Origin of the sequence: Pseudomonas sp. PSPC3-2 (assembly GCF_049897085.1) — a bacterium.
Lineage (GTDB): Bacteria > Pseudomonadota > Gammaproteobacteria > Pseudomonadales > Pseudomonadaceae > Aquipseudomonas > Aquipseudomonas paraveronii.
Window position 1 is genome coordinate 512059 of record NZ_JAFCVO010000001.1, and the last position, 54705, is coordinate 566763.

Genomic DNA, 54705 nt, shown 5'->3' on the forward strand with positions numbered 1-54705 from the left:
CGGACTGGCGACAAAGCACCGCGCCAAGTCGCGATTTTAGTACGTTCGGCGCCCATGACGGTGTCGTCCCACAATTATTCAGATGGTCGTTACCGCCTATTAAAGCAGCGTTACCGATAGTCCCACATGTTTTGATTGAGGTTTTATTGCCATGGTCCGTCGCACCAAAGAGGAAGCTCAGGAAACGCGCAGCCAAATTCTCGACGCCGCTGAGCAGGCCTTTTATGAGCGCGGTGTCGCGCGGACCACGCTGGCGGACATTGCCGGGCGGGCGGGCGTAACGCGTGGCGCCATCTACTGGCACTTCAGCAATAAGTCCGACCTGTTGCAGGCATTGCTCGACACCCTGCACGAACCCCTGGACGAGCTGGCCAGGGCCAGTGAAAGCGAGGATGAAGTCGACCCGCTGGGGTGCATGCGCAAGCTGTTGATTCATCTTTTTCATCAAGTGGTCCTGGACCCGAAAACCCGGCGCATCAACGAGATCCTGTTTCATAAGTGCGAGTTCACCGATGAAATGTGTGACATGCGTCGCCAGCGCCAGACCCACAGCCTGGAGTGCAACCTGCGTATCAGCCTGACCTTGCGTAATGCGGTTAATCGCGGGCAACTTCCGGAAAACCTCGACACCACGCGCGCAGCGGCGTGCATTCATGCCTACATCAATGGCTTGCTGAGCCAGTGGCTGCTGGTACCGGACAGTTTTGAGCTGCACCAGGATGCCGAGCGTTGGGTCGATGCAGGGCTGGATATGCTGCGCTTGAGCCCTAGCCTGCGCAATTAAGTCAAAATGTGTAATTGCATCAAATTGTGTCAACAGTAAAGCCTAAAGGCGGGCAATCGTCCTGCTGATTTATTTGTGGGAGGACTTTATATACGCGCTGGCGGGTGGTTGAAAGATAGCCGCCTAAGTATTTTGTAGCGATTTTGTTGCAAGGCTGTGAAGAAGTGTTTACTGGCCTCTATGAAAAAGCCCCGGTTCTTGCGAGTCGGGGCTTTTTCGTTTCAGCACGTTACATCACAGCGCCAGGCTCGGGTAGTCGATGTAACCGACCGGGCCTTTGGCGTAGAAGGTTTCCGGGTGCGCGTGGTTCAGCGGCGCATCGGCTTTCAAACGCGCCGGCAGGTCCGGGTTGGCAATGAACGGTACGCCAAAGGCCACCGCATCCGCCTTGCCCGAGGCCAGCCAGGCGTTGGCGCTGTCCTTGGTAAAGCGTTCGTTGGCGATGTACACGCCGCCGAAGGCTTCTTTCAATTGCGGGCCGAGGCTGTCAGCGCCTTCCTTTTCACGCGAGCAGATAAAGGCGATGCCACGTTTGCCCAGTTCGCGGGCGACGTAGGTGAAGGTGTGCGCCAGGTTGTCGTCACCCATGTCGTGGGAGTCGGCACGCGGTGCCAGGTGTACGCCCACGCGGCCGGCGCCCCAGACGTCGATGGCGGCGTCGGTCACTTCCATCAGCAGGCGCGCGCGGTTTTCCAGGGAGCCACCGTAGTTGTCGGTGCGATGGTTGGTGCTGCTTTGCAGGAACTGGTCGAGCAGGTAGCCATTGGCACCGTGGATTTCCACGCCGTCGAAGCCGGCGGCCTTGGCGTTCTCGGCGCCGGTGCGGTAGGCGTCGACGATGTCGGCGATTTCAGCGGTTTCCAGGGCGCGTGGCGTCGGGTAGTCGGCCAGCGGGCGCACCAGGCTGACGTGGCCTTTAGGTTGGATCGCGCTCGGCGCCACCGGGGTTTCGCCGTTCAGGTACGACGGATGGGAAATCCGGCCGACGTGCCACAGTTGCAGGAAGATCTTGCCGCCCGCCCCGTGAACCGCCTTGGTCACATTGGCCCAGCCGCGTACCTGATCGTTGGACCAGATGCCCGGGGTGTCCGGGTAGCCCACGCCCAGCGGTGTCACGGACGTGGCTTCGCTGAGGATCAGCCCGGCGGAGGCGCGTTGTACGTAGTACTCGGCCATCATCGCATTGGGCACGCGACCGGCGTCGGCACGGCAGCGGGTCAGCGGCGCCATGATGATGCGGTTCGACAGTTGCAGGTCGCCCAGTTTGATCGGATCGAAAATAGTCGTCATGGGATAACACCCTTCTCTTTAAGTTGATCAGTGGGTCACAGGGGCCAGGTCGGCATCGCCGCCCTGACGGAAAGTAATCAGGGTCACCAGCAGCGCGAGGATCGCCAGGGCCGCTGCGGCCAGGGGCACGCTGGTCAGGCCGAAACCGTGGGCGATCACGCTGCCGCCGACCCAGGCACCGAGGGCGTTGCCGATGTTGAAGGCGCCGATGTTCAAGGTGGACACCAGGTTCGGTGCTGCCTTGCCGAAGGTCACCACGTTGATCTGCAGCGCGGGCACGGCGGCAAACGAGGCGGTGGCCCACAGGAACAGGGTGATCTCGGTTGGGATCAGCGCGATGCTGGTCCAGGTCAGCGCGGTGGAGACCACCGCCATGCTGATGAACACGCCGATCAGGGTGGCGGCCAGGCGTTTATCCGCCAACTTGCCGCCGATGATATTGCCCACGGTGAGGCCCAGGCCGATCAGCAGCAGGGTCCAGGTCACGCCTTTGGGCGACACGCCAGTGACGTCACCCAGCAGCGGCGCCACATACGTGAAGAGGGTGAACATGGACGCGGCGAACAGCGCGGTCATGCTCAGCGACAACCAGATGCCGGCGCCCTTGAGGGCGGCCAGTTCGGCGCGCATGTCGAGTTTTTCTTCATCGCGCTTGGCCGGCAGGAAGCGGATCAGGCCGATCAAAGCGATCACGCCGATCACGGTCACCGCCCAGAAGGTCGAGCGCCAGCCGGCTTCCTGGCCCAGCGCGGTACCCAAGGGCACGCCCAGTACGTTGGCCAGGGTCAGACCGGTGAACATCAAGGCCACGGCGGACGCACGCTTGTTGGCGGGCACCAGGTTGGCGGCGACCACCGAACCGATGCCGAAGAACGCCCCGTGGCACAGCGCCGTGACCACGCGGGCAACCATCAGCACGTTGTAGTCGCTGGCCAGGGCGCAGAGCAGGTTGCCGATAATGAAGATGCCCATCAACGCGACCAGCGCGGCCTTGCGTGGCAGCCTGGCGGTGGCCAGTGCCATGAACGGCGCGCCGATGGCCACGCCGAGGGCGTAGCCGGTCACCAGCCAGCCGGCGCCGGGAATCGACACGCCCAAGTCCGCCGCCACATCGGGCAGCAAGCCCATGATGACGAACTCGGTGGTGCCGATGGCGAAGGCGCTCAGGGCCAGGATGAGGAGCGAGAGGGGCATGTGCGTGTCCTTGTTACAGTGGGGCGCGGATTTCAGGACTGAGCTCAGTGATGAGCGCAGTGAGGAAGGCTTGGATCGTTTCCTCGTTGCGTTTGAAAAAGTGCCACTGCCCGGCCTTCTGGCTGCTGATCAATCCCGCCCGTTGCAAGGTGGCCAGGTGGGCCGACACGGTCGACTGGGACAAGCCGCAGCGCTGGTCGATCTGCCCGGCGCAGATGCCGTATTCGTGGTTGTGCAGTTGCTCGGGGAACTGCACTTTCGGGTCTTTCAGCCAAGTGAGAATGTCTCGCCGTACTGGGTGCGCCAGGGCTTTTATTATTTCGTCGAGGTCGATGGACATGGCAGTTGCTCGGTGTCGTAAAGCGTTATATCGCGATGAGGCGAACTTTAAATCGGCGTATCCCGATATACCAATATGATTTTGATCTGATGTCAGGCCAAATCGGTATATCGGGTTATAACGATATGTTGGCGGCAGTGATAGACTGCACACCATGAATTATCTCGCACATCTGCACCTGGGCGGCCAACTTCCTGCGCAACTGCTGGGTAGCCTGTATGGCGACTTCGTCAAAGGCCGCCTGCAGGGCCAGTTCAGCCCGCCCATCGAAGCGGCCATCCAGGTGCACCGCTCAATCGACCGCTTCACCGACAGCCATCCGCTGGTCGGTGAAGCGCTGTCGCGCTTCAGCCTGACCCGCCGGCGCTATGCCGGGATCGTCCTCGATGTGTTTTTCGATCACTGCCTGGCGCGGGATTGGCAGCGCTATGCCGACCAGCCTCTGGAGCATTTCACTTCACAGGTGTACCGCGTGCTCGCGGCTGAGCCGCAACTGCCGGGGCGCCTGGCGCAGATTGCACCGTATATGGCGGCAGATGATTGGCTGGGCTCATACCGCGAGTTTGGGGTGATGGAGCCGGTGTTGCGGGGGATCTCGCGGCGGTTGACGCAGCCTGACGCGCTGGGCCATGCGATGCAGGAATTGCGCACGTTATACGAGCCGCTGAGTGAAGACTTCCGGCTGTTCTATCCAGAGTTGCAAAAATTTGCACACGCTCAACTGACCACTGAGATCTAACGGAGATCTAAATGTGGGAGGGGGCTTGCTCCCGATGGCGGTGGTTCAGTCAGCACATGCATTGACTGACCGCTATCGGGGGCAAGTCCCCTCCCACATTTGTACTGTTTCCAGCGCCTGTCAGGCGGCGAATGCAGGACGCGCAGCCACTTGCTCAGTCTCCGGCAGCGGCCCGAATAACGCCTTCTGCACCGCCTGCTGCGCCTGGAACGCCAGCGCCGCGCGTTCCTGCCCGGCACAGGCAATCGGCTGGAGCACATGGATTTCCACATCGCCCTGGTCGTTGGCAAACAGGCGCATCAGGTGCGAGAGCAAATCATCATCGCCAATAAACGGCGCCAGCGGGTCTACTTGCCCGTCGCGCAGATAACGAATCGCCACCGGTTGCAGCGACACCTGCGCGTCGATCGCACTGGCCAGCAAGCGCCCGTGGAAGGTACGCAGGCTGCGCCCGTCGGTGGTGGTGCCTTCGGGGAACATCAGCAGCGGGTGCTGTTGCTCCAGGTGACGGGTCATCTGTTTGCGGATCAGTTGGCTGTCGCCTGCACCCCGGCGAATAAACAGGCTGCCGGCCTTGGCCGCCAACCAGCCGGCCACCGGCCAGGTGCGTACTTCAGCCTTGGACAAAAACGACATTGGCGCGACCATGCCCAGCAGCGGAATGTCGGTCCAGGACACGTGATTGCTCACCCACAGCATCGGCGTTTGTGGCAATTCACCCAGCACCGTCACGCGAAAGGGCAGGGCGTTGGTCAGTCGCGTCATAAAGAACCGCGACCAACGCTGACGGCGCACCATCGAGTTGGCCACCCCCAAGCGCTCGAACAGACCGAACACACTGGCCATGCTCAAGCCCAGCGCCACCACCAGCAGCACGCGGGCGATTCGCGCGTACACGCGCAGGCGGCCCATCACATGGCCGCCTTGAAGTGGCGGGCGTAACGCGGGCACAACTCATCGCGTTTGAGCAGGATGAACACGTCGGCCACCTGGAAATCTTCATCCCAGCACGGCTCGCCGCAGATCTTCGCGCCCAGGCGCATATAGGCCTTGAGCAGCGGCGGCATTTCCGCGATGACGTTGGACGGCAGGTCCAGCGCCGGCAGCGGTTTTTTCGGCTCCGCGCGAAGGTGTTCGTTGCACAGGTAGCGTTCGCGCAGGCGCTGCATGATCGCGTGGGCCTGGATGCCGCCATCGTGCATCGGGATACTCGCGCAACCCATCAGGTAGCTGTAGCAGCCCTCGTTGAGCACTTCGGCCAACTCGCCCCAGAGCACCGCGATGGTGCCGCCGTTGCGGTAGGCCGGGTCGACACAGGTGCGGCCGATTTCCAGGATCGGGCCCTGCAAGTGCAGCAGGCCATGCAGGCTGAATTCTTCTTCGCTGTAGAACCGGCCCAAGGTACTGGCGGCCTGGTGATCGAGCAAACGGGTGGTGGCTACCAGTCGACCGCTGTTTAAATCCCGCACGCCGATGTGGCTGCAGTGAACATCATAGTCATCCATGTCCAGGCCCAGTTCCGCGCCTTTCAGCTTGGCGTTGAACTCGCCGCTGAACACGTTGAACCGCAGGGCCTGTGCTTCTTGCAAAGCCTGGGCGCCGATCAGGCGTTCGGCTTGCAGACGGCGTTCATTGCCGGTGTCGCTGATGCGGGCGATCTGAGTCATGGCGAATCTCCGAGTGCCAGCCACGTTCCGGCCGGTCGACTTGTTTGTCCAAACTCAGGCTATGTAGGCTCGGTGTCATCTCCATGAAGTTACGGTGACGCTTAGATGACACGCCCCTGTGTCGCCAATCTGTCATCGGCCTCGGCTAGGCTCGCGGGCTTGAATGCCCCCTTGAGTTCGTGTCCATGGTCAGAGGCTTGCTGTGCGTTGCCCTGTTGTTCGCCACCGTCACCACCCGCGCCGAAACCTGGCCTGACAAAGACTGGGCCAAAGGCACGCCGATCGAAGGCCCCGCTGTCGATGCCCTGAACGCCTACGCTTTCCCTGCGCGTGACGACGCCACCCGCCAAGGCATCCGCACTGACGCGTTGCTGGTGATCCGCGATGGCGAACTCATCTACGAGCGCTACGCCGCGCCCACCACCGCCCGCACGCCACACCTGACGTGGTCCGTGAGCAAAAGCCTGATGGCGACGTTGCTGGGCGTGGCCTACGGCGAAAACCGCTTCAAGTTGAGCGACCCCGCCGCACGTTTCTACCCGCCGATGAAACAGCATCCAACCGTGACGATGGCCGACTTGCTGCACTGGGCGTCGGGCCTCGATTGGCAGGAGGATTACGAATATGCCCCGCTGAAATCCTCGGTCGTCGCGATGCTCTACACCCGTGGCCGTGACGACATGGCGCAATTCACCGCAGGCATGGACACCTTCAGCGCGCCGGGCGAGGCCTTCCGTTATTCCAGCGGCGACAGCAATCTACTCTCCGCTGCGCTCAAGGGCATGCTCGGCCACAAGGCCTACATGAGTTACCCGTGGGACGCGCTGTTCAAGCCGCTGGGCATTCGCAACGCCACTTGGGAAACCGATGCCGATGAAACCTTCGTCGCCTCGTCCTACGCCTACCTCACCGCCCGCGATCTGGCACGCGTCGGCCTGCTGATGGCGCGCGACGGTCGCTGGGGGGAGCAACAGCTGGTGCCCAAAGCCTGGGTCGACTTCAATCGCCAACCCTTCGATAAATACAAACCCGGCCAGGACGAAGCCGTGCCCGGCGGCCAGTGGTGGCTCAACCGCGCAGTGCAGGGCGCCCCCAAGCCCTGGCCCGACGCCCCCGCCGACACCTTCGCCGCCCTCGGCCACTGGGGCCAGGCGCTGTACGTGATGCCCGATGAACACCTGGTAATCGTGCGTTACGGCGATGATCGCGACGGCAGCTACCGTCATAACGAACTGCTCAAACGCGTGCTCGCGGCGGTGCAACCATGATCCGTCGTCGGCCGTTTACCAGCCTTTGCCTGCTGCTATTGCTCGCCCTGCTGGGATGGGTGTGGCACGAACGCGTCAACCTGCAAGCCTTCCCCGACATCATCGCGGCCTATACGGCCAAGGAGTACTGCTCGTGTCGGTATGTGGAGAATAATCCGGCCGAGTATTGCCGGGGCTATGTGAAGCAGTACGTGTCGATCAACGCGTTCACCGATGACCCGGAGCGCAGTGAAGTGACGGCCAGTGGATTGGGACGTACCCATACCGCCAGATGGCTGGGCGAGCGGCAGGGCTGCCGTCTCAACCCCTGAAACGCCATTTTCAATGCAGGGGCGGCGTTGTCAGTTAGATTGCACAGGGCAAGCGGCACAGTTAAGGTTCGTTCAGGTTTTCCGCCCCACGAGTTTTTAATGTTCAACGCGTCTGTCATCAAACCCCTGGCCTTCGCCCTGCTGGCCGCCGCCGCCGTGCCCGCGCACGCCGACTGGTACCTGGACAACGAGTCCTCGCGGCTGTCGTTCGTTACCACCAAAAACACCGAGATTGCCGAGGTCCACCGTTTCCTGGTGTTGCACGGCAAGGTCGACAGCAAAGGCGCTGCGCAGTTGGAAGTGGAGTTGGAGTCGGTCAACAGCGGCATCCCGCTGCGCGACGAGCGCATGCGCAATCAGCTGTTCGACATCAAGACCTTCCCCGAGGCGCTGATCAATACGCAAATCAACCTGCAACCGATCAACGACCTGGCCCCCGGCGCGCAGTTGGAGTTGCGCCTGCCGCTGTCGGTGACGCTGCACGGCAAGACCCAGACCTACAGCGCCGAGCTGTTGGCTACGCGTCTGGATGATCGGCGTTTCCAGGTGGTGACCCTGGAGCCGGTGGTGTTGCATGCCGAGGATTTCGAGTTGGTGCCGGGTGTGACCGCGTTGCGCAAGGCGGCTGGGCTTGCGTCGATCAGTTTGTCGGTGCCGGTGGGTGCGGTACTGATTTTTACGGCGCGCTGACGTGAGTGGCGCAGTGTTCCCTTGGCGCAGCGCCAACCGGTTCGAGTTGTTGATCGACGGGCCGGACTTTTTCCCGCAGATGCTGGCGTGCATTGCCCGGGCGCAGCGGCAGGTGGATCTGGAGTTGTACCTGGTGGAGGCCGGGGCCTGCGCCGACGCCATGGTGCAGGCGCTGGTGCTGGCGGCTGAGCGGGGCGTGCAGGTGCGCTGCCTGTTCGATGATTACGGCAGCCTGGCGTTTACCCTCGGGCTGCGTAAGCGCCTGACCGACGCCGGTGTGCAATTGTGCTTTTACAATCGCCTGAACTGGCGGCGCTGGATGCGCAACCTGTACCGCGACCACCGCAAGCTGCTGCTGGTCGATCAAGACATCGCCGTGGTCGGCGGCACCGGCGTTACCGATGAGTTCTGGACACCGGGGCAGGACAGCGCCGACTGGCACGAAGTGATGGTACAGATCAGCGGCCCGCTGGTGCTGGATTGGCAGGCGCTGTTCGACCGACAATGGTTGGCCAACGACGACCGCCGCGCCTGGAAACCGGCCACCCATTTCGGCTTGCCGCGCTTGCCCAAAGTGCCGGCGACCGGGCCCGGTCTTGGCCGCGTCGCTTATGCCGACGCGCGCCAACATCGCGATATCTTGCACTCGCTGATCCGCGCGCTGAGCAGCGGCCAGCGGCGCATCTGGTTGGCGACTCCGTATTTTCTGCCCACCTGGGGCGTGCGTCGGGCCTTGCGCCGAGCGGCGGGGCGCGGGGTGGATGTGCGCTTGCTGCTGACCGGCCCGCGCACCGATCACCCGTCGGTGCGCTATGCCGGGCACCGTTATTACCCGCGCCTGTTGCGCTCGGGCGTGCAAATTTTTGAGTACCAGCCGTGCTTTTTGCACCTGAAAATGGTGCTGGTGGACGATTGGGTCAGTATCGGTTCATGCAATTTCGACCACTGGAACCTGCGCTTCAACCTCGAAGCCAACCTCGAAGCGCTGGACCCGGCGTTGACGCAAGCTGTGGCGGGCAGTTTCGAGCGGGATTTTGCCCAGAGCCAGGCGGTGAGCCTGGAGGCATGGAAGTCGCGGCCGTTGTGGCGGCGGGTGAAGCAGCGGGTGTGGGGGTGGATTGATCGGTTGGTGGTCAATCTTCTGGATCGACGCGGTTAGACATGGGGGAGGGGGCTTGCCCCCGATTGCGGAGTGTCAGTCAATTGATTCATTGGCTGACCCACTGCTATCGGGAGCAAGCCCCCTCCCACATTTTTAGACCTTGTCTCAGGCGTTAGAGCAGTTCGAAAGTCTGCTGCTGCACATCCTGGGAGTCCAAGCCGATCTGCACATTGAACTCACCCGGTTCCGCCGCGAACTTGAGCTGGGTGTTGTAGAACTTCAAGTCCTCTTCGGTAATGGTGAAGTGCAACGTGCGCTCTTCGCCGGCCTTGAGCATGACTTTCTGGAAGTTTTTCAGCTCCTTGATCGGGCGGATCATCGAGCCGGCCACGTCCTGGATATACAGTTGCACCACGGTTTCGCCGTCGACCTTGCCGGTGTTTTTCACGGTGACGCTGGCGTCGAGCTTGCCGGTCTTGTTCAGGGTGGTGGACGACAGCGCCATGTCCGACAGGCTGAAGCTGGTGTAGCTCAGGCCATAGCCGAACGGGAACAGCGGCCCGGTGATGTCATCGAAGTACTGCGAGGTGTAGTTGCCCGGCTTGCCTGGGGTAAACGGTCGGCCGATGGTCAGGTGGTTGTAGTAGGTCGGAATCTGCCCCACCGAGCGTGGGAAAGTAATCGGCAGCTTGCCCGACGGGTTGTAGTCACCAAACAGCACGTCGGCGATGGCGTTGCCGCCTTCGGTACCGGCGAACCAGGTTTCCAGGATCGCGTCGGCTTGCTGGTTTTCCTCGAGAATCGACAGCGGACGGCCGTTCATCAGCACCAGCACCAGCGGCTTGCCGGTGGCTTTCAGCGCCTTGATCAGGTCGCGCTGGCTTTGCGGCAGGTTCAGGTCGGTGCGGCTGGAGGACTCGTGGGACATGCCACGGGACTCGCCCACCGCAGCGACCACCACGTCGGCATCCTTGGCGGCCTTGACCGCTTCGTCGATCATCACCTGGGCTGGGCGGGTGTCATCCACCACTTCCGGGGCATCGAAGTTGAGGAAGTTAAGGTAGTCGACCACGGCCTTGTCATTGGTGATGTTGGCGCCACGTGCATAGATCACTTTGCCTTTTTCGCCGATCACCGCGTTGAGGCCGTCGAGCAGGGTCACCGATTGTGCCGGCTTACCGGCGGCGGCCCAGCTACCCATCATGTCGATGGGGGCCTTGGCCAGTGGGCCCACGAGCGCGATGGTTGCGGATTTTTTCAGCGGCAGGGTGTCGTTCTGGTTCTTCAGCAAGACCATGCTGCGGCGCGCCACGTCACGCGCGTCGGCGCGATGCAGGCGGCTTTCGGCGTAGGTGTCGGCCGGGTCATCCTCGGCCTTGCCGATGCGCAGGTACGGGTCTTTGAACAGGCCCATGTCGTACTTGGCGCCGAGCACTTCGCGCACGGCGTTGTCGATGTCGCTCTGCTCGATCTCGCCGGACTTGAGCAGCCCCGGCAACTCCTTGCCATACAGTGAGTCGTTCATGCTCATGTCGATGCCGGCCTTGATCGCCAGCTTGGCGGCTTCACGCCCGTCCTTGGCCACGCCGTGCTTGATCAGCTCGAAGATCGCACCGTGGTCGCTGACGGCCAGGCCCTTGAAGCCCCAGTCCTTGCGCAGCAGGTCGTTCATCAGCCAGGTGTTGGCGGTGGCGGGCACGCCGTTGATCGAGTTGAGCGCGACCATCACGCCGCCGGAACCGGCCTTGATCGCCGCGTGGTACGGCGGCAGGTAGTCCTGGTACATCTTGACCGGGCTCATGTCGACCACGTTGTAGTCGCGACCGCCTTCCACCGCGCCGTACAGGGCGAAGTGCTTGACGCTGGCCATGATGCTGTCGGCATTCGCTGCGCTGGTGCCCTGGAAGGCCTTGACCATCACTTCGGCGATGCGCGACACCAGGTACGTGTCTTCGCCGAAGCCTTCGGAGGTCCGGCCCCAACGCGGGTCGCGGGAGATGTCGACCATCGGCGCAAAGGTGATGTCGAGGCTGTCGGCAGCGGCTTCCTGCGCGGCAATGCGCCCGGAGCGGCCGATGGCGTCCATGTCCCAACTGGAAGCCAGGGCCAGGCTGATCGGGAAAATCGTGCGGTGGCCGTGGATCACGTCATAGGCGAAGAACATCGGGATCTTCAACCGGCTGCGCATGGCCGCGTCCTGCATCGGACGGTTTTCCGGGCGGGTGATGGAGTTGAAGGTGCCACCGATACGGCCGGCGGCGATTTCCTTGCGGATCAGCTCACGGGGCATTTCCGGGCCGATGCTGATCAGGCGCAATTGGCCGATCTTTTCATCGAGGGTCATCTGCTTGAGCAGGTCGCTGACGAAGGCGTCCTTGCCTTTAAGCGCAGCAGGCTTTGTTTCTGCCCAGGCGGGGTGGGTGGCCAGCGTGGCAACAAGGCCGAGCAAACACAGCTTTTTCATGAATATCCTTTTTCGGCGCACTGCACAGCGGTTAGGCTGATCGGCCAAAATGTGGGGAGCGTCTATTGTTGTTCGGGTGTCGTTCAGATAAATGCAGCACACTCTGAACTCTTTATCGCGCTGGGCATCTTTTAGCTGATTGGCTCGATGCATTCCAGTGGTGGCGGCGGATTATGCCCCATGCGCGCGGTTTATAGGGCGAGTCGTCACATTCCATCAAAGTTGGGCAGGAGAAACACCATGCAAGCAGCACACGGTTACCGCTGGGGCTTGAAGGCCGCGGCTTTGCTATTGATCAGCACAGTGCTGAGCGGTTGCGGCATCAACACCATTCCGACCCTCGATGAACAGGCCAAGGCGGCCTGGGGCCAGGTGCAGAACCAGTATCAACGGCGTGCCGACCTGATCCCCAACCTGGTGGAAGTGGTCAAGGGCTACGCCGCCCATGAACAAGACACCCTCACCGCTGTGATTGAAGCGCGGGCCAAGGCGACATCGATCCAGGTCGACGCCAGCACCCTCGACAACCCGGAAAAACTCAAGCAGTTCCAGCAAGCCCAGGACGGTTTGAGTGGTGCCCTCAGCCGCTTGATGGTGGTGTCCGAGCGCTACCCGGACCTGAAGGCCAACCAGAACTTCCTGGCCCTGCAATCTCAGCTGGAAGGCACGGAAAACCGGATTGCCGTGGCCCGTCGCGACTTTATCCAGGCCGTGCAGGCCTACAACACCGAGATCCGCACGTTCCCGGGGCGCCTGTGGCACAGCGTGATGTACAGCGATTTGCCGATCCGCGCTACGTTTGAAGCCACCAGTGCCGATGCCGATAAAGCGCCGCAAGTGAAGTTCAAATAAGGCTGCACTGAGGTGTCGATGCGTTTATTACGGATAGGCTTGGCGCTGTGGCTGTTGGCCTGCGCTGGCGTGGCCCAGGCGGCGTTGACCTTCCCGGCGTTGACCGGGCGGGTGGTGGACACCGCGCAGATGATCGACCCGGCGGTGCGCGCGCAGTTGACCCAGCAATTGCAGGCGCTGGAGCAAAGCCGTGGCGCCCAGATCGTGGTGGTCACCGTGCCTGACCTGCAGGGCGTGCCGATTGAAGACTACGGTTATCAATTGGGGCGCCAGTGGGGCATCGGCCAGAAAGGCAAGGACAACGGCGCGCTGCTGATCGTTGCCCGCGATGAGCGCAAATTGCGCATCGAAGTCGGCTATGGCCTGGAAGGCACGCTGACCGATGCGCAGTCGTGGGTGATCATCAATCAGGTGATTGCGCCCAAGTTCAAGGCCGGCAACTTCAGCCAGGGCATCAGCGACGGCGTCGCCGCGATGATCCAGGTGGTGGGCGGCGAGCCGCTGGTGGTGCCGGCCCACGTGGCGGATGCCAACTTCGCCAAGGATAATCCGGGGTTTTCCATCGGCTTGTTCATCCTGCTGATCGGCGTGTTGTGGCTGTGCAATCGCCTGGGCCTGCCGGTGTGGGCGATCCTGCTGGCGATTCTCAGCAGCAGCGGCCGTGGCGGTGGGGGCGGCGGCGGTGGTTTTCGCGGCGGCGGCGGCGGTTTCGGCGGTGGCGGGGCTTCGGGTGGCTGGTGATGACAACAACTAAAAACGAGCGTTTACAACCATGGCACTACTGACTGAACACGAACAACGCCAGGTCGCCGAAGCGATTGCCCGGGTCGAGCAACAGACCGACGCCGAACTGGTGACCGTGCTGGCCGCGCGTGCCGATGATTACGCCTATATCCCGTTGCTCTGGGCCAGTCTGATTGCGTTGGTGGTGCCGGGAGTGGTGCATTACTTGTCGGGTTACCTGAGCATGTACACCTTGCTGTTGGCGCAGTGGGCGACGTTCATCGTGCTGTGCCTGGTGTTTCGCCTGCCTAAAGTCACCACCCGATTGATCCCTCGCTCAGTGCGCCACTGGCGTGCCTCGAACCTGGCGCGCCGGCAGTTCCTCGAGCAGAACCTGCACCACACGCTGGGCGGTACCGGGGTGTTGATTTTTGTCAGCGAGGCCGAGCGCTATGTGGAGATCCTGGTGGATGACGGGATTTCCAAGCGCCTGGATGACAACAGTTGGGATGGCATCGTCAAGGCGTTTACCCAACAGGTGAAACAGGGGCAAACGTTGGCCGGGTTCATTGCCTGCATCGAAGCCTGCGGTGAGTTGCTCAAGGTGCATGTGCCGGTGACGCAGGCGCGTAATGAATTGCCCAATCGCCTGATCGTGCTCGAATAACCCATGTGGGAGGAGCGGTGCGACGATTCGACTTGCCCCCTCCCACATTTGGATCTGCGGTGGGGCCTCCCAATCTTACCGTTGATCAAATAACCCCGTGCCCTCAGTCCCTATCCCCCCTAAAATGCCCGGCATTCCCAGCCCGAGGCGTTTTGTTCATGTCTGTCACCGCTCAACCTGCCCGCCCTGCGCCGGATCATCACGCCCAGTTCATCGAACTGCTGAGCGCAAGCCTTACGCACAACGCCTTTATCAAACTGGTGCTGGCCAAGTACGTCGGTGAGGACGCCGAGCTGCAACGGCTGATCATCAAGGCGGTGACGGTCAAGGAGCAGCCCTGCCTGTCCTTTGTCTATCGCTACAAAACCCGCGACATCACCAAGAACTTCGCGGTGGCCGACGGCGTGGCGGCGATTGCCGAGTTGTTGCCGGCCTCGTTCAAGAACGCACACTTGCTGGCGCTGACCGACGAAGCCCAGTTGGAATACAGCAAGAAGAACAAAAGCTCGCTGTTCAAAAGCAAGCCGCAGCAATTGCGTGAAGCGCCGTCGGCCGAGCACAACCGCGAGAAGAATCGCTTCCTCGACCTGAGCCGGCCGTTCCTCGCCGACCTGGGCGTGACCGACGCCAAGCACGCGCTGATCCCGTCGATGTCGCGCAAGTGGAAGCAGATCAACAAGTTCATCGAAGTGTTCAGCCATGCGCTGATCGCATCACCGCTGAGGCTGGACCAACCGGTGCGCGTCGCCGATTTCGGCTCGGGCAAGGGCTACCTGACCTTCGCCATCCACGACTACCTGCGCAACACCCTCAATGTCGAGGCCGAGGTCACCGGCGTTGAATTGCGCGAAGACATGGTTGCCTTGTGCAACACCGCCGCCGCCCATCTCGAACACCCTGGGCTGGTGTTCACCTGCGGCGACGTGCGCAGCGTCGCACCGATCGAGCTGGACGTGATGATCGCCCTGCATGCCTGCGACATCGCCACCGACTATGCGATCCACACCGGCATCCGTTCCGGTGCGTCGATCATCATGTGCTCGCCGTGCTGCCACAAACAGATCCGCCTGCAAATCCAGAGCCCGGTGCTGTTGAAGCCGATGCTGCAATACGGTTTGCACCTGGGCCAGCAGGCCGAAATGCTCACCGATAGCCTGCGCGCCTTGTTCCTGGAGGCCTGTGGTTATGAGACCAAGGTGTTCGAGTTCATCTCCCTGGAACACACCAACAAGAACAAGATGATCCTCGCGGTCAAACGCGCGGAACCGGTGGACAACGCGCAGTTACTGGACAAGATTCAGGCACTCAAGGACTTCTATCACATCACCGAGCACTGCCTGGAAACCCTGCTGCGTACCGACGATTACCTAGGCTGAACACGCAGCCAATGTGGGAGGGGGCTTGCTCCCGATAGCAGAGGGGCAGTCAGCACATGTGTTGCTGATAGGCCCCTATCGGGAGCAAGCCCCCTCCCACATTGATCGGTGTTGTGGTTTAGAGATCCGACGCCTTCACCGCCCGCCCCTCCCACCGTTAAATCGCATTGGCCTTTGAGATTGGCGCCGGCTGCACCGCCGTCTTGCGCCCCAGCATCACGGTTACGATCACCCCGCAGGCGAACAACCAGGTGATTGGTTCGATGTGCTCACCAAAGAACAGCGCCGAAAACGCGATGGTGAAGAAGATCTGCAACAGTTGAATCTGGCTGACCCGCGCAATGCCGCCCATGGCCAACCCGGCGTACCAGGCGAAGAACCCCAGGAACTGCGAGAACAGCGACACATAACCGAACGCCCACCAGGTGCGCATGGAAATTGCGCCTTGATGCTGCGCCGCGAGGTAAGCCACCGGGCCGATCAACAGCGGCGTCGACAGCACCAGCGCCCAGCAGATCACCTGCCAGCCGCCCATCTCCTTGGCCAGGCGCCCGCCTTCGGCATAACCCAGGCCGCCCACGGCAATCGCGCCGAGCATCAACAGGTCCCCCGCTTGAACACTGCCTGCGCCGGTGATCAACGCATAACTCAACACCAGCGCACTGCCCAACGCCGCACAGGCCCAGAAGGCTTTCGACGGGCGCTCATGGGACAGCCACGCGGCGTACAGCGCAACGCACAGCGGTTGCAGGCCATTGACCAACGCGCCGTGGGACGCCGGCAGCGTCTGCATGGCCCACGCCGACAACACAGGAAAGCCCAAGATCACCCCGGCAATCACCAGGCACAGGCCGCGCACCTGGCGCCAGCTCGGCCAGCGCTCGCGGCGCCACAGCAACAGCGCCGCCGCCGGGATCGCGGCGAACAACGCACGGCCCAGGCCGTTGAGCAACGGGTGGATTTCCTGCACCACGATACGCGTGAAGGGCAGGGTCAGGCTGAAGATGATGACGCCCAGCAGGCCCAGGGCCATGCCAGTGTTTTCGCGCGAACTCATGGTGGGAACCGGAATCGAGGGGTCGGAAGTGAACGCTCATCTAGCCACAGCCTCCGGGAATCGGGTGCCTACAGCTGGGTGCAGATTGATCCGTACAGTTGTAGTAGCGGGGGATTACCCGGCCCGTCGGCACGCGCCTATCTTGGCTACTCTTGTCTGCCCAACCGTTGAACCGGAGAAATGCCCCATGGCCGCGAAAAAGATCCTGATGCTGGTCGGCGATTACGTCGAAGACTATGAAGTGATGGTGCCCTTCCAGGCGCTGCTGATGGTCGGTCATACCGTCCACGCGGTGTGCCCCGACAAGACGGCCGGCCAGACCGTGCGCACGGCGATCCATGACTTTGAAGGCGACCAGACCTACAGCGAAAAGCCCGGTCACCTGTTCGCCCTGAATGCGGATTTCGCCCAGGTCGAAGCCGCTGACTACGACGCGCTGCTGGTGCCTGGTGGTCGTGCGCCGGAATACCTGCGCCTGAATGAAAAAGTCCTGCAACTGGTGCGCGCCTTCGATCAGGCCGGCAAGCCGATTGCTGCGGTGTGCCACGGCGCGCAACTGCTGGCGGCAGCCGGTATCCTTGGCGGCCGCGAGTGCAGTGCCTACCCGGCCTGTGCCCCTGAAGTGCGCCTGGCGGGCGGTTCGTTCATCGATATTCCAGTGACCCACAGCCACGTTCAAGGCAATCTGGTCACGGCACCGGCCTGGCCGGCGCATCCAAGTTGGCTGGCCGGGTTCCTCGGCCTGCTGGGTACGACAATCACCTTGTAAGCCACGGAGGTCATCGCCATGTGCGAGCTGTACGTCAAGGCCGACCCGATTCTCTATGAGTCTCGCTCGCGCTCCCTGCGCATCTGCGGCGTCGTCACCACCGTGCGCCTGGAAAACCAGTTCTGGGACATCCTCAGCGAAATCGCCAGCGTGGATGGCATGACCACCAATCAACTGATCACCAAGCTGTACGAGGAAGTCATGGACTACCGCGGCGAGGTGGTCAATTTTGCCTCGTTTCTGCGCGTCAGTTGTACCCGCTACTTGAGCAAGCAGCGCACACAGGCTGCCGAGTTGAGCCTGGTGCGCAACCGCTAGGCTGGCTTCAGAAGAACCGTGTCACGCTGATCTTCGCGTCGCGCCCCTTGGTGTAGGCACGGTCGCCGCTCAACGCCGGACGGAAGTTGTTGTTGAACAGGTTGTCCACGGTGAAGTTCACCTCGGTGCCTTTCAGGTAAGCCTGTTGTGGGGTCCATTTGGCGAACAGGCCCTGGGTGTTGTAGCGCTTGTTGCCGTACTGGTCGTAGAACGAATCGCCGACGCCGGAACCCGGGCCGCCGGAGTATTTATCGCTGGGCAGGCGATCAGTCGCGCCGATGAATTGCCCCATCCATCCCACCTGTGCATTCCACGCCGGAATGTGGGTGCCCATCACCAGCACCCATTTGGTCGGCGGAATGTCGCGAGCCCACACGTCCGGGCCCCATGGGTTGGTGTAGGCGCCTTCGTGCTTGCCGGTGGCGTAGGCAAACGACACCGAACCGAACAGGTAGGTGGAGTTATAGAACGATTCCACCTCGAAACCCTTGATGGTCAGGCCGCCGATGTTGCGGTAATTGGACCTCGCCCCCGGCGGGCAAGCGGTGGCAATGGTGCCGCCGTTGATCGCCTGGTTCTGGCAGCCCACGCCCGTGGCCTTGAAGATTTCGTCTTCCACGGTGTTGTGGAACAGGGTGGTGCGCAGTTGCAGGTTATCGTCCTGGGTGATCAGGTGGTCGAAGCGGGTGATGTTGCCCACGGTGATCGACGTGATGCGTTCCGGGTCGAGGTCGACGCTGGTGGCGGTGCGACTGCCCAGGCCCTGCACTTCGTACTGCTCGTCGATCACCGGGGCGCGCCAGGTCTGGCTCCAGTTGGCGAACAGCGCGACGTTCGGGGTGACGGTCCAGAACAGCGCCAGGCGTGGCGACCAGCCGGTGTAGGTGCGATCGCTGTAGTCGTGGCCGACGGCCGGGTCGGGGTTGCTGTAGTACGGCGCATCGTTGGCCTCGCCGCGGTTGCGCACATGGTCGTAGCGCAGCGATGGCGTGACGGTCACGTCGCCCAGGGTCAGCGCATCCTGGATGAAGAAACTGTTGGTATCCACCTTGCCATGGGGCATGAAGCCTGGCTGGAAATGCCCGTAGTTGTAGCGCGGCGTGTTGTAGGTGGCGCCGGGCATCCACATCTCGGTTTCGCGGGTGTGCTTGCGGATTTGCCCGCCGACCGTCACCGCGTGTTTCAACGGCCCGGTGTCGAACAGGCTGACGTTGCGGATGTCGAGATTCTTGTCGGTGTAGGCGGTGTCCATCTTGCGTCCGCCGGTGGCCAGCTGGAAAAACGCGGTGGCGTCGCGCTCGTCGGTCTGCTCGGTGTTGGACTGCGAGTATTTGACGGTCAGGTCCACCAGCGGGTTGTCAAAGGGCTGGTATTCATACTTGCCCGACCAAGTGGTGTCGACCGTGTCGCGGTTGGCCAGGAAACGCTTCAACGCCCCTTCGTAGCCGTAGCGGTCGATGTTGGCCTGGGTCGGTGGCGTCGGGTAGCTCGCGGCGGAAAACGGCGTCCAGCGGTTGCTGTGGGAGCGTGAGTAAGACAGGCCGACACTGTGCTCATCGGTGAAGTGTGCGTTGACCTTGAACAGTTTGCCGTCCACGTCCTGGGCGGTGTTGGGCAGGCGCTGGGGGTTGATCGGGTACTGATTGTTCTCATTGGGCAGCTTGGCGGCCACCTTCATGTCGCCGCCGTCGCGTTGGGTCAGGTAGGCCAGGGCATCGAACCGGCCATCGTCGGTGCGGCCATACACGGCGCTGCTGTAGACCTGTTCGTGGTCGTTGCTGGAATAACCGTACTTGAGCATCGCGCCGCTGTTGCGGCCGTCCGCGAGCAGGTCCGGGGCATCCTTGGTGGTCATGTTCACCGTGCCGCCAAAACCGCCGTTGCCGCTGAACGGCGAGTTGGGGCCTTTCTCCACTTCGATGCTCTTGATCAGCTCGGGCTCGATGAACACCGTGCCTTGCTGGTAGCGCTCGAAACCGCTCTTGGTGGCGCCGTCGACGGTCAGCGGGACGTCTTCGGCATCGCCGAAACCGCGGATGTTGATGGTCTGGCCACCGGGTTTGAGCGAACCGCCCTGGCTGACCCCAGGCAACGTCTGGAGCAGGCTGGGGATGTTGTTGGCCTGGTAGCGATCGATGTCGGCCTGAGTCAGGGTCGAGCGGCCGACGGTGCTGGAGTCGACTTGATTACCGGTGCCGATCACGCTCAGGGTGTCCAGCTGGATCACGCTGCTGCTGGTGGTCTTGCCCTCATCGGGGCGCACGACGTAGGTGCTGCCGACCTTGATCAGGGTGAACTCGCCATTGTTCAGCAGGGTGCGAATCGCCACTTCCGCGGTGAAGTCACCGTTGAGCGCCGGCGCCTGGACGTGCTTGAGCTGCTTTTCATCGAACAACAGCTGGATTTTCGTCTGTTGCGCGATCTGGCTCAGGGACGTGGTCAACGCCTGGGCGGGCAGTTGCAGTGTGAACGACTGCGCGTGGGCGCTGAGGCTGAAGGCCAGGCACGTGGCAATAAGGCTCGGTCGAAGCAACAGGTGAGAAGCGTGGCAAGGCGTGCGAAACATGAAATCCCCCCGGAGTGGCCAAATAGCCAAAAAGGTGTGCGTATCAAACACAATCAGGAGGAAGACGGGGCGGACGAAAAAAACCACACATGCGAATGAAAAATATTCTCATGTTGGCCGTTTCGGGGCTATTTCCGCAGTTCGATTCTGACAATGCCCTCGGCCGAGGTCACGGTTTTCACCGGCAACAAGGCGGGTAGGGCGTTGAGCAGGGCATCCGGGTCATTCACGTCCAGATTGCCCGACACCTTTAGATGCGCCACGGCGTGACTCACCTGCAGCGGAGGTTGGGGGCGGTACAAACTCAATTCATCGATCAGGCTGGCCAGTTCGCGATTGCGGAACGACAAGTGCCCGCTGCGCCAGTCGGCGACCACCTCGGCGGTGAGAGTTTGTTGTTGCACGGTGCCCTTGGCATAGTCAAAGGTGGCGCGTTGCTGGGCGCCGAGCAATGCCACCGGGTTTTTCGCATCTGGCGCAAACGCCACCTGGCCGTGGGCAACACTGACCACCAGCTGCTGCTGGCTACGGCGCACGTCAAAAGCGGTGCCCACCACGCGCACCGTCGCCTCGCCGGCTTGCACGTACAGGGGGCGTTCCTTGTCGGCTGCCACTTCGATATACAGCTGGCCCTTGTCCAGGTGAACGATGCGTTGGTGGGCACTGAAGTCCACGCGCAGGCGGGTGTTGGCATTCACGTAGAGGCGGCTGCCATCGGGCAGGTTCAGGGTGCGCATGCCCTTGGCGTGGGCTGCGACCTGAGTGTGATACAGCTCGCGCGGGGCGCCGACGGGCGTGGCCAGTACGGCGCAGAGCACGGCGGCAGCCACGGCCAGGGCCGGGCGCCAGATCGCGGTTTTGCGCTTGGGCAGCGCCACGGGTGTGTTCAGCTGCTGCAACTGGCCAAGGTCGGCCCACAGCTGTTCGAATTCGGCGTAGGCGCGGGCATGGGCCGGCACGGCCTGCCAGGCGGCAAAGGCCTTGCGGTCGGCGCGTCCCATGGCGTTGCGGTTACGTGCAAACCATCTGGCGGCTTGGGCATCGACGGCGTCGCTCGCGTCGATGTCCAGGGCGTCGATGTCGCTCAGACGGTTCATGCTGGCTGCTCCGTGCCGGGGTCAGGTTGAAGGCGTCGCTTGCAATGCAGCAGGGCAAACGCGATGTGCTTTTCCACCATGCTGATCGAAATGCCCATGCGTTCGGATATCTGTGCCTGACTCATACCTTCGAAGCGATGCAGCATAAGGGCTTCTCGCCTGCGGGGCGAGAGTTCGGCGAGGACTTCTTTCAACTGTTCCAGGCGTTGCAGGCGAAGCGCTGCGGCCATGGGCTCGTTCTGCTCGTCAATGACCGGCTCGGCACCCCTTTCAGCCTGATCGGCGTGGACGCTCTGCCGCACCTTCTGTTTGCGCCAGTGATCGCGCAACAGGTTGCGCGCCATCTGGAACAGAAACGCCCGCGGCTGCTCAACCTTAGCCCGGTCGCGGTAGTCCAGCCATTGGGTAAAGACATCCTGGGTCATGTCCGCTGCGTCGCTGGCGTTGTCCGTGCGCTTGCGCAGGAAAAACAGGATATCTGCGTAAAACCCGCGAAAGGCATCGGCCGACAGCGGGTCGGGCTTGGGACGCGACATGGATATCCTTCTTGACGAAGCACGACGTAGAAAAGTCGCAAATGATATCGAGAATTATTGTCGTTTGTCTCCAGGCAAATACACTGACCCTGTGGGAGCGCTCAGGACCTCAGCGTTCGACCGGCACCGACAGTGCAGAATTACCCAGCGCATGGGTGCGCGCAGCAAAGAATCTCAACGCCACGCCGCTGCCATCAAACAACTGCGAATACCGCCGCTTCTGCTGGCGGATAAACCCATCACTGCGCCCCGATACCGCGATCGCGAGGGTCGTCACCCTGGCCTGGCGAATCGCATCCACCAGGTGTTTGTCCTGCGGCCCCAGGTCATGGCCGAAGATGCACAGCGCACCCTCGTGGCCGAGCAACTGCTCATAGCAGAACGACAGATAATCCGAACTGCGGATGGTCTTGAGCTTCTCCTCCACCTTGCCCTCACTGACAAACAACGGCACGTCGTCCAGGGTCTTGATCGTGTTGTTGATCGCAAAACTGCTGAGCAAGGTGCTGTCGGTGGTGGGCAATTTACGTGCGGTGCCGTCGAGGTTGCGCACCAGGTGCAGGCCGCCGTGCAGGTAGAGGATGCGCGTGGTGTCGGTGCGGGTGTCACGCAGGTCGAAGCTGGCGTCGGCGCTGCGGAACAGGTCGTCGATGCCGGGGGTGTGCAGGATCGCCCAGTAGTTGAGCAAGTCGTAGTTGCTGGTGAATACCGTGGCGTAGTTGGTCAGCTCCGCGTTGATTGTCGCCAGCGTCGATGGCTGCACCAAGCGCCACGGAATGTGTACGGCGTGGATGGTGTTGATCAACGCTTCCTTGATCGCGTAGTAGCGATTGCGCGGTGCCGCCGAGCTGACTGCGAGGGCTTTGTTGACCCGGCTGGTGGTCTTCAGCGCGCTCAGGGCTTGCTCGAAACTGCGGGTTTGCAGGGCGTCGAACACGCTCAGTTCGGATTGGCTCAAGGGTTTTTCTTCAACGGTGCGTGCGTTTTCGAACAGCGAGTCGTAGGCAAAGTCTTCCCAAATCGCCCGGCTGGCGCCGTTGCCGATCAGAATCCCATTGAAGTCGATAGCGCTGCGCAGTGCGCTCCAGTCTTCAAGGTGGGCGTCAATATCCTGGAAATCCTTCATTGCGGCGGGTCTACTCAAAATCGGCGGGGCGGTGACTTTATCACGAGCGTGGGTTGATCCTGATCAAGATGGGCCATGTGATGACGGTTGATGCTGTCGGCATAACGCCTCTGAGGATTAGCCATGAGCAGCACCTTCTTCATTCCCGCCGTCAACATCATGGGCACTGATTGCCTTGACGATGCGATGGTCGCCATTCGCAACTACGGCTTTCGTAAGGCCCTGATCGTCACCGACGCCGGCCTGGCCAAGGCGGGCGTGGCCCGCATGATTGCCGAAAAACTCGCGATGCAGGACATCGACTCGATGATCTACGACGGCGCCAAGCCCAACCCCAATGTGGACAACGTCGAGAAAGGCCTCGCGCTGCTGCAGCAGAGCGCCTGCGATTTCGTGGTGTCCCTGGGTGGTGGTTCGCCCCATGACTGCGCCAAGGGCATCGCACTGTGCGCGACCAACGGCGGGCATATCGGCGACTACGAAGGGGTCGACCAATCCAGCAAGCCACAACTGCCGCTGGTGGCGATCAACACCACCGCTGGCACCGCCAGTGAGATGACCCGCTTCTGCATCATCACCGACGAAACCCGCCACGTGAAAATGGCCATCGTCGACCGCAACGTCACGCCGCTGCTGTCGGTTAACGACCCGTCCCTGATGGTCGGCATGCCCAAGGGCCTCACCGCCGCCACCGGCATGGACGCCCTGACCCACGCCATCGAAGCCTACGTGTCCACCGCCGCCACGCCGATCACCGACGCCTGCGCGATCAAGGCCATCGAACTGATCAGCGCCAACCTGCGCCTGGCGGTACGCGACGGCAGCGACAAGGCCGCACGGGAAAACATGGCCTACGCACAGTTCCTCGCCGGCATGGCGTTCAACAACGCCTCTCTGGGCTTCGTGCATGCCATGGCCCACCAACTGGGCGGTCTGTATGACTTGCCCCACGGCGTGTGCAACGCGGTGCTGCTGCCTCATGTGCAAAGTTTCAACGCCAGCGTCAGTGCCAAACGCCTGAGCGACGTCGGCCGTGCGCTGGGTGCGGACATCACCGGCAACTCGCCAGAAGAGGGCGCCCAGGCCGCCATCGCGGCCATTCGTGCTTTGTCTAAGGACGTTGAAATTCCCGCCGGCCTGCGTGAGCTGGGCGCCAAATTGCAGGACATTCCGCTGCTGGCCACCAACGCGCTGAAGGACGCGTGTGGGCTGACCAATCCGCGGCGGGCGGATCAGCGTCAGATTGAGGAGATTTTCCGCAGCGCGTTCTGATCCGACCGGCAGCGTGCGACGCACACAAACGCGCCGCCCGCCAGAGCCACACACAACAGCGCCAACGGCCATGCCTGCTGACTCACCAGCAGGCTTGCCACGCCACCGATCAACGCCGCCATCAACTGATGTATAAAACCACTCAACGCCATGGCATAGGAGCCGCTGACCGGTGACTCATCATTGGCCACGGACAAACTGATGGGGTAACTCATCGACTGCCCCAGTACCGCCAGGCAATAGGGTAACCACAGCAACAATGCGAGCCCGCTGGCAAACACACTGCCAAGCAGCATGATCGCGGTACCAAGCAACACTAACGCCACGCCCCAGCCCATCATCGTCAACCGTCCCGTGTGCGCGACGAAGCGATTGACCATCAACGCTCCCGCCAGATACGCCCCGCTGATTGGCCAGCCCAGCCAGCCATATTGCGCGGCACTCCACTCGAAATGCCCCTGCAAAATCAGCGGCGCGCAGGTGTTGAACGCAATGATCACCCCATACCCCAATCCGCCGGCCAACGCCGCATGCAGGAAGGCGGGGTGTCGCACAATTTGGGTGTAAATTCGCCAGGCTGACGCCGACGAATCGGCCTTCAGCAGTGTCGGAAAAATTACGCGTGGCAACACCAGCATCAACATGACGGCGCCGATCGCCAGACCATAAAAGATTGCCTCCCAGCCAAACGCTATCTGCAATAACGAGCCCACGAACTGGCCGATGCCGAGCGCGATCACAAAGGTCATCCCCAGCCAAGAAAGGCCCTTGGCCAATAGCGCACCGCTGAAACTGTCCCGCACCAACACCCGTGCCATCACCGATACGCCGCCCGCGCCCAGGCCTTGAATCAGGCGCAACGCCAGAAAAGATTCAACATTGAACGCCGATGGAATCGCGGCACTCGCCGAGGCATACACCGCCAGCGCCGCCAGCAACACTGGCTTTCTGCCAAAGCGTTCGCCCAGGCTTCCCCACAGCAACATCGGAAGCGCCATACCCACCAGGTACACTGCCAAGGCCAGGGCAACGTGGTCTTCGGCCGCCGGTAGGGACTGGGCAATGGCCGGGACCGCCGGCAAATAGCTGCTGATACCGACTTGGGAAAGGAAGGCGGCGCTGCAGGCGAGGGTGAGGGGTGTGGTGCTTTTCAATAGGCTCGTCCTTCACTCTAAATTTCGAGAGAGTTGTTATAAATCTTATATGGTTATCAGGATTTTAATCGTGTCTAGTCCTTAGGGGTTTTAATAATCAATGCAAGTAGGTGGGTGCTGCTTTTTTAGTCGGGGGGAGTATTAACTATTGATTTCGTACTTGTCCAATAGGGAGGTTAGGTGCGAGCAGAATAATATTATTGTTGTGGGGTCCATGTCTGACCGAAGAGTGACGCGTATTGCAGCTTTTCCTCTTGGTACTACCGGGAAAAATACGGCGGATGTAAAAAAGCCTTTTTCCGCAAGATGAGTCGCGAGGGTGTTTGCTTTTTTCGCTTCACCACAGGTAATCAGCCGTATTGCGCTACTCGTACCGTATTGGTCAGTATGTAATAGGCTATCAAATAATTTAATGTTGACTTGTAGTTTTTCTTGAAGTAGAAGTAACTCTTCTGTTTGATGTATTTTTATTGAGGCTAATCCTGCTCCTATAGCTGCCGAGTTTAGGCTTTGGGACCAGTTGCTAGGGCCCCCATATCGGTGCATTAAGCTCTTTTGTCTTTCGCTGCCCAACATTATTAGTCCCCCGCTAGCGCCAAAGGACTTACCTAGGGAGGCTACAATTAAAGTTTGATCGTCTAACGTGTGCATGTGTGGTCGGATGAAACCACTTCCATTTTTTCCAAATGCTGATAGCGCGTGGGAATCGTCCATGTAAAGAAATAGCCCGTAACGCGCTTTTAAATAAAGTAACCCTTCGATGTCCGCAATTCCGCCCATGCTATATATGCCGTCGCCTATGTAAGCGACTTTTTTTCGTCTTTTACATAAGTCCTCTATGAAGGAGATGTCATTATGGGGGGCTGTTATTACTTCGGTCTCATCAGCGCATGAGGCTTTAATATGATTCATGGAGTAGTGAGATTGCTTGTCGAACACCATCGTGGGTGGACAGTTATTTGTAAACGCCCCGCTGGCGAGTAAGGGGAGCAGGCCGGAACTGGCCGAGCTGCAAGATAAAGTACTCAAACAGATCGAATCGAAGTGAGTCGAAAGCGCCAGTTCGTACCGTTCCAGAATTTCAAGTTTGCATCGGTTTTTTGAGTTTGCAATTCGAAGGGTTTTGGCTTCCCTTATACCGCCAATAGCCCCCTCTATTATGTCCTCATGGTAATCAAGGCCGAGATATGAGGTTGTGCAGAAATGATGGAATTCGCGTCCATGCTGGTCGGTCAGGTAGTTGTTGTTTTTGACGGTGACGTTGAGTTGGCATATTCGGCCTGTCTTCGCTGAATGCCAGTCTGCTTCAGCTAACTCGATTAGTTTTTTGTAGTTTGAGAATTTGTTCGTGAGCGATGTATTTTCCATTTTTTATTCGTCCTTGGAGATTGGCGAAAAACAGTAACGGGGAAAACCTTTTGAGATAAGTCAGGTGTTTCCTTTGCGCGCTACTCCAGATGGAGTTTTTGGCGTGAGTAAGGTCCTACTTTTTGTGATGGCGAATGGACATCCCAACAGATGCCTTCTAAAGCTGTATCTGGTGTATCAAAGGCGTGTTCGGTTGTGTCGCTTTCGTATGTGGTGATTTTTGTGGGGGTGAGCGCATGCAATTTATTGAGGTTGTGCATCACGGGATTGGGTAAGGTGTCAGCGTGCAAACGGATGTGCCGATAGCGTTCAAACGATTTGTCTGTCGGCTAGGCAAAACTAGCGGGATGAAGGGGGATTTGATGAGAGTTCTGTTATTCGGTGCCACCGGCATGGTCGGCCAGGGCGTTCTGCGCGAGTGCCTGCTGGCCGCTGACGTGCAGGAAGTCGTCGCCGTCGGCCGCACGCCGTTGACGCAGGAGCACGGCAAACTGCATCAGGTGCTGCACACGGACATGCTGGATTTTCAACCGCTGGAGAACCTGCTGCAAGGCTTCGATGCCTGTTTCTTTTGCCTCGGTGTTTCATCGGCGGGGATGAATGAAACCCGCTACACCCATCTCACCTATGATCTGACCCTTGTCGCCGCCAGCACCCTGGCGCGGCTCAATCCGCAGATGACGTTTATCTATGTGTCCGGCGCCGGCACCGACAGTTCCGAAGCGGGCCAGTCGATGTGGGCGCGGGTCAAGGGCAAGACCGAGAATGCCTTGCTGCGGCTGCCGTTCAAGGCGGTGTATGTGTTCCGGCCGGGGGTGATTCAGCCGTTGCACGGCGTGCGTTCGAAGACGCCGTTGTACCAGGCCTTCTATACCGTGCTTGGGCCGTTGCTCTCGTTGGTGCGTCGGATAAAGCCGGGCTGGGTAGTCAGCACCGAGACCGTCGGCCGTGCGATGTTGGCGGCGGCGCGTAACGGCGCGTCGCAGCCGGTGGTGGAGCAAGCCGAGATCCATCGGCTGGCCGCCGGCAAGCTCTGAGCCCTGCGCACCAGCGTTTATCAGCCCGCCGTCGCCAGTGCGCAGGCGGGCGTGGCGGCGCCGTTTCATATTCCGTCGTTTGCGTTTGAGCTGGCGTGGCATGCGCGGCGGGTTGGGGATTCGGGGTTGCAGTGGCTGAAGGAGCTGGTGCAAAAGGTATTGCGTGCGTAAACCCGTATTACCAGGATTTTGGTGGCTGGCGTCGGGTATGAAATATCCGCATGACCTGTAGCCGTCCATCTCGAATACGATACGGAACGATATAAGGCCATTTAGGCACTACCCATTCCCGAGTGCCGGGAATACGCCCCTCTTTACCCATTGAGGGAAACTCCGCCACGCGCTCGAGTCCCGTTAGCATGGCCTGCACAAATTCGTGCGCAGCTTTGGGGTTTTCCTGAGCAAGGTAAGCGGCTTCTTCATCGAGGTTGCGCAGTGCTGTTCTCAGCCACTCAACTTGCATGCTTACGCCATTTGTCAGCGATGGCTTTCACGTCAGCGGTACTCGCAAAATCACCGGCGTCGGCCTCTTGCAAGGCTTTTTGGATTTCCTCGATTTGCCAGGCTTCACGCGTCAAGTATTCACGTATGGCATCGACCGCCAGAAAGGATTTGCTGCGCCCGGTAGCCTTGGCGAGACTGGCGAGCGTATCGGCGATATCTTCAGGTATGCGTAAGGACATAACCGACATAAGTGCCTCGATGTAGTGGAATGTAGTGCAGCATACTACATCGTAGTTGGCGCACGCTTCTGCGCCGTTCGTCTGCGCAGAGTTGAAACGGAAAAGGATGTTTTCATGCTCACCGGCCTCAACCACTTGACCCTGGCCGTCACCGATTTGCCGCGCAGCGTCAGTTTTTACCATGACCTGCTGCAACTTCGCCTCGACGCCACCTGGGACAACGGCGCCTACCTGTCATTGCCGGGGTTGTGGCTGTGCCTGTCCCTCGACCCGCTGCGCCCGTCGGTGCCGGCGGCTGAATACACCCACGTGGCCTTTACGGTCGGCGCGGACGACTGCGCCGCGCTGGTGCAACGCCTGCGAGCCTCCGGCGTAGTGGAGTGGCGCGACAACCGCAGCGAGGGCGCCTCGTTCTATTTTCTCGACCCCGATGGCCACAAGCTCGAAGCCCATGTCGGTGATCTGGCCTCGCGCCTGCAAGCCTGTCGCGTCAAGCCTTATGCCGGTATGAAGTTTTACCCGTAGCGCGCGAAGGTGCAGAATCCCTCCACCTCTCAACTGTTTGTCAGAGTCGCGCCCATGACCCCATCCTTGCTGCTTGCCGTCCTCGCTTCGGGTTTTATCTATGGCATTACGCCGGGCCCGGGGGTGTTGGCCGTGTTCGGTATTGGCGCGGCCCGGGGCCGTCGCGCCGGGGCCGGTTTTCTGTGCGGGCATTTACTCGGCGATGTGCTGTGGTGCAGCACCGCGCTGATTGCGATCGTGGGTGCGCGGGAAGTCGGCAGCAGCGCGTTTGATGTGCTGGGCGTGCTCAGTGGCACGTACCTGTTCTGGCTGGGCTGGCGCGCGATCCGTACCCAGCGCCGTAGCAGTGATGCACCCCAGGGCGCGGCGCGGCATCCGTTCTGGCACGGCATCCTGTTTGGCCTGACCAACCCCAAGGCGTACCCGGTGGCCGTCGCCACGTTTACCGCGTTGCTGTCCAGCCGTGCCGAGTTGCTGACCTGGGCAATGCTGCCGTCGTTGATCTTGCTGAGCTTTATCGGTGGGCTGTTGGCCTACGCGATTCTGATCGGCGTGGTGGGCGCACAGCGGGTGCGCACGGTGTATCAGCGTCACGAAATCCTGATCACCAAGCTCTGCGGGGTGATGTTTATCGGCTTCGCCATCAATGCGCTGGCCCACGCGTTGCCGGGCCTGTTCGGCAGTAAACCGACCTGAGGCGGCGGCGACCGTTGGTCGCACGGGCAAGTTTTTTCTAAACCTTTGTTGCCATTAAAATTCGAATTCAGAGCGGGGTGTCTGTCCCCGCACCTATTTTTGCCCTGGAGGAACCCATCATGAGCCGCATGGCTATCCGGTTACGCACCGCCAGTTTCGCGATGCTGCTGGGCCTCGGCGCCAGCAATGCTTTCGCCCAGTCGCCTGCTGAATTCATCGAGCAGGCGTCGGCCAAAGGCATGGCCGATATCGAAACCAGCCGCATGGCCCACGCCAAAACCTCGTCCCAGGAAATCAAGGACTACACCATCGAGGTGATCAACGAGCGCACCTTGGCCAACCAACACCTGGCGGCCATCGCCAAGAAGCTCGACCTGCCCGTGGCGCCGCGCGAGAAGATCGTCGACAAAGCCGAAACCCTGATGCCCGAACTCAAGGACGGCGACTCTTTTGACGCCGCCTACACTGCGCAGCAGGTCAAGGAAAACGAAGACGCCATTGCCCTGTTCAAACAGGAAGGGGCCGCGTCGGATGTTCCAGAAATAAAGGCGCTGGTGGATGAGACACTGCCCAAGCTCGAAGAGCGTCTGCAAAAGGCTCGCGCCTTGGCCTCTACCTACGGTAAAGGCCGTCAAGGCGACGGTTGAGGCCTGTACTTGATATGGAAAACGGCGGTTGGAGCCTGAGGGATCCCCACAAATTTACTCCAAGCTCTGCGCCTGATGATGCACCTCATCACGCAGAGCATGCTCCAATATTTCCAAGTGTTCTCGGTCACCTAAACCAGTGCAACTGCGACAATACTCCAGGCCTAAACACCACAATGAAAGTACGATGGCCACCCAGACCATTTACTCCTTCGGTAGCCCATATTTTGTTCACGGTTAGGAGTCTGACAGACCAATAGGTAAACTTTTCTAAAATAGCCCCCAAGTTCTTCACCTTCAGCCCTGAAATTTTGGACGCGAACCCCCTACTGTGATTTTCGGAAATTAATTTGCTGGGTAATATCCTCCCATGCCTTTTATATATCGTGAACCGCAAGGGTCTTGGTAGCTATTGGTACAGAGATGGGTTTTTGTCGGATCGCCGTTTTTAAAATTTAGCTCTCCCATGCACCATTTTTTAGAAACTGGGTCTGTCACGTCATCACAAGCTCCAGGGTAAGCGGGTGTTCTTGTGTACACATTTACTATGTGTGAATCATTAACGAGCGCAACATTAGCAAACAAAAAACTAATAACATATTTACCATTCGACAAACCAAACCCAATGTGAAAAGCCACTTTGTCTTCGACGTAGAACTTGTTCCGATTAGGAATTGGGCTATTGCCATACACATACCTTATGCATTCAATGATGGCATCGTATATCGGAGCAGGGATAAATACGACCCTATTGTTATTAGCAAGCAAACCCAGTGCGCCCAAATTAAGTTTATATTCATCTATAGGCCGAAACGAGCTTTCTTCCCATTTATTTTCCTCCATGCAACCAGCGATTGGCAAACCTGCTACAAGGTCCTGATCGTCATAATCGTACATGGCTTTTGCATAGTTCATCTTATTCATCGTCAGCATTAGGAGCGAAAACAAAAAGCTTGCCGCCCAGCCTTTTCGATAAGAACTGACCATGATGTACTCCACTTAGTGATTTTCGTATTGGGCGATTTCAGTATGGGTGCCAAGAAAAAAACCGAAAACTGTAAGAATTAACAGTTCTTTATAAAAATTCTCGATTATCACTATAGCCAATCTGAATTAACAATATTTAGCACCCTAGAAATGAGATATTTCTACCTCTCTGTGACAGGCTAGTGAACCGCGTTCAAACTCTCATTCTCTTTGCACAAATATCCCCATAAGCATGAGCAAATTGATTCTGACTGAGAGGGAAAGCTTTTTCGAAAGCAGCATGCCAGCGGGCCATGGGAATAGGGGGTTGACCCTGAGGGATCCCCACAAATTTACTCCAAGCTCTGCGCCTGATGATGCACCTCATCACGCAGAGCATGCTCCAATATTTCCAAGTGTTCTCGGTCACCGAAATCAGTGCAACTGCGCCAATACTCCAGGTCTAAACGTCACAATGAAAGTACTCGCCTTTCTTTGAGGCTGTTGCTTTGATAGCGCCGCTCCAATTGGTTCTCCCGTGCCTGCAACCCCGCTAAGAAGATGAGGTAGTTGGCCAAAATGGCAATCAACAACAATACTTCGATGCGCTTTGGACAATGGCTTCGATGCAGATTCAGACCCAATCCCAGGTGTTCACTTTTTACGTCTCGGAAGCCTTCTTCGATCTACATACGGCGCTTATAAATCGCCACGATTTTTGCTGGGCTCCACTCGATTTGCGACAAGTTACTGGCAAGTAACCACGGCTCGCGCTCACGTTTGGCGGACTGCCGGCTGAGTTTGCTTCTGGCAATTGAGCCCGTAACGCGTTGGTGTTTGCGCCCCTTGGCTGAATGGCGGACGCGGTAAAAACCGATGAAGTGAGGGGCGCTACGCGTCATCTCGACACGGCCTAACGACTTAGGGAAACTCCGAACAAGTCCTCAGATGTGCTGAAATACACTTTCACCACCTGACCCGAGCCACGCATGAGCCAGATGAGCTTTTCCGACTTTGAATACGCCGGCAAGCGCAGGCAAACCCGCCGTGAACGCTTCCTTGCCGAAATGGATCAGGTGGTGCCCTAGAGTGGTTTGTTGGGGTTGATCGAACTGTATTACCCGAAGGCTGGTGGTGGCCGTAAACCGTATCCGCTGGAGACCATGTTGCGCATCCATTTGCTGCAAAACTGGTTCTCGCTGAGCGACCCGGCCATGGAAGAAGCGCTTTATGAAATCACTCCCATGCGTCAGTTCGCCCGCCTTACATTAAGCGCGCCGATCCCTGAAGACACCACAATCATGAACTTCCGGCACTTGCTGGAGACGCATCAACTCGAACCTGCGATCCTTGCTTGCAGGAAAAAGGTCTGTCGCTGCGCCAGGGCACCATCGTCGATGCCACCATTATTCACGCTCCTAGTTCGACCAAAAACGAAGAGGGAAAGCACGATCCCGAGATGCAACAAACCAAGAAAGGTAATCAGTACTTCTTTGGAATGAAGGCCCATATTGGCGCGGCTGCAGAGTCAGGATTGGTTCATCACGTCCACGGCACAGCCGCGAATGTGGCTGACGTAACCCAAGTTGCTGAGCTGCTACATGGCGAGGAAAGCGCGGTCTATGCAGACGCTGGTTACACCGGCGTCGAGAAGCGTGATGAGCACGAAAATCGTAAAGTGATCTGGCAGATCGCGGCGCGACGTAGCACTTATTCACGACTGAATAAACGGAGCCGACTCTACAAGGCCAAGCGCAAATTCGAGTACTGCAAAGCCCTGACGCGGGCCAAGGTCGAGCATCCGTTTTGGGTGATCAAGTGCCAGTTTGGTTATGTGGAAGTACGCTTTCGTGGGCTGATGAAAAACACCGCTCAACTGACCATGCTGTTTGCTCTGTCGAACCTTTGGATGGCTCGAAAACAGCTGATGGGTATGGGCGAGTTACGCGTGTAACGCGGGGATCTGGGCTGAAAAGCCCGACGAAGCAGTGCCGACGGGCCTTTGTGTGTTAAGCAACGCTGAAAGTCGTGTTTGTTTCGACTAACAGCACGCTCACCGCGATGTTGATCGGAGTTTCCTTAGGTGATGAGGTAGCCAGAGCGTACAAATTTTTCACCGGTTGCCAGTCATTTTCTTCGCGACAATAGAGCTCACGACTTCGTATTCGGGCCACGTAATACCAGCCCTGCGCCGCTACGGCCTTCATCCAGAGGCGCCGGAAACCGGCATCAGTGACCAGGACTGGAACGCATCCATCAGGCAGTAATTCAGCCAACATTTTGATCAGGCGGCTTTGATATTTTGGGCAACTCTAGCGCTCATGAACGCTTTCATAAATAGGAAACGAGCGCCCCGCAAACGGGACTGCAGCCCTCAACAAAAAGGCGTCGCCAGGTGTATCAATTCTCGACCAGTCGACCAAAATTAAAGAATGCTTCAGGGAGCCCAATAATGCCTGCAGCATCACCCAATAGAACAGTGGCCTCTCTGCTCTCAGGTGTTGATTACCCTACAATCGGTCCACTCGCTTGATCGCGTGTTTTAGATACGCCTGACCTGGCATAAAACGTCCCAGCGCTGTCAGCGTCAGGCGACGGCCTTGTAGTAACGAACTGACACAACTCATCAGCGTTGTCAGGCGGCGAGAATGGATTGAAGGCAGTGCTTGAGCGAGCGCTCTGTGTAAAAAACGGGTGGCCTGTATGGGTTCGGTTTCTTGTTTTTGTGTGGTGCAAACCAAGTTGCCGACTCATGTAGGCTTCTTCAATGTTCCTACTTCTTGATTTTCGGTAAGAAAAATCGGGGATACCTCAGGGTCGGAGCTCATCCCACCGCCGTTTTTTATGCCGGGTTCTGGTCGGTCGCCGGCGCACTCAGAACCGCATTTCTGCCTGGCCTGTGCCTTCCAGTGCGAGCAGATACTGCTTGGCCGCAAGCCCGCCGGCAAACCCGGTCAAGCTGCCCGACGCGCCAATGACCCGATGGCACGGTGCAATGATCGAAATTGGATTACGCCCATTGGCCGCGCCCACTGCGCGCACGGCTTTCGGGTTGCCGATCTGCTGGGCGATCTGGCTGTAGCTGCGGGTTTCGCCGAAGGGGATGGTCAGGAGTGCCTGCCAGACTTGCTTCTGAAAGTCGGTGCCGGTGAAGTCCAGTTCCAGCTCGAACTGATGACGGGCGCCGGCGAAGTATTCCTGCAACTGGCGCGCGGTTTCCAGCAACACGGGGTTGTGATTGGCCTCGTGCAATTCACCCAGGCGTACACGGTTGGCGCGCTCGCATTCCCACAGGATGGCGTTGAGTTTGCCATTGCGCGCCACCAGGGTGAGCTCGCCGACGGGGGAGGGCATGAGTGTGTATTCGTAGGGCATGAGCGGGCTCCTGGGCGAGTGGGTGATGGCTCAGTCTAGAGCAACCCATTCCACCGGAAACTGCGTTTCTTGCGGTCGAATTCTCCGCCACCTTAGACGTTCCAGTAAATCCAATCGGCAAGAGAGTGATACCAATAAGGCCATGAAAGGTCATGGAGCGCCATGAGTGGCGAAGCGGTCCCCAGCACAACCATCGAGACGATGTTAAGTAGGGTGCCGATCAACGCCAGCACCATCACACGCCGGCTGGCATGGCGCCTGGCAAACCTGACGCCATACGCGGACGCAACGATCGACCCGAGCGCCAGGACCAGCCCCAGGGGAAACGGAAGCCTTACCAGAGCGACCAGCAAGGGCAATACCAGCACCCAGCCGAGCACTTGGCGCAGTACGGGTTTTGGCGTTCGGTGTTCAGGTTCAAGCATGGCAATCATCCCGGTCTTGCGGGTTGGACAGGGCGACATCATCCCGCTACGCAGGCGCTGCTGCATTCAGACTTTGCTTGAGTTGCAGCTAGCGATCCTGTTGCAGCACCTTGAGCGCCGCCGACACGAGGAACCCCGAACGGCTTTTTCACGGGGCTTTCGCAAGCGCGCTTTGCGAAGGCGATTGATGTGCCCGTGGGAACGCTTCAGAACGGGGAGCAGGGGCGCCGTGAACCTGAAGGACCGGCAAGGGCATTATTGCGTGCCCTCTACAATGATCCTGGTCACGTATTGGCGGCCCTGGAGCATAGATAACCGTCTGTGATGACCGTGTGGATTAAGCCGCGTAAGTTCTTTCGCGCAAGGCACTAGGCTGATCTTCCCTGGCCGGGAAGGTCAGCCAAAGAATGAAACGCGCCTTAGAAGGACTGGGCCAACGTAAACGGAACACGCAACGCACCGATGGGGCCTTCACGTGTACCGCACATTTCATCGTGGACGCAGTGCTGCACCAGCACACACGGAAACGGCGGAACCCGTTGCAACAGGTCGCGCAAATGCGTGGTGGAGCCGATGCGCATCGGCTTCGCATCCTCGTCCAGCAGCGTCATCGCCGTATGCTCGAGCCTGACGCGTGCGATGTAGAAACCGCCCTCCAGCGACAGCAGTTCCAACTCGCGTACTTCACCCTTCACGGCCAGTTCGGTCAGCATTTGCATATTCATGATTCACCCTCGCAGTGGGTCGTTCATTGGCGACGAAAGAACAGCGTGACCTGGCCCCATTCGACGCCAAACTTGGTCATGCTCGAACGGTTGATCAACGTGTCTTCGTCCATCAAGTACATCCAATCGTCAAAACCGACTTCGTAAACCGAGCCATCCACCGCCAGGTTGAGGCGGTAGCGCCAACGCAATGCGTTGCCGGCGACCTCGCCAATTGCCTCGCCAACCACATCACCCGCGCGCCCGCGCCAGCGCCCGGGGCCATCCGGTGTCAACGTCCACACCCGCTGCTGGCGCGTGCCATCGCTGTAGAGAAAACGCTCGTCGAGAATCAAAGCATCGCCCTCGCGTCGGCTGGCGATATCCACCTCAAAGCGCTTGGCCACTTCCCCCGAACGCTTCTGGAATATGCCCCAGGCCTTGACGGGTTTGCTGAAGAAACGCTCCAGGTCCAACTGCGGTTGCTGGTCGGCGTAGTGGTCGACCTCTACGTTGCCGCAACTGCTCAGGCTCAATACCAGAAACAGTGAAATCAGTAGGCGTGCCATGGACCGGCTCCTTGATCGTGTGGGGCTGAGTGTCGACGTTCAAGGTGTGATAGTTGTACATAAAAATATATTTGTACAGGTTTTTAGTGGGCGCTATTTTGGGAGGCTGGAAAGGTAGGGAAGCGCTGAGCGCAAATTTCACTCATAAAAAAACCGGCCACCAAGGACCGGTTTTTTACATCTCCCGTCAAAACCATCCTGACGCGAGACCAATATCTGAGTGGAGCGGGTGAAGGGAATCGAACCCTCGTTATCAGCTTGGGAAGCTGGAGTAATGCCATTATACGACACCCGCTCAGAGCGGCTGACTTTGTACCAGATGTGCGCCGGGATTTGAAGTTTTTCTTCGAAAAATGTGCAGGTTGCGTGTGTTTGCGTAGGCGACGCGCCGACCGACTGTAGGCGCGGGCATGCTCGCTCCTGCAGTCGGCTGTGTTTCAGAGTGCAAAGGCATGTTGCGTCTGGCTCGGGTGATAGCGCAATCGGCTGGCCTGCCGCGCAGGCTTCAGAAAGCCCACCACGGCGTCCCGGCTGTCGCGGCAGGCGGCTTTGTGTTCCATGTCCAGAAAATGCCCGGTGGCCTGGATTGTGCTGAAGCTGCTGTTCGTCACGTATTGCCCGAACAACTGGGCATCCTCGGCGCTGGTGTATTCGTCCCATTCGCCGTTCAAAAACAGCACCGGCACGCTGATCTGGCGCGCGGCCTTGAGGTAGCACAGACGGTCGCTATTGAGGACGTGGCTGATGTGGAAGTGCATCTGCCCGTACTCGTGCTCGGCCAGGCTGCTGACGTGGCGGTAGTTGAAGCGCTTGAACAGCGACGGCAGGTGTTTGCCGATGGTGCTGTTGACGAGGTGGCCGACGCGGTCGCGGTCGAGGTTGCCGAGGTAGTCGACGCCGCGTTCGAGGTAGTCGCGCATGGGCGCGTTGATCACCGGCGAGAATGAGCTGATCACGGCTTTTTCCACGCGGCGCGGGCGCTGGGCGAGGGCGACCAGGGTGGCTGCGCCGCCCCAGGAGAACGACAGCACGTGTTCGGCGGCGAAGTGGTCGATGAGTTCCAGGAGGATCTGGCCTTCGACTTCCTTCGTCAGCATCTGCTCATGGCGGTTATGGATTTTGGAGCGACCGGCGTAGGGCTGGTCGTACAAAACCACATTGAACTGCGGGTACAGGCTTTTCACGGTTTGGGCGAAGGACGCCGTGGTGGCCATGGAGCCGTTGACCAGGATGATGGTCTTTTCAGCCGCGTCCGCGCGATAGAACTCCGTGTAAACCCGATACTGACCCTGTATATCCAACACAGCGATTTCTGGCCTCATGTCGTAAGACTCCTGGCAAGCGGGTAGTGCGCGCAGATCACTCTGCACGAGCTTTATGACAGGTAGGCATACGCCTGGAAGATGAGTGCCCATGTCGAGCCGATGACGGCTGGCCGACGGGTGTTATCAGGGCGGGCTGTTTGCCGGGGAGGCCCGTGGATCAAGCGCGGGCGGGGCAAGGTGTTTCTTGGAGGTTATAGGCGACTCGCCAGTCATAATTTGGCTGACGGTTTGATTCAAGCAGTCGGTTCGGGATGTCGCAAGTCGCCGAGATGGGTTTTAGCCATCACCGGCCGAACGGTCGTCAGACCAGCAAAATTTCATCGGCGCTCAACGCCCGATATTCACCGGGCGCCAGCGCGCCATCCAGTTCCAGCGGCCCCATGCGTTCCCGATGCAGGCCGATCACCTTGTTATTGAAATGCCCGAACATGCGTTTCACCTGGTGATAGCGGCCTTCGATGATACTCAGGCGGGCCAGGCGCGGTGCCAACACTTCCAGCTCGGCCGGTTGAGTCGTCAGGTCTTCAAACGCGAAATACACCCCCGCCGCGAAGGTGGCGGCGTATTGCGCACCGATCGCCTGCTCGGTCTCCACACGGTAGACCTTGGGCAGTTTGGTCGTCGGTTGCGTCAGGCGCCGCGACCACTGGCCGTCGTTGGTGATCAGCATCAGCCCGGTGGTGTTGAAGTCCAGGCGACCGGCGATATGCAGTTCGTCTTTGTCCGGTTCATCCAGCCAGTCCAGCACGGTCGGGTGCTGTGGGTCGGCGGTGGCGCTCACGCAGCCCGGCGGTTTGTGCAGCATGAAATAGCGCGCCGGTTTACCCGCCTGCAGCACCTCATCGTCCACGCATACCCGGCTGAATTCGCGCACTTCATGGTGAGGATCACTGACCGGCACGCCATCGACGCTCACGCGCCGTTCCACCAACAACAGGCGGACTTGCTGGCGATTGAAACGCGGCAGGTTGCTGAGGAATCGATCAACGCGCATTACAACGGCTCATCCCCACGCAACTGCGCGTCCACCTGGGCACAGCGCGGGCACAGGCAGGCCTGGTTGCGTAATGCATCGGGCAGGGCTTCGAGCACCGCCGGGTCGATGGTGACGCTGTAGCACCAGCAGGCCTGGTCGGCGGTGCGCGGGTCGGCCAGGGTGCAGTCGTTGCGGGCGCCGCAGGCGGGGCAGAGGGTGGCTGTGGTCATTGCTCGGTTCAGGCTGGATCGGGCAGGGCGCCGAAGGTCCCTGCACGATACAGCGCCGCTCAGTCGCGTTCCAGCACCACGACCCGCTGGCCGGCACCAATCCCGCTGCCGGGCTGCACCGGGATTTCCCGCACCACGCCGGCAAACGGCGCCAGCAGTGGAATCTCCATTTTCATCGACTCCAGCACCACCAGCACAGCGCCGGCCGCGACGTGTTCGCCCACAGCCACCTGGACCTGCCAGAGATTGCCCGCGATATGGCTGTCGATGCTGTACTCATTGGCCTTCAGCGGCGTGTCTTGCCCGAGCGGCGCTGGCGGTTCCTCGCTGTCGAAGTGCGCCTGGCCGCTGGCGATCCAGCGTTCGCGCTCGGCGTTGAAGGCCTGTTGCTGGTGCGCCCGAAACGCATCGATACCCGCCGCTTCACGCGCCAGAAAATCCTGGTAATCCGCCAGGTTCAACACGCTGTCCTCGATGTTCAACGCAAAGCGCCCCAGCGGAAAATCCCGACGAATCTGCACCAACTCTTCGGCACTCACCGGGTAGAAGCGGATCTGGTCGAAAAACCGCAGCAGCCACGGCTTGCCGTCGAAGGCCGCGACTTCCCGGTAGCGGTTCCACATCTGCAACGTGCGCCCGACAAACTGATAACCGCCGGGGCCTTCCATGCCGTACACGCACAAATACGCGCCGCCGATGCCCACCGAGTTCTCGGCGGTCCAGGTGCGGGCCGGGTTGTATTTGGTGGTCACCAGCCGATGACGCGGGTCCAGCGGTGTGGCCACCGGGGCGCCGAGGTAGACGTCGCCCAGGCCCATCACCAGATAGCTCGCCTCGAATACGCTGTGGCGCACCGCGTCGAGGTCGGCCAGGTCGTTGATGCGGCGGATGAATTCCAGGTTGCTCGGGCACCACGGCGCGTCCTTGCGCACGGTGGTCATGTATTTTTCGATGGCCAGTTGGCACGCCGGGTCATCCCAGGACAGCGGCAAGTGGACGATGCGCGAAGGCACTTGCAGGTTGGGCGTGGCGCATACGGCCGTCCATTCGCCGCTGATCAGCGCCAGCAGGTCGGCCAGGGGCAACTGTTCTGGCTGGTAGTGGACCTGCAGCGAGCGGATGCCCGGCGTCAGGTCGATTACGCCATGCAGTGCGCGGGTTTCGAGGGCCTGCATCAGCGCGTGGCCACGAAAACGCAGCACCAGGTCGAGCTCGGGCGCGCCGATTTCCAGCAGCAGGTGGGTATCGCCAGCCAATCGGGCAACCAGACGCGTATCTTCCTGGCCGATATCCAGCACCACAGGCGATGCGGGCCAATGTGGCAGCGGGCTTGCTCGCGATGGCATCTCCTCGGTGTTGCTGTGAGACCGCGTCGCCTGCAGTGCGGGCAAGCCCGGCGCCCACAGTTGATCCCATTTCAGCGCGAGATCGCGGGCGGTCTTGAGGTCCACCGGTTCGAAGCGCAGCTTGTCGCCGGCCTTGAGCTGTCCAAGCTGCCACAGGTCGGCTTCGATCACCGTCACCGGGCACACGAACCCACCCAGGCTCGGCCCATCCGGCCCGAGGATCACCGGCATGTCTCCGGTAAAATCCACCGCGCCGATCGCATAAGGGTTGTCGTGGATATTCGACGGATGCAGCCCGGCTTCACCGCCATCGGTGCGCGCCCACACGGGCTTGGGGCCGATCAACCGCACGCCGGTGCGGCTGGAGTTGAAATGCACTTCCCACTGCGTGGCGAAGAAGGTGTCGATGTACTCCGGCTGGAAGTATTCCGGCGCGCCGTGGGGGCCATAAATCACCCGCAGCGTGCGCACCTGCGCCAGCGGTTCAGCGCGCAACTGCTGGCCCGCGTTGACGTCGACCAGCGGCAACAGATGCAGCACGTCGCCCGCGCGCAAAGCCCGCCCGCCGTGCCCGCCGAACTGGCCCAGGGTGAAGGTGCTTTTGCTGCCCAGATAGTCCGGCACTTGCAGCCCGCCGCGCAGGCACAGGTAACTGCGCGCGCCGGCTCCGGCGAGGGCGCCGAGGCTCAGCACCGACCCGGCTTCGATCAGCAGCGCGGTGTTCATCGGCACGGGTTGATCGTTGAGCAGCAGCGCAATATCCGCGCCCGTCACGGCCACCACGGCGGCGCAATTGAAGCGCAACAGCGGCCCGCTCATGGTGATTTCCAACGCGGCGGCGCCTTCGCGATTGCCCAGCAGACGATTGCCCAAGCGCAGTGCGCGGCTGTCCATCGGCCCGGAAGGCGGCACGCCCACGGCCCAGTAGCCGAGCCGGCCGGGATAGTCCTGCACGCTGCTCTGCGTGCCTGCGCTCAGGACTTCAACGGTGTCGGCGTGGTAGACCAGGTCTTCCAGGCAGCGCGTCCACGGTTGGCCACTGGCAAAGGGCGCGGCCAGCAGAATCTGACGCAGGTAGTCGCGGTTGGTTTCCACGCCATAGAGCTGGCTGTCGCTCAAGGCTTGATGCAGCGCCAGGCGCGCCTGTTCGCGGGTGGGTGCCCAGGTGATGAGCTTGGCGATCATCGGGTCGAAGTACGGCGGGATCTCACAACCGGCCTCGACCCACGTGTCGATGCGCAACCCTTCGGCCAGCGGAAAGTCCACGTGGGTCAGCAAGCCCGGGCTCGGCTGGAAATCCCGGCCGGGGTCTTCGGCATACAGGCGCGCCTGGATCGCATGCCCTTGCGGGTTCAATACCAGGCGGGTCAACGGCGGCAGTTCACCCGCCGCCAGTTGCACCATCCAACGCACCAGATCGACGCCCCAGACTTGTTCGGTGACGCCGTGTTCCACTTGCAAACGCGTGTTCACTTCGAGGAAGTAGAAGCGGCCGTCGGCGCGGTCGAAGATAAATTCCACCGTGCCGGCGCTGCGGTAGTTCACGGCCTTGGCCAGGGTGATTGCCGCCGCGCACAGGGCCTCGGCCATGCCCTCCGGCAGGTTCGGTGCCGGGGTTTCTTCGAGGACTTTCTGGTTGCGCCGTTGCACCGAACAGTCGCGCACGCCGAGGGCGATCACCTCGCCCGCGCCGTCACCGAACACCTGCACCTCGAGGTGGCGGGCGTGCTCGATGTACTTCTCGATAAACACCCCGGCATCGCTGAAATTGTTCTGCCCCAGGCGTTTGACGGCCTCGAAGGACTCGTTCAACTCCGCGATGTTGCGGCACACGCGCATGCCGATGCCGCCACCGCCGGCGGTGCTCTTGAGCATCACCGGGTAGCCCACGCGGTCGGCGGCGAGCGAGGCGGCGTCGAGGCTGTCGAGCAGTTCGCTGCCTTCGAGCAAGGGAATCTGCTGTTGCTTGGCCAGCGCCCGGGCCGTGTGCTTGAGGCCGAAGACGCGCAGTTGTTGCGGGGTCGGCCCGATGAAGGCGATGCCGGCGTTTTCGCAGGCTTGCGCGAAGGCGGCGTTTTCCGAGAGAAAGCCGTAGCCGGGATGAATCGCCGTGGCGCCGCTGGCTTTGGCGATGGCGAGGATTTTGTCCACCGCCAGGTAGGTGCTGGCCGCCGCGCCTTCACCGAGGCTGTAGGCTTCGTCGGCTTGTTGAATGTGCAGGCTGGCCGCATCGGCTTCGGCGTACACGGCGACGCCCTTGACGTGCAGTTCGCGCAAGGTGCGCAGGATGCGGCAGGCGATGGCGCCACGGTTGGCAATCAGCAGTTTTTCGAACATGGGCAAAACCCTGCGGGCCGTCCCGCAAAGTGAGGGAGCACTACGGTCGTCCGCAGTGCCTGTCATGAGTGTGGGAGGGGGCTTGCGCCCGATGGTGGTGAGCCAGTGAGCACCTGTGTGGCTGACTGATCGCCATCGGGAGCAAGCTCCCTCCCACATGCTTCAGTGGTTGCGCAGGCACTGCCCGCTGCGTGCCTGGCACAGGGCGAACAGCCAACTGCGCAAGCGCTTGAGTGTCAGTTCCATACGAGTAACTCCGCCGGGGTCGGGTTGTAGGCATTGCACGGGTTGTTCAATTGCGGGCAGTTGGAGATCAGCACGATCACGTCCATCTCGGCGCGCAGGTCGACGTACTTGCCGGGGGCGGAAATGCCGTCTTCGAAGGTCAGCCCGCCGTCGGCTGTGACCGGCACATTCATGAAGAAATTGATGTTCGGCCCGATGTCGCTTTTGCCCAGGCGGCCGTCGTGGGCGCAGGCCCGCAGGTAGTTGTCGCGGCAGCTGTGCATGTAGCGCTTTTCCAGGGCGTAGCGCACGGTGTTGCTCTCTTGGGCACAGGCGCCGCCGAGGGTGTCGTGGCGCCCGCAGGTGTCTTCGACGAGGGTCAGCATTGGCCGGCCGAGGTTGGAATACAGCACGCTGCCGGTGCCCAGGTACACGTTGTTCTGGCGGCGCAAGGTGCGTTGCACGTCGTAGCGCTCGCGAGGGTTTTTTGCGCTGTAGAACAGTGTATCGACCGCCTGGTTGCCCTCCAGATCAAGGATGCGCAGGGTCTGCCCGGCCTTGACCTCCATCAGCCACGGCTCGCCGGCGGGGATGGTGGCGCGGTACACCGCAGTGTCCGGTTGTTTCAGTGCGATAGACATGGCAGCTCCTCAAGCGAACAGGCGGTCGGTGTTGATAAAACCGCGCGCGTTTTCCGGGCGCGAGGTGCGGCAGTGTTCGGCGACGCTTGGGTCGGCGTTCGTCCAGCTCAGTTTCAGCGGTTGTGGGGCGTATGCGGGGTTGGGGTCCATCGGGTGTTGCAGGGCGGTGAGCACCACCAGGGTGTCCATCGGTGCGTAGAGTTCGATGTAGTCGCCAGCGGTGGAATTGCCCGGCACGAAGTGCAGGCCGCCGCCGTCATCCACGCTGACTTTGCTGAACAGGTTGAGGGTCATCAGCAGGTCGGAAAGGCCCAGGCCCCACTTGCCCAATTCCACCAGCAGGTTGTCGGTGCCGTTGCGGTAGAAGCCGTTGCGCAGTTCCTGGTAGCGCCCCTGGCCGTATTTCTCGGCCACCTCGGCCGCGCACAGCACGCCGCCGATGCTGTCACTCCAGCCGCAGGTGTCGGCGGTGATCGCCGCCAGTACGCGGCCCATGTCCGAGTACAGGCAGTGGCCGCGGGTGAGCTTGGCGGTGTGTTGGCATTTGAGGCTGTCGGGCAGGTTCAGGCGTTCGGTTTTTTCGTTGGCGTTGAGCAGGGTCAGGCTGACGTTGGCGCCGCCGCGAATATCGGTGAGGCGCAGCAGTTGGCCGCGCTTGAGCACGAAGGAACGGTGGCCGCCGCCGGGCAGCATTTCTTCGGCGAACGGCGGGAACAGTTGAGTCGAATCGGTCATTGGGAAGTCGCTCCAAGTTCGGCGGCGAGCGCCTTGCGGCGTGCGCTGTTCAAAGGGATGTCGTAGGTGATACGCGCGCCATAGGCGCCGGGGGCGTGGGGGTCGACGCGGACTTTGTCGAACACCAGCAGGCGCGTGCCGAGGCTGAAGCCTTCGCTGAGGTCGTGGGTGACCATGAACACCGTCAACCGGGTTTCGCGCCACAGTTCCAGCAGTAGCTGGTGCATGTCTTTGCGAATGCCGGGGTCGAGGGCGCCGAAGGGTTCGTCCAGCAGCAATATGCGCGGTTTCATGATCAAGGCCTGGGCGATGGCCAGGCGTTGTTGCATCCCGCCGGAGAGCTGCGCCGGGTACTTGTCGAGGGCGTGGCCGAGGCCGACTTTGTGCAGCAGCGCGGCGGCCTGTTCGCGGGCGGCTTTTTTGGCCTTGCCGAACAACCGTCCCAGCAACGGCGAGCGCGGTAGCTCAAGGCCGAGGGCGACGTTGTCGAGCACGCTCAGGTGCGGGAACACCGAGTAGCGCTGGAACACCACGCCACGGCTGGCATCCGGCTCGGCGGCCAGGGCTTGGCCGTCCAGCAGGATCTGGCCCTTACTCGCGGTTTCCTGGCCCAGCAGCAGGCGCAGAAACGTCGATTTGCCACAACCCGAGGTGCCGACCAGCGTGCAAAATTCACCCTCGGCGACCTGCAGATTCAAACCCTCCAGTACCACCTGATCGCCATAGCGCTGCCACACATTGTTGACGCTGATAAAGCTCATGCCCGCGCTCCTTCGTACCAGGGGAACGCGCGCCGGGTCAGGGCCTTGAGGCCCCAGTCCATCAGCCAGGCGAGCAGGGTGATCCACACCACGTAGGGCAAGATCACGTCCATCGCCAGGTAGCGGCGCACCAGGAAGATCCGGTAACCCAAGCCGTCGGTGGAGGCGATGGCTTCGGCGGCGATCAGGAACAGCCACGCCGAGCCCAGCATCAGCCGCAGCGAGATCAGCAGGCGCGGCAGCAATTGCGGCAACACCACGCGCAGCATCAGGGTCCAGGTCGAGGCGCCGAGGGTCTGTGCCTTCACCAGCAGCTCGACCGGAATCTCGCGTGCGCGCTGTTCCAGGTCGCGGGCCAGGCATGGGGTGACGCCGATGACGATCAGCATCACCTTGGACAATTCCCCCAGGCCAAACACGATGAACAGAATCGGCAGGATCGCCAGCGGCGGCACCATCGACAGCACCGTCAGCAACGGCGACAACGGCGCGCCGAATAACGGCAACGTACCGGCGGCAATGCCCAGGCACAGGCCGGCGAGGGCGCTGATGCCCAGGCCGAGCGCGAGGCGGCGCAGGCTCGACGCGCTGTCTTGCCACAGCACGTAGTCGCCGGTGCGGCTGTCGGCGCTGAACGCCAGGCGCTTGACCGCCTCGAACATTTGCCCGGCACTGGGCAGCAGTTTGTCGTTGGGGTTATCCGCCAGGCGCTCGGCCGAGCCCACGAAGTAGGCGAACAGCAGCAGGGCGAACGGCAGCAGCACCAACAACAGGCGGCTGGAGCGGTCCGGATGACGGTTGATCAGGCGCATGGCCGGGTCCTCTTACAGCGTGCCGTCGGCGGCCATCTGCACGTAGCGGGGGTCGAATTGCAGCTTGAGGTTGGCTTTGTCGCCGCTGGTCACGCCATTGGCGAAGCCCATGCCCACGGCGCTGGTGTCCTTGGCCCCTTCACCCAACAGGCCGTGTTGGAAGGAGAACTCGGCGACCTTGCGCATGGTCGCTGGCAACTGCGCGCTGGTGGCGAAGGCCAGGGCTTCTTTGGGTGTGGCGAACAACTTGGTGGTGTCCAGTTGCGACTGGAACCCCTTGAGGTCGGTGCCGGAGGCCTTGGCCATATGCTCCAGGGCTTCGCTGCTGGCGGCGCCTTTGGCGTTCATCAGCGCGACCACTTCGAACCAGGCGCCGGTGAGGGCTTTGCCCAGGGCCGGGTTGTCCTTGAGGGTCTGGGTGTTGACCACCATCATGTCCATGATTTCGCCGGGTACTTTGCTGGAGTCGAACACCTGGGTGACGCCGGGTTTGGCGTTGATCGCGGAGAGCATCGGGTTCCAGGTCGTCACCGCTTGCACCTGATCGGTGTTGAAGGCAGCGGCGATGTCGGCGTCGGAAGTGTTGACCACTTTCAGGTCTTTTTCGCTGAGGTCGGCCGACTCCAGCGCACGGGCCAGCAGGTAGTGGGACACCGAGAGTTCCACCAGGTTGACGTTCATGCCCTTGAGATCGGCCACGGTCTTGCCGCTGCCTTTGAGCACCACGCCGTCGTTGCCGTTGGAGAAGTCGCTGACGACCAGCGCGGTGCTGTCGACGCCACCGGCGGCGGGGATGGTCAGCGCGTCCATGTTGGTCATGGTGCAGCCGTCGAACTGGCCGGCGGTGTACTGGTTGATGGATTCGACGTAGTCATTGAGCTGCACCACGTCGATGGTGATGCCGTACTTCTTGGCCCACTTATCGAGGATGCCTTGGCTGCCGGCGTACTCCCATGGCATCCAGCCGGCATAGATCGTCCAGCACACGCTGAAGTGGTCTTTGGCGGCGGCTTGGGTCTGGACGCTCAGTAGCGCGGCAAAGGCGGCGGCGAGCAGGGCGGGTAAACGGATTGCGGGCATGGGGCTTCTCCAGTTGATCGAGGGCGAGCAGGAGCAACGCGGCACCGTGAACGGTGGCTTGTCTCCCGGGCTTTTATCCCGCCGTGTAACCTCAACTGGAGGTCGCCAACTCTCGGACCAGCCACTCGCGTTTCGCGAGCCGGAACCCTAGTCGGCCATTGCAAATTGTGGTGCCGCGAACCTGTGATGAATCCTGCACGCAAGAGGCAAAGCGAGAGTCGTGCCAAGTAGGACGCGGGCGCGTAGATCGCGGGTTTGCGCGAAACGCCCCACGCCTGAGTGCGGGCGGGTGCGTTGCACTGGTGCGTCGCCGCACTGCAATGAGGCGCTTGGTTTGTCCGAAACAGATGTTTCAGTCTGTGTCGAAATCGCACCAGTTTCGCTTTTTGATGTCAGATGTTTCGTCATTCAGCAAACGCTGAATGCCGCTCCCCAGCGTCGCTGGCGGTGCTCTTTCGCGGTCCAGGAGGCCGCCATGTATCGACGACTGCTTCTTCTCGCTGTGCTCGGTCTGACCCTTTCTGCGTGCGTGCCCTATTACGATGGAGGCCCAGGTTATTACCGTTCCGAGGTCTATACCGCACCGGCCCCGGTGTATTACTACGGCGGCGGCCCGGCGTATCAATATCGGCGTGACTATTACCCGGCACCGCGTTACTACGCGCCCGCCCCGCGTTATTACCCGCCGGCGCCGCGTTACTATCCAGGGCCCCGCATGGGGTACCGGTCTTATCCAAACCAGGGCTGGGGTGATCGCTGGGGCAATGGCGGGCGTGGTCGCGGTGGCGATCATGGCGGAGGCCGCGGTGGCCATCGTTGACAGGTCTTGAAGACAAGCGGCGCAGGAAGCGCCGCTTTTTCGTGGCGTTTAGCGCTACTGTCAGATTTAACAGCTATTGTTTGGGGTTCTAGTGTATTCAACTGGGAGAGGCCGTTGCGCCTTTTCGATTGCCCAGTGAGCGAATGGAGCCCAGATGATCAGACAATTGGTGTGCGTTTTACTCCTGATGGTCGGTGGCGTTGCCCACGTGCAAGCGGAGCAAGGCTGCCCTTATCCCTCGGCAATCAAATATGTCGACGGCTACTTCCAGGCGACGGCTGGAACAGTGCTGTGGCAAAGCCCGAAGATCGGTCATCGGGCGTTTGTCGACCAGTTTATTGGCGCCATTTTTACCCCGGGCAAGGAGCAGGATCGCGAAAGCGGCTATGTCGACAAGTGCAGCTACCTCTCCAACGAAGGGCAGAGGGTGGACTTTCGATACGGCAGATCGGGGGAGGTGGAGACGATGTCGCTGACAGATACGTTGCATTGGCGCCTCGCCAGCGACCCCTTCGGCCTGCCGGTGTATATCTGCCAGGACAGTCAGCCGGACAATTGTTCATTCACGGTTAAAAAGCCAAAAACCTGACTGTCAAAAGTAGGAGAAATCCGCAAGCGGATGGCGGCCTTCCCAGGCTTTGTTGAAGTGGGCCTGCACCACAGCCTCTGGAATGGCATTGATATCCGGCCAATGCCAATGAGGCTTCTGGTCTTTGTCGATCAACCGCGCGCGGACCCCTTCGCTGAATTCCGGGTGGCGGCAGCAGTTCAGGCTCAGGGTGTATTCCATCTGGAACACCTCGGCCAGCGACAGGTGGCGGGCGCGCTGCAGTTGTTCCCACACAAGGTGCGCGGTCAGCGGGCAGCCTTCGCTGAGGGTCGTGCCGGCGCGGCTGAATAACGGGTCTGCGTGGTCGCGCAACAGGCTCAAGGCACGCCAGGCACAGCGCACGTCACTGACATCCAGCCATTCATCGATCTGCGCTCGGCGTGGCAGCCATTGCGCCTCGGGTTGCTGGTCGACGGCTTCCTGGGCCAAGGCCTTGAGCAGGCTGTTGAGCTGCATCGCGGTCTGTTCCTGCCAGTTCAGTTGCAGCAGGCCTTCGAGCAGTTCGTCTTGCTGGTCCTCCCGCAGGAAACGGTCGGCCAGGCCCAAATCCAGCGCGTCGCGGCCGTTGATATGCGCGCCTGTAAGGCCGAGGAACAACCCGAGCTTGCCTGGCAGGCGCGACAGGAACCAACTGGCGCCCACGTCCGGGTACAGGCCGATGCTGATCTCGGGCATGGCCAAACGGCTGCTGGGGGTGACGATGCGCACCGATGCGCTTTGCAGCAAGCCCATGCCGCCGCCCAGCACATAACCGTGGCCCCAGCAGATCAACGGTTTGGGGTAGGTGTGCAGGCGATAGTCGAGGCGATATTCCGCCGCAAAAAACTGCGCGGCCAGGTCCGGCACCACGCCGGGTTGTTCGCGGCAGGCCTGGGCCAGGCTGCGCACTTCGCCGCCGGCGCAGAACGCTTTGGGCCCATTGCCGCGCAATAGCACGCAGACGATGTTCGGGTCTTTGGCCCAGACGTCCAGGCGTTCGCCCAGGGCCAGGATCATCGGCAGGGAGAGGGCGTTGAGGGACTTTTCGGCGTCCAGGCTGGCGATGCCGATGCGAGCGCCACCGCTGCCGGTCAGCTCTTCGAAGTGCAGGTTCATCGTGACCTCAATCGGGAAGGTGAAGATTCAGTATGATCGCTTCATGGGAAAGCGCCGGTTGTGTGTCAGATCAATTGACAAGCGGGGTCGGCTTTCCTAGGGTTCGCCTCATTCTTTTTTACAAGACAAGTCAATCATGACCGAAGGCGACCGTATCAAACTCGAACCCAGCTGGAAACACGCCCTGCGCGATGAGTTCGAGCAGCCCTACATGACCCAACTGCGTGAGTTCCTGCGCCAGGAGCACGCGGCCGGCAAGGAGATCTACCCGCCTGGCCCGTTGATCTTCAACGCCCTCAACTCCACGCCGCTGGACAAGGTCAAGGTGGTGATCCTCGGCCAGGACCCCTACCACGGCCCCGGCCAGGCCCACGGCCTGTGCTTCTCGGTGCAACCGGGCGTGCCGGCGCCGCCGTCGCTGGTCAATATCTATAAAGAGCTCAAGCGCGACCTGAACATCGACATCCCCAACCACGGCTGCCTGCAACGCTGGGCCGACCAGGGCGTGTTGCTGCTCAACACCACCATGACCGTGGAACGCGCCAACGCCAACGCCCATGCGGGCAAGGGCTGGCAGTTCTTTACCGACCGGATTATCGAGGTGGTCAGCGAGCACCAGCCGCACCTGGTGTTCCTGTTGTGGGGCGCCCATGCGCAGAGCAAGCAGAAGCTGATCGATGCGACCAAGCACCTGGTGCTGACGTCGGTACACCCGTCGCCGTTGTCGGCGTATCGCGGGTTTCTGGGCTGCGGGCATTTCAGCCGCACCAACAAGTTTCTTGAGCAAAATGGTGAAGCGCCGATTGATTGGGTGTTGCCACCGGTCTGACGCTAGGGCTGCGATGAAAGACTGTCTTTTGATATAAGTTTTTGATATTTAAAGTATTTTTTGTTTTTCATGGCGCACCCTTTTTCTTCAGTTGGCGGATGTACCTGTTAGTTCTGACAGTATTCACCTTGAGCTCAAGCGTATTAACTATTCTCTCTGACCTCCGGATCGGGTAACCCCCCAGGCGGTGGTCAATGGCCGTTTTTTGAAGATCGCCAAGGAGACTAGACATGACCGAACCGACTCCGCTTACCTCGAAACCCCGCCGTAGGATAGACCCCGGTGTCTTGGTGCTGGATGCGCCCGAAGCGCCTGATGCGTTACCCCTGGAGGCAGATGATACCGGCCATAAAATACCGGTGACCTTTCAAAGCACGGGGTTACGGGTTGAGGTGCCCGCGATGTGGTCCGGTGCTGACCTTCTGGATCCCGGGGATATCACTCTCGTTGAATGGCTCTTGAATGGCGTGCCGTTTCAGAGCAAAAGATTGACGGCGCCTTATGATGCGACCGACCTTCCCGATGCCGATGGTTTGGTCCCTCCAGCTCTGATGGATGTTCCTGGTCTGCATCGCTTGCAATACCAAGTGATATTAAGAGAAAGCAGCGGGAATGACCCCGTTCCTTCATTCGTCACCTTGTTGGACAGTGACAAGGTCGGGCCCAATCAGGGGCAGCGCGGTACGCCATTACAATTCGATATTGATATTCAGACCCAGGGTGTCACCGATGCGTATCTTGACAATCCCGCCAACAACGACAGGGTTGTCGCGACCATTACCCCAGCGTGGCTGGACATACGCCTAGGCGATGTTGTCGAGGCTGACCTCACGCCACTGCCTTTCAGCAGGCCTTTGCGCAAACGCCCACGGCAACTGACCGTGGTCGCCACCACGACTATCGTCCAGGCGCACAAGGACGGCACTTTGCCCATTGAGATTCATTTCCCGGGCGACTTTCTGCGCGGTTTGGCCAATCGGGAATACAACGCCCATTATTACCTGCGAGACCGCTCGGGCCGCGAGTCTGGCCCATCGCGTACCGCCGTGCTGTTAATCAATCTGACGCCCACGCCCGTCAACCTGCCGATTGTGGATATCCCTCAATTGGATGATGGGTTGATCAACCTCAGTGACGCCCGTGAACTTGGCGGCGTGTTTATGAATATCCCTGAAGTGTTCGGTACGGCACCGGGCGACTTTCTCCTGCCCTCATGGGATCTTAACCCCCTGTCGCCTATCCAGATTGCTGATGTTCAGCACTGGCCTATCACGGTGCCCATCCCGTATGCGGTTTTGGCCAGTGGTGGCGCTGAGTTCGTCCGTGGCACCGTCAGGGCAGAATACCGCTGGCAGCGTGGCACAGCGCCCGCCAGGCCATCGCCCATCCGGTTTGTGCCAGTAGACCTTACGGTTGCCGGCGCCGTGAGCCCGAATAATCCAAACCCCGTCAACCAGTTACTGGAGTTGGTGACGGTCAAGGGTAGGGATGGTGACAACCGGTTGACCATCAATGACGTGGGGTTACAGGTGCGTGTGGTAACCCGCCTTTATAACGCGCCTGTTGCCGGCCAACTGCTGGAGTTAATGGTAGGCATCCATCCCGACCCCCTCGCGACGTACCAGGTGCTAGCGAGTGACGTTGCTGGGCAGGAAGTCGAGTGGCTAGTCGATTGGAATGTGATTGAGCCTTTGTTGATTGGCGGCACGGTCCCCTTCTTCTATTGGACGTTCAACGGTGTTAACCGCCAGCGTGCGCAAGACACCCAGGTGGACGTCAATATCGTAGCCATCGTTGACGTGAAAGACCTTGAATACGTAGGGGTCGACTACGGTCCAGGGCCCGATGCAGGGTTTATCGGTTGCGCGTTGCGGCCTTGGGTGAACGGCGTAGGTGTCTACATACCCGCAGACAACCGCTGGGACGATGGGGATGAGGTGGTTTTGCACTGGGCAAGCTATGCAAACCCGAGCGGAAACCCAGGCGGCATTATCCCTGAAGCGGTTCAGATGTTCAGTCATACGTTGACGGCGGAGGAGGCCCGTGACGGGTATGAATTCCGGGTGCCGTTCGACCCCTATATCCTGCTTCCAGGGTTGGTGAAACCGCCGGCAGGTGAGCTTAATCCTCGACATGGCTCTGCCGTAGCACGCTACCAAATTATCAAAGCCGGTGGAGGCGGGATGGGCTACTCCCCATTTAGGTTGGTGTTTATCAAGTTGATTCGGCCGGGTGGTGCGCCGCCTTGCCTGTCGGACGATTAAACCGCTTCGGAAGGGCGCAATGCCCTTCCGTTTCTTGGGCGGGTTGATTATTAAAAACCAGTTGAGCCGCGTTAGATTATTTTGGTGTTAAGGGGCCACGGTGAACACTCCGTTATTGCGCTGCTGATGCAATTTGTATGTTCGTCGGCAGGCAGCACACTTGGGCGGGGGGGCGATACTGTCAAGTTTGACAGTTACGGGGCGACGATTAATTTCATTTAATAAGTGGGCTGTCAGCAACTATACCGACTCGGCGGTGTTGATGATTGTTGGTGTATTCCGAGAAATGATACCTGGGTGTGCAGTCACGCAGAGGTTTTATACCCGGATAGATACTTTTCCTTATCAGGAGTTTTAATCATGTCCAACAAAACGCCTCCGATTGTTAATAATCAACCCATCACTCCCAATGAGGACTGGGATGATCCCGACAATGATCCCTCTTTGCATGAAGCTCCGATTGTTATTGGTTTGCTTCAACCCGTCCCGGGGGATCCTCACAGGAATGTCGTGCCACGAGCGATGCAATTGGCGGGGCTTGTACTGAGACTTCGTCCGTGGAACCGGGGTACTGAAGTGGAGGATGAAATACTTAGCGTGTTTGTAGACAATAAGCGTGTGTTTATAGACTTCTATCCGCGGTTGGACCCCCTGCCCGATCCCGTCGTTATTGATCTCGGGCCTAAGTCCGCGCTACAAAGCCATGGGGTCAAAGACATCGACGTCCATGTGATCAACTCCTCTGGCAACCCTGAAGACTACAACACCCTGCGTGTTTATGTAGACGTTCAGGACCCGAACCAAAACGTACAGCCCGGTATCATTGAATTTGAAGACTACGGTTCTGAGCTGACCCCCGGCTTTCTGGTCGGAAAGACTGGCTTGACCTGTACCATTCCTGAACCTGCAGACCGTCGCGGTGGTGACACCTATCGTATTTGGGTGGGGGACTCCACGGTTTCACTCGACGGTACTGTGCCGCTGACGGGGCCCATTACTGTCATTATCCCAACGAATATTATTCTGGCGAAAGCCGGTGTGATTGAAGTTGCTTATAGCCTGACTGATCGGGGCGGTACCGCCACTGTTCGTTCCCTTCCCAACTATGTGCGAGTCAGCCTCAACGAAGCACCGGTATTTGGCACCATTTCGGTACTCGAAGGGCCGTTGATCGATAAGGAAGAAGCGCGTAACGGCGTGACGGTTCGACTGCAAACGTTGACCGGCCATCTGCCAAATGATGTTTTGGTGGCTCGCTGGGGGACAGTTGAGATCTACCGTCAATCTATTGGCATGGCCATTGTCCCTATTGATATTCCGGCAAATTATGCCGCTATTGCAGACGGCGGCAACTTCTACACGGCGACTGTCCAACTCACGATTGAACGCACGGGGGGGCCAATCTACCCAGCGGCACCGGTGATGGTGGATGTTGACTTGCGTGAGCCGGGCACCACAAACCCTGGTGAAGGCCCTGTAGACCCCGCCCTGGCTAAACCGCAGCTTATTGGCGGCGGGCCGCTGCCCAGCCCGCCCAACCGTCTCTCTGAAAAAGATCGTGGTTTTGATGCAACGGCCACTTTCCTGTTGCCAGAGGGGTTGGAGTCAGGTGATTTCATTGATCTCGTCTACAAAGACATAGTGGTCGGCACCTACCCCGTAACGGGCACAGAGGCGGTAGGGTTTCTAGTGCCTTTTACGGTGGATTGGGACGATATTGACACTGTGGGCAACGGTACCATCATGCTGTATTGCGTCATCCGGGATGCCGTCAATTACAAACACTCGCCCCATGAAGATGTCATCGTGGAAATCTTCAATTTGGCAGGGCTGGCCGATGCGGCCTTTATCAGATTCAGGCCCGTCACAGGCAATCCCAACTACAACGCGCTCATCAATTGTACGCATGTTCCATGGACGGGCGTTCCCATCAAAGTCCTGGACCCTTTGGTGCTCAAGGTGAATGACAGGGTCATCGTTGAGGCCACTCGGTATGCTTTCCCCCCGGTTGGGATGCCTATCGGCGCGCCTGTCGGCACACCCGTGGAGAGTGCTGAGTTCACGATCGACAGCACCCATGTCATCCTCGGGCTGGACGTGCCCCTGAATTTGAATGCCTGGTTCGAAGACTTCACGGGGACTAACGGTCGAGGCATTGTCGGCATACGTTGGAAACTCTTTCGGCCCTCGACGGGAGACCGGGGTATTTCCGACGAGGTCCGGGCAGGTTGGGATCTTTTCAGTACCGGCAGCACACCTCCG

Annotated in this window: 52 protein-coding genes, 1 tRNA gene, 6 pseudogenes and 1 riboswitch (1 of these 60 only partly in view); of the genes and pseudogenes, 25 read left to right on the plus strand and 34 right to left on the minus strand. The window is 60.1% G+C overall.

The genetic code is table 11. The features are described from left to right. Positions 1-151: 151 nt before the first annotated feature. Complete coding sequence (locus ACP7CJ_RS02325) at positions 152-784, plus strand: TetR family transcriptional regulator (protein ID WP_276196914.1); 633 nt, start codon at positions 152-154, stop codon at positions 782-784. A gap of 234 nt (positions 785-1018) precedes the next feature. Here the strand turns inward: ACP7CJ_RS02325 and ACP7CJ_RS02330 are convergent, their stop codons facing one another. The 3 genes from ACP7CJ_RS02330 to ACP7CJ_RS02340 are packed head-to-tail and all read right to left on the minus strand — an operon-like array spanning position 1019 to position 3608. After that, positions 1019-2074, minus strand: coding sequence for an alkene reductase (locus ACP7CJ_RS02330; protein ID WP_426099552.1), 1056 nt, complete (start codon positions 2072-2074; stop codon positions 1019-1021). Between the two features lie 27 nt (positions 2075-2101). Further along, positions 2102-3268 carry an MFS transporter gene (locus tag ACP7CJ_RS02335; protein ID WP_426099551.1) on the minus strand — a complete coding sequence of 389 codons (1167 nt, stop codon included), beginning with the start codon at positions 3266-3268 and terminating at the stop codon, positions 2102-2104. Positions 3269-3281: 13 nt separating this feature from the next. Next, positions 3282-3608 (minus strand): ArsR/SmtB family transcription factor, encoded by a 327-nt coding sequence (locus tag ACP7CJ_RS02340; protein WP_276196917.1) that lies wholly within the window; start codon positions 3606-3608, stop codon positions 3282-3284. A gap of 154 nt (positions 3609-3762) precedes the next feature. Here ACP7CJ_RS02340 and ACP7CJ_RS02345 point away from each other — a divergent pair, with 154 nt between their 5' ends. Continuing rightward, complete coding sequence (locus tag ACP7CJ_RS02345) at positions 3763-4347, plus strand: ACP phosphodiesterase (RefSeq protein WP_276196918.1); 585 nt, start codon at positions 3763-3765, stop codon at positions 4345-4347. A 120-nt stretch (positions 4348-4467) separates the two neighbouring features. Here ACP7CJ_RS02345 and ACP7CJ_RS02350 read toward each other — a convergent pair whose 3' ends face one another. Together ACP7CJ_RS02350 and olsB are read right to left on the minus strand one after the other, a co-directional pair. Next, complete coding sequence (locus tag ACP7CJ_RS02350; RefSeq protein WP_276196919.1) at positions 4468-5259, minus strand: lysophospholipid acyltransferase family protein; 792 nt, start codon at positions 5257-5259, stop codon at positions 4468-4470. Beyond that, a complete protein-coding gene (gene olsB / locus ACP7CJ_RS02355; protein ID WP_017844841.1) occupies positions 5259-6014 on the minus strand; it encodes an L-ornithine N(alpha)-acyltransferase in 756 nt (251 codons plus the stop codon). The genes ACP7CJ_RS02350 and olsB overlap by 1 nt, the downstream gene beginning before the upstream one ends. A gap of 185 nt (positions 6015-6199) precedes the next feature. Between olsB and ACP7CJ_RS02360 the strand changes: the two genes are divergently transcribed. The 4 genes from ACP7CJ_RS02360 to ACP7CJ_RS02375 all read left to right on the plus strand — a co-directional run bounded on the left by ACP7CJ_RS02360 (position 6200) and on the right by ACP7CJ_RS02375 (position 9442). Beyond that, positions 6200-7282: a serine hydrolase domain-containing protein gene (locus ACP7CJ_RS02360; protein ID WP_426099550.1), complete on the plus strand. Its 1083-nt coding sequence runs from the start codon at positions 6200-6202 to the stop codon at positions 7280-7282. Beyond that, entirely contained in the window at positions 7279-7593 is a 315-nt protein-coding gene (locus ACP7CJ_RS02365; RefSeq protein ID WP_426099549.1) for an amidase, read from the plus strand. Before ACP7CJ_RS02360 ends, ACP7CJ_RS02365 begins: the two co-directional genes overlap by 4 nt. Before the next feature lie 99 nt (positions 7594-7692). After that, positions 7693-8283, plus strand: a complete 591-nt coding sequence (locus ACP7CJ_RS02370; RefSeq protein ID WP_276196922.1) for a YceI family protein — start codon at positions 7693-7695, stop codon at positions 8281-8283. 1 nt (position 8284) lies between these two features. Then, positions 8285-9442: a phospholipase D-like domain-containing protein gene (locus ACP7CJ_RS02375; protein WP_276196923.1), complete on the plus strand. Its 1158-nt coding sequence runs from the start codon at positions 8285-8287 to the stop codon at positions 9440-9442. A 115-nt stretch (positions 9443-9557) separates the two neighbouring features. Here the strand turns inward: ACP7CJ_RS02375 and bglX are convergent, their stop codons facing one another. Next, complete coding sequence (bglX, locus tag ACP7CJ_RS02380; RefSeq protein ID WP_426099548.1) at positions 9558-11849, minus strand: beta-glucosidase BglX; 2292 nt, start codon at positions 11847-11849, stop codon at positions 9558-9560. Between the two features lie 240 nt (positions 11850-12089). Here bglX and ACP7CJ_RS02385 point away from each other — a divergent pair, with 240 nt between their 5' ends. From ACP7CJ_RS02385 to ACP7CJ_RS02400, 4 genes are all read left to right on the plus strand, one after another. Next, entirely contained in the window at positions 12090-12701 is a 612-nt protein-coding gene (locus ACP7CJ_RS02385) for a LemA family protein (RefSeq protein WP_276196925.1), read from the plus strand. An 18-nt stretch (positions 12702-12719) separates the two neighbouring features. Continuing rightward, positions 12720-13442, plus strand: coding sequence for a TPM domain-containing protein (locus ACP7CJ_RS02390; RefSeq protein ID WP_426099547.1), 723 nt, complete (start codon positions 12720-12722; stop codon positions 13440-13442). Positions 13443-13473: 31 nt separating this feature from the next. After that, positions 13474-14091: a TPM domain-containing protein gene (locus tag ACP7CJ_RS02395; protein ID WP_247408166.1), complete on the plus strand. Its 618-nt coding sequence runs from the start codon at positions 13474-13476 to the stop codon at positions 14089-14091. 158 nt (positions 14092-14249) lie between these two features. Next, the gene (locus ACP7CJ_RS02400) at positions 14250-15467 is read left to right on the plus strand and encodes a class I SAM-dependent methyltransferase (protein ID WP_426099546.1); all 1218 of its coding nucleotides are present in this window, start codon (positions 14250-14252) and stop codon (positions 15465-15467) included. Positions 15468-15624: 157 nt separating this feature from the next. Here the strand turns inward: ACP7CJ_RS02400 and ACP7CJ_RS02405 are convergent, their stop codons facing one another. After that, on the minus strand, positions 15625-16524 hold the full coding sequence (locus ACP7CJ_RS02405; RefSeq protein WP_426099545.1) for a DMT family transporter: 900 nt from the start codon (positions 16522-16524) through the stop codon (positions 15625-15627). Positions 16525-16711: 187 nt separating this feature from the next. Here ACP7CJ_RS02405 and ACP7CJ_RS02410 point away from each other — a divergent pair, with 187 nt between their 5' ends. Next, a complete protein-coding gene (locus ACP7CJ_RS02410) occupies positions 16712-17293 on the plus strand; it encodes a DJ-1/PfpI family protein (protein ID WP_276196930.1) in 582 nt (193 codons plus the stop codon). 18 nt (positions 17294-17311) lie between these two features. Then, positions 17312-17611 carry a ribbon-helix-helix domain-containing protein gene (locus ACP7CJ_RS02415; RefSeq protein ID WP_426099544.1) on the plus strand — a complete coding sequence of 100 codons (300 nt, stop codon included), beginning with the start codon at positions 17312-17314 and terminating at the stop codon, positions 17609-17611. 7 nt (positions 17612-17618) lie between these two features. Here the strand turns inward: ACP7CJ_RS02415 and ACP7CJ_RS02420 are convergent, their stop codons facing one another. The 4 genes from ACP7CJ_RS02420 to ACP7CJ_RS02435 form a co-directional block, all read right to left on the minus strand. Then, positions 17619-20177 (minus strand): TonB-dependent hemoglobin/transferrin/lactoferrin family receptor, encoded by a 2559-nt coding sequence (locus ACP7CJ_RS02420; RefSeq protein WP_426099543.1) that lies wholly within the window; start codon positions 20175-20177, stop codon positions 17619-17621. A gap of 128 nt (positions 20178-20305) precedes the next feature. Beyond that, the gene (locus tag ACP7CJ_RS02425) at positions 20306-21274 is read right to left on the minus strand and encodes a FecR family protein (RefSeq protein ID WP_426099542.1); all 969 of its coding nucleotides are present in this window, start codon (positions 21272-21274) and stop codon (positions 20306-20308) included. Next, the gene (locus ACP7CJ_RS02430) at positions 21271-21810 is read right to left on the minus strand and encodes an RNA polymerase sigma factor (RefSeq protein WP_276196933.1); all 540 of its coding nucleotides are present in this window, start codon (positions 21808-21810) and stop codon (positions 21271-21273) included. Before ACP7CJ_RS02430 ends, ACP7CJ_RS02425 begins: the two co-directional genes overlap by 4 nt. Before the next feature lie 109 nt (positions 21811-21919). Then, on the minus strand, positions 21920-22936 hold the full coding sequence (locus ACP7CJ_RS02435; RefSeq protein WP_426099541.1) for a DUF4917 family protein: 1017 nt from the start codon (positions 22934-22936) through the stop codon (positions 21920-21922). 123 nt (positions 22937-23059) lie between these two features. On the opposite strand from ACP7CJ_RS02435, the gene yiaY reads away from it, so the two are divergent. Beyond that, positions 23060-24208, plus strand: coding sequence for an L-threonine dehydrogenase (gene yiaY, locus ACP7CJ_RS02440; protein WP_426099540.1), 1149 nt, complete (start codon positions 23060-23062; stop codon positions 24206-24208). On the opposite strand, the gene ACP7CJ_RS02445 is transcribed toward yiaY, so the two are convergent. Further along, complete coding sequence (locus tag ACP7CJ_RS02445) at positions 24175-25362, minus strand: MFS transporter (RefSeq protein ID WP_276196936.1); 1188 nt, start codon at positions 25360-25362, stop codon at positions 24175-24177. The two genes, yiaY and ACP7CJ_RS02445, sit on opposite strands and share 34 nt — an antisense overlap. A 141-nt stretch (positions 25363-25503) precedes the next feature. After that, positions 25504-26730 carry an aminotransferase class I/II-fold pyridoxal phosphate-dependent enzyme gene (locus ACP7CJ_RS02450; protein ID WP_426099539.1) on the minus strand — a complete coding sequence of 409 codons (1227 nt, stop codon included), beginning with the start codon at positions 26728-26730 and terminating at the stop codon, positions 25504-25506. Positions 26731-27092: 362 nt separating this feature from the next. On the opposite strand from ACP7CJ_RS02450, the gene ACP7CJ_RS02455 reads away from it, so the two are divergent. Both ACP7CJ_RS02455 and ACP7CJ_RS02460 read left to right on the plus strand, forming a co-directional pair. Continuing rightward, positions 27093-27767 carry an NAD(P)H-binding protein gene (locus ACP7CJ_RS02455; RefSeq protein WP_276196937.1) on the plus strand — a complete coding sequence of 225 codons (675 nt, stop codon included), beginning with the start codon at positions 27093-27095 and terminating at the stop codon, positions 27765-27767. 51 nt (positions 27768-27818) lie between these two features. After that, a pseudogene (locus ACP7CJ_RS02460) lies at positions 27819-27938 on the plus strand (LysR family transcriptional regulator); the annotation flags it as partial. A gap of 7 nt (positions 27939-27945) precedes the next feature. Here ACP7CJ_RS02460 and ACP7CJ_RS02465 read toward each other — a convergent pair. Further along, positions 27946-28230, minus strand: a complete 285-nt coding sequence (locus ACP7CJ_RS02465; protein ID WP_247406971.1) for a type II toxin-antitoxin system RelE/ParE family toxin — start codon at positions 28228-28230, stop codon at positions 27946-27948. Then, positions 28220-28459, minus strand: coding sequence for a CopG family ribbon-helix-helix protein (locus ACP7CJ_RS02470; protein WP_247406968.1), 240 nt, complete (start codon positions 28457-28459; stop codon positions 28220-28222). The genes ACP7CJ_RS02465 and ACP7CJ_RS02470 overlap by 11 nt, the downstream gene beginning before the upstream one ends. Before the next feature lie 105 nt (positions 28460-28564). On the opposite strand from ACP7CJ_RS02470, the gene fos reads away from it, so the two are divergent. The 3 genes from fos to ACP7CJ_RS02485 all read left to right on the plus strand — a co-directional run bounded on the left by fos (position 28565) and on the right by ACP7CJ_RS02485 (position 30318). Next, positions 28565-28975, plus strand: coding sequence for a fosfomycin resistance glutathione transferase (gene fos, locus ACP7CJ_RS02475; protein WP_276196938.1), 411 nt, complete (start codon positions 28565-28567; stop codon positions 28973-28975). 54 nt (positions 28976-29029) lie between these two features. Further along, positions 29030-29671 carry a LysE family translocator gene (locus tag ACP7CJ_RS02480; RefSeq protein WP_276196939.1) on the plus strand — a complete coding sequence of 214 codons (642 nt, stop codon included), beginning with the start codon at positions 29030-29032 and terminating at the stop codon, positions 29669-29671. A gap of 119 nt (positions 29672-29790) precedes the next feature. After that, the gene (locus ACP7CJ_RS02485; protein ID WP_017844866.1) at positions 29791-30318 is read left to right on the plus strand and encodes a DUF4142 domain-containing protein; all 528 of its coding nucleotides are present in this window, start codon (positions 29791-29793) and stop codon (positions 30316-30318) included. Between the two features lie 54 nt (positions 30319-30372). On the opposite strand, the pseudogene ACP7CJ_RS02490 reads toward ACP7CJ_RS02485, so the two are convergent. From ACP7CJ_RS02490 to ACP7CJ_RS02500, 3 genes and pseudogenes are all read right to left on the minus strand, one after another. After that, a pseudogene (locus ACP7CJ_RS02490) lies at positions 30373-30504 on the minus strand (IS4 family transposase); the annotation flags it as partial. A 159-nt stretch (positions 30505-30663) separates the two neighbouring features. Continuing rightward, positions 30664-31305 (minus strand): hypothetical protein, encoded by a 642-nt coding sequence (locus tag ACP7CJ_RS02495; protein ID WP_426099538.1) that lies wholly within the window; start codon positions 31303-31305, stop codon positions 30664-30666. A 332-nt stretch (positions 31306-31637) separates the two neighbouring features. Then, positions 31638-32225: pseudogene (locus ACP7CJ_RS02500) on the minus strand (transposase); the annotation flags it as partial. 48 nt (positions 32226-32273) lie between these two features. Between ACP7CJ_RS02500 and ACP7CJ_RS02505 the strand changes: the two are divergent. Then, positions 32274-33238 (plus strand): annotated as a pseudogene (locus ACP7CJ_RS02505) (IS5 family transposase). A gap of 124 nt (positions 33239-33362) precedes the next feature. Here the strand turns inward: ACP7CJ_RS02505 and ACP7CJ_RS02510 are convergent. The 3 genes and pseudogenes from ACP7CJ_RS02510 to ACP7CJ_RS02520 all read right to left on the minus strand — a co-directional run. Next, positions 33363-33989 (minus strand): annotated as a pseudogene (locus tag ACP7CJ_RS02510) (IS4 family transposase); the annotation flags it as partial. Positions 33990-34158: 169 nt separating this feature from the next. Further along, positions 34159-34659, minus strand: a complete 501-nt coding sequence (locus ACP7CJ_RS02515; protein ID WP_276196941.1) for a methylated-DNA--[protein]-cysteine S-methyltransferase — start codon at positions 34657-34659, stop codon at positions 34159-34161. Positions 34660-34751: 92 nt separating this feature from the next. Continuing rightward, a complete protein-coding gene (locus ACP7CJ_RS02520; protein WP_276197909.1) occupies positions 34752-35084 on the minus strand; it encodes a hypothetical protein in 333 nt (110 codons plus the stop codon). Between the two features lie 150 nt (positions 35085-35234). On the opposite strand from ACP7CJ_RS02520, the pseudogene ACP7CJ_RS02525 reads away from it, so the two are divergent. After that, positions 35235-35399, plus strand: a pseudogene (locus ACP7CJ_RS02525) (helix-turn-helix domain-containing protein); the annotation flags it as partial. 104 nt (positions 35400-35503) lie between these two features. Here ACP7CJ_RS02525 and ACP7CJ_RS02530 read toward each other — a convergent pair. The 12 genes from ACP7CJ_RS02530 to ACP7CJ_RS02585 all read right to left on the minus strand — a co-directional run bounded on the left by ACP7CJ_RS02530 (position 35504) and on the right by ACP7CJ_RS02585 (position 46825). Further along, positions 35504-35809 carry a DUF6482 family protein gene (locus ACP7CJ_RS02530; RefSeq protein ID WP_276196942.1) on the minus strand — a complete coding sequence of 102 codons (306 nt, stop codon included), beginning with the start codon at positions 35807-35809 and terminating at the stop codon, positions 35504-35506. 23 nt (positions 35810-35832) lie between these two features. Beyond that, positions 35833-36357: a DUF3833 domain-containing protein gene (locus ACP7CJ_RS02535; protein WP_276196943.1), complete on the minus strand. Its 525-nt coding sequence runs from the start codon at positions 36355-36357 to the stop codon at positions 35833-35835. Positions 36358-36578: 221 nt separating this feature from the next. Beyond that, positions 36579-36652 (minus strand) — tRNA-Gly (locus ACP7CJ_RS02540). 142 nt (positions 36653-36794) lie between these two features. Next, a complete protein-coding gene (locus ACP7CJ_RS02545) occupies positions 36795-37679 on the minus strand; it encodes an alpha/beta fold hydrolase (RefSeq protein WP_276196944.1) in 885 nt (294 codons plus the stop codon). A 304-nt stretch (positions 37680-37983) separates the two neighbouring features. Beyond that, the gene (locus ACP7CJ_RS02550; RefSeq protein ID WP_276196945.1) at positions 37984-38676 is read right to left on the minus strand and encodes a pseudouridine synthase; all 693 of its coding nucleotides are present in this window, start codon (positions 38674-38676) and stop codon (positions 37984-37986) included. Next, a complete protein-coding gene (locus tag ACP7CJ_RS02555) occupies positions 38676-38888 on the minus strand; it encodes a cysteine-rich CWC family protein (protein WP_426099537.1) in 213 nt (70 codons plus the stop codon). The genes ACP7CJ_RS02550 and ACP7CJ_RS02555 overlap by 1 nt, the downstream gene beginning before the upstream one ends. 59 nt (positions 38889-38947) lie before the next feature. Continuing rightward, positions 38948-42571 (minus strand): urea carboxylase, encoded by a 3624-nt coding sequence (gene uca, locus ACP7CJ_RS02560; RefSeq protein ID WP_426099536.1) that lies wholly within the window; start codon positions 42569-42571, stop codon positions 38948-38950. A 236-nt stretch (positions 42572-42807) separates the two neighbouring features. Next, on the minus strand, positions 42808-43437 hold the full coding sequence (locus tag ACP7CJ_RS02565; protein ID WP_426099535.1) for an urea amidolyase associated protein UAAP2: 630 nt from the start codon (positions 43435-43437) through the stop codon (positions 42808-42810). A gap of 9 nt (positions 43438-43446) precedes the next feature. Continuing rightward, complete coding sequence (locus tag ACP7CJ_RS02570; RefSeq protein ID WP_426099533.1) at positions 43447-44172, minus strand: urea amidolyase associated protein UAAP1; 726 nt, start codon at positions 44170-44172, stop codon at positions 43447-43449. Continuing rightward, on the minus strand, positions 44169-44933 hold the full coding sequence (locus ACP7CJ_RS02575; protein ID WP_276196949.1) for an ABC transporter ATP-binding protein: 765 nt from the start codon (positions 44931-44933) through the stop codon (positions 44169-44171). Before ACP7CJ_RS02575 ends, ACP7CJ_RS02570 begins: the two co-directional genes overlap by 4 nt. After that, on the minus strand, positions 44930-45745 hold the full coding sequence (locus tag ACP7CJ_RS02580; protein ID WP_247398066.1) for an ABC transporter permease: 816 nt from the start codon (positions 45743-45745) through the stop codon (positions 44930-44932). The genes ACP7CJ_RS02575 and ACP7CJ_RS02580 overlap by 4 nt, the downstream gene beginning before the upstream one ends. A gap of 12 nt (positions 45746-45757) precedes the next feature. Beyond that, on the minus strand, positions 45758-46825 hold the full coding sequence (locus ACP7CJ_RS02585) for a putative urea ABC transporter substrate-binding protein (protein WP_426099532.1): 1068 nt from the start codon (positions 46823-46825) through the stop codon (positions 45758-45760). 60 nt (positions 46826-46885) lie between these two features. Further along, a riboswitch (guanidine-I (ykkC/yxkD leader) is annotated at positions 46886-46987 on the minus strand. A gap of 313 nt (positions 46988-47300) precedes the next feature. Between ACP7CJ_RS02585 and ACP7CJ_RS02590 the strand changes: the two genes are divergently transcribed. Both ACP7CJ_RS02590 and ACP7CJ_RS02595 read left to right on the plus strand, forming a co-directional pair. Then, positions 47301-47645: a hypothetical protein gene (locus tag ACP7CJ_RS02590; RefSeq protein ID WP_276196951.1), complete on the plus strand. Its 345-nt coding sequence runs from the start codon at positions 47301-47303 to the stop codon at positions 47643-47645. A gap of 154 nt (positions 47646-47799) precedes the next feature. After that, positions 47800-48234: a DUF3757 domain-containing protein gene (locus ACP7CJ_RS02595; protein ID WP_426099531.1), complete on the plus strand. Its 435-nt coding sequence runs from the start codon at positions 47800-47802 to the stop codon at positions 48232-48234. 3 nt (positions 48235-48237) lie between these two features. On the opposite strand, the gene ACP7CJ_RS02600 is transcribed toward ACP7CJ_RS02595, so the two are convergent. After that, complete coding sequence (locus ACP7CJ_RS02600; protein WP_276196953.1) at positions 48238-49350, minus strand: enoyl-CoA hydratase/isomerase family protein; 1113 nt, start codon at positions 49348-49350, stop codon at positions 48238-48240. Between the two features lie 136 nt (positions 49351-49486). Between ACP7CJ_RS02600 and ung the strand changes: the two genes are divergently transcribed. From ung to ACP7CJ_RS02615, 3 genes are all read left to right on the plus strand, one after another. Beyond that, entirely contained in the window at positions 49487-50179 is a 693-nt protein-coding gene (gene ung / locus ACP7CJ_RS02605; RefSeq protein WP_276196954.1) for a uracil-DNA glycosylase, read from the plus strand. Between the two features lie 230 nt (positions 50180-50409). After that, positions 50410-52443 carry a hypothetical protein gene (locus ACP7CJ_RS02610; protein WP_426099530.1) on the plus strand — a complete coding sequence of 678 codons (2034 nt, stop codon included), beginning with the start codon at positions 50410-50412 and terminating at the stop codon, positions 52441-52443. 360 nt (positions 52444-52803) lie between these two features. After that, positions 52804-54705, plus strand: partial view of a hypothetical protein gene (locus ACP7CJ_RS02615; protein ID WP_426099529.1) — the 5' portion only. 42 nt of this gene lie beyond the right edge of the window; the window shows 1902 of its 1944 coding nt (coding positions 1-1902); the start codon lies at positions 52804-52806; the stop codon falls past the right edge of the window.

Bases quoted from the DNA above. Each gene is read 5' to 3' on its own strand.
- ACP7CJ_RS02480 (WP_276196939.1), top strand. From the start codon at position 29,030: ATGACCCCATCCTTGCTGCTTGCCGTCCTCGCTTCGGGTTTTATCTAT.
- ACP7CJ_RS02365 (WP_426099549.1), top strand. From the start codon at position 7,279: ATGATCCGTCGTCGGCCGTTTACCAGCCTTTGCCTGCTGCTATTGCTC.
- ACP7CJ_RS02470 (WP_247406968.1), bottom strand. From the start codon at position 28,459: ATGTCGGTTATGTCCTTACGCATACCTGAAGATATCGCCGATACGCTC.
- ACP7CJ_RS02515 (WP_276196941.1), bottom strand. From the start codon at position 34,659: ATGCCCTACGAATACACACTCATGCCCTCCCCCGTCGGCGAGCTCACC.
- ACP7CJ_RS02565 (WP_426099535.1), bottom strand. From the start codon at position 43,437: ATGTCTATCGCACTGAAACAACCGGACACTGCGGTGTACCGCGCCACC.
- ACP7CJ_RS02575 (WP_276196949.1), bottom strand. From the start codon at position 44,933: ATGAGCTTTATCAGCGTCAACAATGTGTGGCAGCGCTATGGCGATCAG.
- ACP7CJ_RS02350 (WP_276196919.1), bottom strand. From the start codon at position 5,259: ATGGGCCGCCTGCGCGTGTACGCGCGAATCGCCCGCGTGCTGCTGGTG.
- ACP7CJ_RS02555 (WP_426099537.1), bottom strand. From the start codon at position 38,888: ATGACCACAGCCACCCTCTGCCCCGCCTGCGGCGCCCGCAACGACTGC.
- ACP7CJ_RS02360 (WP_426099550.1), top strand. From the start codon at position 6,200: ATGGTCAGAGGCTTGCTGTGCGTTGCCCTGTTGTTCGCCACCGTCACC.
- ACP7CJ_RS02485 (WP_017844866.1), top strand. From the start codon at position 29,791: ATGAGCCGCATGGCTATCCGGTTACGCACCGCCAGTTTCGCGATGCTG.
- ACP7CJ_RS02610 (WP_426099530.1), top strand. From the start codon at position 50,410: ATGACCGAACCGACTCCGCTTACCTCGAAACCCCGCCGTAGGATAGAC.
- ACP7CJ_RS02545 (WP_276196944.1), bottom strand. From the start codon at position 37,679: ATGAGGCCAGAAATCGCTGTGTTGGATATACAGGGTCAGTATCGGGTT.
- ACP7CJ_RS02450 (WP_426099539.1), bottom strand. From the start codon at position 26,730: ATGGAAAATACATCGCTCACGAACAAATTCTCAAACTACAAAAAACTA.
- olsB (WP_017844841.1), bottom strand. From the start codon at position 6,014: ATGACTCAGATCGCCCGCATCAGCGACACCGGCAATGAACGCCGTCTG.
- ACP7CJ_RS02590 (WP_276196951.1), top strand. From the start codon at position 47,301: ATGTATCGACGACTGCTTCTTCTCGCTGTGCTCGGTCTGACCCTTTCT.
- ACP7CJ_RS02385 (WP_276196925.1), top strand. From the start codon at position 12,090: ATGCAAGCAGCACACGGTTACCGCTGGGGCTTGAAGGCCGCGGCTTTG.
- ACP7CJ_RS02600 (WP_276196953.1), bottom strand. From the start codon at position 49,350: ATGAACCTGCACTTCGAAGAGCTGACCGGCAGCGGTGGCGCTCGCATC.
- bglX (WP_426099548.1), bottom strand. From the start codon at position 11,849: ATGAAAAAGCTGTGTTTGCTCGGCCTTGTTGCCACGCTGGCCACCCAC.
- ACP7CJ_RS02345 (WP_276196918.1), top strand. From the start codon at position 3,763: ATGAATTATCTCGCACATCTGCACCTGGGCGGCCAACTTCCTGCGCAA.
- ACP7CJ_RS02400 (WP_426099546.1), top strand. From the start codon at position 14,250: ATGTCTGTCACCGCTCAACCTGCCCGCCCTGCGCCGGATCATCACGCC.
- ACP7CJ_RS02325 (WP_276196914.1), top strand. From the start codon at position 152: ATGGTCCGTCGCACCAAAGAGGAAGCTCAGGAAACGCGCAGCCAAATT.
- ACP7CJ_RS02550 (WP_276196945.1), bottom strand. From the start codon at position 38,676: ATGCGCGTTGATCGATTCCTCAGCAACCTGCCGCGTTTCAATCGCCAG.
- ACP7CJ_RS02520 (WP_276197909.1), bottom strand. From the start codon at position 35,084: ATGCTTGAACCTGAACACCGAACGCCAAAACCCGTACTGCGCCAAGTG.
- ACP7CJ_RS02530 (WP_276196942.1), bottom strand. From the start codon at position 35,809: ATGAATATGCAAATGCTGACCGAACTGGCCGTGAAGGGTGAAGTACGC.
- ACP7CJ_RS02465 (WP_247406971.1), bottom strand. From the start codon at position 28,230: ATGCAAGTTGAGTGGCTGAGAACAGCACTGCGCAACCTCGATGAAGAA.
- fos (WP_276196938.1), top strand. From the start codon at position 28,565: ATGCTCACCGGCCTCAACCACTTGACCCTGGCCGTCACCGATTTGCCG.
- ACP7CJ_RS02390 (WP_426099547.1), top strand. From the start codon at position 12,720: ATGCGTTTATTACGGATAGGCTTGGCGCTGTGGCTGTTGGCCTGCGCT.
- ACP7CJ_RS02435 (WP_426099541.1), bottom strand. From the start codon at position 22,936: ATGAAGGATTTCCAGGATATTGACGCCCACCTTGAAGACTGGAGCGCA.
- ung (WP_276196954.1), top strand. From the start codon at position 49,487: ATGACCGAAGGCGACCGTATCAAACTCGAACCCAGCTGGAAACACGCC.
- uca (WP_426099536.1), bottom strand. From the start codon at position 42,571: ATGTTCGAAAAACTGCTGATTGCCAACCGTGGCGCCATCGCCTGCCGC.
- ACP7CJ_RS02415 (WP_426099544.1), top strand. From the start codon at position 17,312: ATGTGCGAGCTGTACGTCAAGGCCGACCCGATTCTCTATGAGTCTCGC.
- ACP7CJ_RS02405 (WP_426099545.1), bottom strand. From the start codon at position 16,524: ATGAGTTCGCGCGAAAACACTGGCATGGCCCTGGGCCTGCTGGGCGTC.
- ACP7CJ_RS02370 (WP_276196922.1), top strand. From the start codon at position 7,693: ATGTTCAACGCGTCTGTCATCAAACCCCTGGCCTTCGCCCTGCTGGCC.
- ACP7CJ_RS02455 (WP_276196937.1), top strand. From the start codon at position 27,093: ATGAGAGTTCTGTTATTCGGTGCCACCGGCATGGTCGGCCAGGGCGTT.
- ACP7CJ_RS02595 (WP_426099531.1), top strand. From the start codon at position 47,800: ATGATCAGACAATTGGTGTGCGTTTTACTCCTGATGGTCGGTGGCGTT.
- ACP7CJ_RS02335 (WP_426099551.1), bottom strand. From the start codon at position 3,268: ATGCCCCTCTCGCTCCTCATCCTGGCCCTGAGCGCCTTCGCCATCGGC.
- ACP7CJ_RS02340 (WP_276196917.1), bottom strand. From the start codon at position 3,608: ATGTCCATCGACCTCGACGAAATAATAAAAGCCCTGGCGCACCCAGTA.
- ACP7CJ_RS02585 (WP_426099532.1), bottom strand. From the start codon at position 46,825: ATGCCCGCAATCCGTTTACCCGCCCTGCTCGCCGCCGCCTTTGCCGCG.
- ACP7CJ_RS02330 (WP_426099552.1), bottom strand. From the start codon at position 2,074: ATGACGACTATTTTCGATCCGATCAAACTGGGCGACCTGCAACTGTCG.
- ACP7CJ_RS02420 (WP_426099543.1), bottom strand. From the start codon at position 20,177: ATGTTTCGCACGCCTTGCCACGCTTCTCACCTGTTGCTTCGACCGAGC.
- ACP7CJ_RS02410 (WP_276196930.1), top strand. From the start codon at position 16,712: ATGGCCGCGAAAAAGATCCTGATGCTGGTCGGCGATTACGTCGAAGAC.
- ACP7CJ_RS02535 (WP_276196943.1), bottom strand. From the start codon at position 36,357: ATGGCACGCCTACTGATTTCACTGTTTCTGGTATTGAGCCTGAGCAGT.
- ACP7CJ_RS02395 (WP_247408166.1), top strand. From the start codon at position 13,474: ATGGCACTACTGACTGAACACGAACAACGCCAGGTCGCCGAAGCGATT.
- ACP7CJ_RS02430 (WP_276196933.1), bottom strand. From the start codon at position 21,810: ATGTCGCGTCCCAAGCCCGACCCGCTGTCGGCCGATGCCTTTCGCGGG.
- yiaY (WP_426099540.1), top strand. From the start codon at position 23,060: ATGAGCAGCACCTTCTTCATTCCCGCCGTCAACATCATGGGCACTGAT.
- ACP7CJ_RS02580 (WP_247398066.1), bottom strand. From the start codon at position 45,745: ATGCGCCTGATCAACCGTCATCCGGACCGCTCCAGCCGCCTGTTGTTG.
- ACP7CJ_RS02425 (WP_426099542.1), bottom strand. From the start codon at position 21,274: ATGAACCGTCTGAGCGACATCGACGCCCTGGACATCGACGCGAGCGAC.
- ACP7CJ_RS02495 (WP_426099538.1), bottom strand. From the start codon at position 31,305: ATGGTCAGTTCTTATCGAAAAGGCTGGGCGGCAAGCTTTTTGTTTTCG.
- ACP7CJ_RS02570 (WP_426099533.1), bottom strand. From the start codon at position 44,172: ATGACCGATTCGACTCAACTGTTCCCGCCGTTCGCCGAAGAAATGCTG.